The organism is Paenibacillus sp. FSL H8-0283, from assembly GCF_045040675.1.
GTDB classification, from domain to species: domain Bacteria; phylum Bacillota; class Bacilli; order Paenibacillales; family Paenibacillaceae; genus Paenibacillus; species Paenibacillus amylolyticus.
This window is the reverse complement of the sequence record NZ_CP150295.1, coordinates 519,044-576,714: the sequence shown is the minus strand read 5'-3', so window position 1 is coordinate 576,714 and position 57,671 is coordinate 519,044. Positions and strand designations below refer to the sequence as shown.

The following is a 57,671-nucleotide window of genomic DNA, read 5'->3' as shown; positions in this document are numbered from 1 at the left end:
CTGCCTCAAGCCGAGGTCTTCATCTCCAGACGGGATGCCCGGCTATTGGCGGGTGATACTTCCCTTCTTCCCGGTGAGCCTCAAACCCCGGTACGCGGCGGCGTGCCTAAGCCCAAAGCGGTGCGCACCCAGCCAAACCACTTGCTGGATGACGGTGACCAGATTGGTTCACTGGTCGCCGTTGCCTCACCAGGACATACGCCGGGGCATATGTCCTTCATGGATACGCGCAGCCGCGTTCTCATCGCTGGCGACGCGTACCAGCTGCAAGGCGGCCTTGCCGTATCCGGCCGCGTGCGCCCACTCTTCCCGTTCCCCGCGCTGGCGACGTGGAACCGCGAAGCGGCTCTGGCCAGCGCGAAGCGCCTGGCGGAGCTGGAACCGTCCGTGCTGGCTGTAGGCCACGGACGGATGCTACGCCAGCCCGCGGCCGCCATGCGCGCGGCAACCGCTGATGCACAGCAGCGGTTTGATCTTGCCGGGGGGCAACTATGAGCCCCCGGCAAGGGCTGGATCGCGGCGCTCTGCTCAGCGCCGCCACCCAGCTTGCTGACAGCGACGGCTTTCAGGCGCTGACACTCGCCGCGTTGGCACAGCGGCTGGATGTGCGCTCGCCGTCGCTCTACAACCACATCAGCGGACTTCCCGGGCTTCGCCAGGAAATGGCGCTGATGTCCGTACAACAGCTCAGCCGCGCATTAACCGCGGCTATCGCTGACCACACTGGCGATGATGCCATTCAGGCCATCGCTGCGGCATACATTGGCTTCGTCCGCGAGCACCCCGGGCTCTACGAAGCCTCATTTCATGCCCCGGACCGCGAGGAGCCACAGCTCGCCGCGGCCAGCACAGCCACGCTGGAGTTGCTGCTGCACAGCTTGCAGCCCTACCCGCTAACCGAAGCGGAAGCATTGCACGCCGTTCGTGGTTTGCGCAGCCTCTGCCATGGATTTGCCTCCATTGAGGCACAGGGCGGCTTCGGCATGGACTTTGATCCGGACGAAAGTTTGCGTCTGACCGTATCCGCCTTCCTGCACGGACTCCGGCATCTTCACCAGGACTAGTTAAGCCACGCATTGCATCATGAAAAAGGACTGCAGAGGATCTGCAGTCCTTTTTACATTGCCGTATACTGGTACATCCCACAGATTTGACAGTAATAATGCTATAGTTGCGCCAATGAATTTTTAACACATTAACATCCACTTTGAATTCATCTTTCATCCGCTTGTGTTCTTTATAATTTCTTTCTTTACAATTTCATTTAATACAGAGAAAAGTGGCGCCTCGGTTGCACGATGCCATGATCGGTGCCCTCTGACCAAAATCTAACGAACCGAGGACACGCTATAACGGCAATTAGAGCGAATAACAACAACTAACAAACTCCACACGTCCTATTTCGCAGAAAACTGGCTGCGGGACAGGAATAATGAGTATATTCCGTCATTTAACCTGTCTGTGATTCGTTACATTTACCAACGTACCAAATTAGGACAAATAAGATGTGCTCAGTTCGTTAGAATGTGCTACGTACGGTGCTTCAGATCACGATGTCATAGACACTCGTCCACTCATCATATTGGCGCATAAGTCCAGACACACATTGTGTTATGGAGCTAAATACGGAGCGTTCATGCTCCAAATTGCGTTGATCAAGCGGATGCGGGTACATGACTAGATAAGGATGTTACCTTTCTCGTAATGCACATGGTAGTACATGTTTTATTACTATTCATGTATAGATCACGCTATAGTTCAGTGCACACATTGGGGCGATACTCGATACGGAGCTTACCCTGGTCGTAATACACATGGTAGTACATGCTTTATTACTATTCATGTATAGATCACGCTACAGTTCAGTACACACATTGGGGCGATTCTAGATATGGAGCTTACCCTGTTCGTGATGCACACTTTAATACGTGTCCTAATACGAATCATTTTATAGCTCACACTACATGTACGCCGCAGCGGGATAATTCTTGTTTCGGATCTAGCTACAACTCCCATTGTTCAGGGTGGAAAGGGTCTGAAACGTATTCAATCTACCCAGTCCCAGTCCCATTTCACCTGGCAATCTGATCCTTACTTGATACGCCCTGTCTCTCAAACACACTTTTGCCTTTCAAATCTACGCGCTTCTCTAATATGTACATCTCCCGTTCCTCTCGAAAGGTGGAATGGACTTTGGCTTCCCTTTTTCCATTGAAACGGTTCTCGATAGCCTATCTATGGCCATTGCTGCCGTCCATCCTGCACTTCATTCAAAATATGCTTCATCACGGGCACGTAAACCTTCCAGTAGAACATGTCCGGAATATCTTTCTGATCTGGCGTAAGTTTGGACCGGACGACCTCCCATCCCCGGATTCGGCGCCAGAAGGAATAATGCTTCATCTCTCCAAATGACCCTGCCATGTAATACGACCGATTATAGTCGTCGTACCGGACCAGTGCAGCAAATTCCGCAGGAATTCCTGCATCCACCAGCTTCTGCTCACCTGTCTCCGTCAGATCCGTCTTATACCAGGCCAGTATGGAGTTCTTCTCTTGCGGCACAATGATATCGAACCAGCCACTATAATGTATATCCTGGGTTATGCCGCTCCAATCACTGCCTTCCGGTGTAAATGCAATCTGTATATTGCCTGTCTTCACATCCGGACCTTTCGCCAGTACCATGACCTGTCCATCCATATGGATCAGCAGCATACCCGCTCCGTGATAAGACCATTTCTTCTTCTCTTGTTGCTCATAGTTCGTCCGAATCCAACGGGGTACTTCTTCTATACTTTGCAGATTAGATACCGATTTCCCTTGCCATCCACTGCTGTCCACACCCAAGATGGGGTATAGTTGCTCTCTTGTCATCTTGGAAGCCGTATTTGCCAATGCACTGTATTCGGCAACAATCGTTACCCCTTTATACGCAGCCTCGCGGATTTTCTGCACATCATATATCGTTAATCCTTCATAGATTCCGCCTTGTTTCCCTTCACTCTTGTGTGCAGACAGACTACTCCGATTCGCCGTCAGATAGATCAGATCCGTATCTGTCACCTCATCAGGCAGCAGTTGCTTCATCCGTGGAAGCCCGTTCTGAAGATCATAACCGTAATAATCCTCTTCATACGAGTAGTATTCCCCTGTGTGCTGTACAATCTTCTGTTGATTCAGAAGCCAAACCAACCCCTTGTGCCCCTGATAGGACAAGTCCGGTCTGCTCTTGTCAATAATCATGATGTTCAGTGAAACCGGGGCCTGGGATTGCCACATAATCCATGGGACAACCAGCACCACCGATACTACTGTAAAACAAGCCAACGTCCACATCGTGGCTGGCCTGTAACTTTTTTTCATGAAGCGTATTCCTCCTTGCTCTGTTCCAAGGTATTGTCAGGATCGATCGTTAGATTACCCTAATCCATGTCTGCTGTCCTTTTCCTCTGCCTTCCGCAATCCCATAGCCTGCAACATGCCATATATACGGGATATGTTATTCAGCGGTCTGAACCAGAACGTCTCCGTACATGCATACAACAGCAGACGTGTCACCTCTCAGGACGTATATACCTTGCGTGAACACCATATTTCGAACATCACCACACTTGCGGACAACAAGGAACCATAGAGGGTCAGTAGCAGAACGAGAATGATGCATAGGTTAATATCCACCCACTGTAGCCCTATGCCTGCAATGAACAGCACGATCGCTCCCAGTTCCAACACAGGCCCCAACAATTCGATCAAAATAAAATACGGGATGGATACCATCCCCATCCAGCCATAGGCCGGATTGAAGATCATGCTCCGCTGAGTCCATAGACTGCTTGCAAGCTGCATGTGCCAACCGATACGCTGTCTGCACAGCTGATGCCATGTACCGGGTACTTCTACCCTGCAGATCGGATCGGGAATATATATAATACGGCCACGTTCCCGAATCTGCTTCATATGTTTCTGTAACCGCATCACCAGTTCCATGTGAGCGACCTGGTCATCGCGCTTGTAACCTCCAACTTCCAACACCCGGTTCTTTTTGAATATACCGAATACTTCAGACGTAAATAAAAGCACATTAATATTATAACGAACAAGGCCCACACCGCTAATCAGAAAAGCACGCACGTATTCAATGGTCTGCATTACAAACAACGTACTGCCCGTCCTTCTTGCGCCGTTGTCGGTTAAATCCGTTTGATTCGTATTTCTGGAGGCCATGAGATCTACTCGTCCACTACAAGCAACGACCTCTTCTCCTGGGAGAGCATCCATAACGGGCTTCATAATCTTCACCAATGCATCCCGTTCCAGAACTGTCCTGGGTCCAACAGAGGCGATATAAGGATATTGCGAGATATTCAGACCGGCATTCAGGGAGTCCATTCGTCCCCCATACGCCTTGTCGATCACAACCAGACGATGATGTAATCTGGATTGGTAGACACATTTAATCTGGCCGTCTCCTGACCGAGTCCCGAATAATGAACTTTACTCCGAATGGGCATCAGATCATAGGTTTCTTTTAGACGCCGCATGGTCTCATCCTCTGATCCATCATTAATGATAATAACCTCATAACGTGCATACTGCATATCCAACAGACAGCTGATTCGCTGTACGATCGTATCCTCGCTATTCCGCACCGGAACAAGCAGGGATACCGCAGGAGCCAGTTCTTCATCCAACATCTCATGATATTGCAGCGGGTCCAGATCCCTCTGGCGGATCAATGTGCGAGCGGCAGCAACGACCAGAACACTACACATCACAATTGCTAACACCAGATAGATAAATATCCCCTCGTAACATGCCAAAACAAAACTCCGCAGCATCTCAATCCATCTTCTGTCCATACTGCATCCTTTCCAGCGTTTCTTCCGCTATCTGCCTTGCATATTTATCCGGATGGTTTACAGCCGTATCCCGGAGCTCTTCAAGTCCCTGCTCGTATCGGGCAAGAGAGTTCGCCGCTTCCTGTCGGATTTGAAAAGAAGGATCACCCATCATTACCTTCAATCTAGGAATAAAAGCATCCGCATGAACAGTACCCATAAGCTGGGTCACGGTTAGCCTTTCAGAGCGTTGCCTCTCCTCACCAGATTCGTTCCATACCAGCAATAGCCCCTTCAGCAATTCTTCGCGACCTCTGCTCACTTGAGCCAATGCCTGATAAGCGTGGGTACGCAGCAACGCATCCTCTCCAAGAATGAGCTTCTCCAGTAGAACAACGGCACCCTCCGTCTGGTCATCTCGAATACGAATGGCATGGACGATATTAGATTGGATCTGGTAAGGTACATCCTTAAAATGATCCTTCAGACGAGTCCAGGATGAATCGGTAAGCAACAGCAGAATCTGCAGATACTGCGAATCGGACCATACATATTGCTCACGCAACAATTCCTTCACGATTCTGAAATAACCGGTTCTGGCATATATGCGCAATATGATGAAGCGTTCAAGCGGCGTACAGGAAGTAACCCGCAACATATCCTCTAATCTGGGCAGAAGCTCTATCATATGAAACTGTTCAATATATAACAACGTGTTGACCCGTTCACTCCACTTTCCCGTCTTCAGAACCGACCGGTATGAACTTCCAAAGACTTGCCAGGATAACAGACGAATTCGCAGAGTCTCGTGCTCTTCCGGACCTTGAGCAAGCCGTTGCAATAACTGCTGCTGCAAAACACTCTGTTGATCTCCACTCATATTCAGTAAGTCAGCTTTCGCTTCTCCTTGGCCCAGATACTGCTGTAACACTGAATCTTCGGAAAGTAATTCCTGCATCAGTACCGTCTTAACCTTTTCCCTGCGTCTACTGCTATATTTCATCCATAAGATGTAACCGTAGATAACCAGCAAAAAAGCTAGTACACTTGCACATATGAGGCTGACCACATGTACTAACCAATCTGTATTACCTGCAAGCCACCCTCTATGATGTGAGCCGATAAGCTTGATATACATCCATTGTTGTCCAATCATTGCATGATTTCCCCTTAATCGAATAAACAGCCTTACAACGGGCACAATAATACAAAATTTTCAAATACACCCTGTGAATACATATCGGGTATATGATACACTAAGCTTTCTATCGGCTTTCTGCGTTTGTGATATAATAGGAACTGAAAATTCCGGCAATTCGTATTGGGTTCCGGATCTCCGGATAACATATTATTCCAGAAAGAGGGAGTTCTACGTGGCTCAAATCAGTCCGTACTACCTGCAAATCGGAGCAACCGTGGGCATGCTTGTCATGGCACTGCTTGCCATCTTCATCCGCATGAAAGCCAGTCACAGACCGGTGACCATTCGTAAAATCCTTATTCCTCCGCTCGGCATGAGCACAGGATTTCTCATGTTTGTTGTACCAGCAACACATGTTCCTCTACTCTGGGCATTCTTTGCGTTTCTGGTGGGCTGGTTCCTCTTCTCCTATCCCCTCATTCGCAGTACACGGTTTGAACGAGTAGGTGAAGAAATTTTTGCCACACGTTCTCGCAGCTTTGCTTTTATCTTGCTTGGATTGCTGGCCGTACGCCTGATCCTGCATGAAGTCATTCAGCGATATGTAAGTATTCCGCAAACAGGCGGATTGTTCTTCCTGCTGGCTTTTGGCATGATTGTACGCTGGCGTGTATATATGTACAAACACTACAAAGAAGTGCTGGTCGCCGAACACTAGTCACCCTACATAGACCACGCACAGATTTACAGATAAAAAAGACACGTTCTGCTGCACCCTCGGTGTGCAGAACGTGTCTTTTCGTTTTCAACCTAATTGTACATGTAAACCATTCAATATCTATTCAGGATCTGCAACCTTAACCAGTTGCTTGCCCAGATTATCTCCCGAGAAGAGACCCATGAATGCTTCCGGCGTCTGTTCGAACCCGTCCACAATGTTTTCTTCATACTGGATATGACCTTCCTTGATCCATTTCGCCAACTTGGCGCGGCCTTCCTTGAAGGATTTCGTATAGTCACCCAGCAGGAAACCTTTCATTAATGCTGTATTTGTTAACAGCAACGTCTGTGGTCGCATCCCGATATCCGGCTTCTCCAGATTATAGGACGAGATCTGACCGCATAACGGAATACGTGCATTCCGATTGATGTGGCGCAAGACTGCATCCGAGATGTCACCGCCAACATTGTCAAAGTAGACATCTACGCCGTCCGGGCAAGCCCGTTCAATGGCCGCTGACATATCCTGCTCCTTCTTGTAGTTCAACACCACGTCGAAGCCCAGCTTTTCTTTCAAATAAGCGCATTTCTCATCAGAGCCTGCAATACCAACCACGCGTGCTCCCACAATTTTACCAATCTGACCTGCAATCATGCCTACCGCTCCGGCTGCTCCCGATACAACAACCGTTTCGCCGTCCTTCGGTTTGCCGATGTCCTCCATACCAAAATAAGCCGTCAGACCCGTCAGGCCCAGCGCACCCAGGTAAGCCGTGATTGGTGCTTCTTCGGTATCAATTAGCGAAAGATCAGCCGTATTCACTGCGGCATATTGTTGCCAGCCCCACATACCGGATACGAGGTCACCTTTGCGCAGATTCGGTTCCGAAGATTCCACAACCTGTCCAATGGCTCCACCCTTAATCACTTCATTTAACGCGTACGGTGCAGCATAGGATTTTGTATCTTTCATGCGGCCCCGCATGTATGGATCAACCGACAAATATAATGTACGTACCAGGACTTGCCCAGCTTCCGGTTCAGGAAGAGGTGCATCAATGAATTTGAAATTCTCTCTGGATGGGGCACCTTCGGGACGAGAAGCAAGTACGATCTGTTTATTTAAAGACACCAAAATTACCTCCTTGTTGCCAAGTGGACGCAAGGTTAACCCTTGTCAGCTGAGATCACTTACCACTGGCTCTGTGTTATCACTTCTTAATAGTTTAAACCGAAACAGGCGGTTCACAAACGTGGGCCGCCTTGAAATATGCAAATATCGTCACATTGTAGCTGCTTTTGGCTATTATTGTGCTGTCAAAATCACTGGACCATCCGCCGTAATCGCAATCGTATGTTCATACTGGGCAGACAGACTTCCATCCAAAGTACGAGCAGTCCATCCATCTGAATCCAGCTTACTTCGGAACGTACCAATATTCAGCATCGGTTCGATCGTAATAACCATGCCTTCCTTGAGACGCGGACCCCGATGAGGCGGACCGTAGTGAGGGACTTGTGGTTCCTCATGCATCTTCTCACCAATGCCGTGTCCGATAAACTCACGCACAACCGATAGGCCTTCACCTTCTGCATACACTTGAATCGCATTGGAGATATCTCCGATCCGGTTGCCCACCACGGCAAGTTCAATGCCTTTGTACAGAGAGTTTTTCGTTACATCCAGCAGATGTTGTGCTTCCGGAGTCACTTCACCTACGGCATATGACCAAGCCGAATCCGCCAGCCAGCCATTCAGATTAACGACCATGTCGATTGTAACGATATCGCCGTCTTTCAATGCATATTTTCCCGGAAACCCGTGACAGATCACATCATTAACCGACGCACATGTCGCATATTGGTATCCGTTATATCCCTTTTGTTCCGGCGTAGCGCCATTTTTCTTCATAAAAGCTTCTGCAAACTGGTCGATCTCCTGTGTCGTAATGCCTGGACGAATCATCTTTGCAATTTCTCTATGGCATGCGGCGAGAATTTCTCCGGCTTTTTTCATATATTCAATCTGTTCTTTGGTCTTTATTGTAATCATAACAACTACTCCTGTCCGTTAAAATCTTATCCTGTCCTCTATTGTAACGCTAAACACTCAAAATAAAAAATTCCGTGCGATCAGCAACATCCTATTATACGCCAAGCTCCTGTCCAATGAATACAATTATCCATGAAAAAATCGAAACCCCTTCTGATTTAGCTGCGTATATGCTTAAAACAGTTGAAGTCGAAAGGGTGAAAGCTCATGTTCAAAAAGATTATCGGCAAACTTATCGATTCCAAATCTTCATCTCACCGCAAACGTCATAGCTCCTCCGACAGGCGCTCATATAAACGTCACAGCAGTTCCTCAGGCAAGCGCTCATACAAGCGCTATTCTTCTTCGGATGTGAAATACCGGGATAGCCGTAGTGGCTCCGGGTATTACAAAAGCAGAAAATACAGCTCCAGCTAAGCTGCTAACACGACTGCTTTTAAGAGCAATGATCACACAACAGCTTATTAGACGCTACAATAAATGAATATGTAATAAAGGGGTGTTCGCTAGCCATACACACGGCTAACAGAACACCCCTTTATTGTTTCTATATAAGTATGTATCAATTTTCCTGAGTAAAACGAACACTTCTGATTTGAGCGAGAGCCTGTCTTGCTGAAGGTGTCCACTGGATCAACATCTATAAATTCCCTTTTTCAATTGCGTCAATTATATCATCTGTAGAGTAGACCCTACCCGAAGAAATATCTTTTTTGGCTTGCATAATTAAAGCTTTGAGCTCCAGATCACTTTCTATTTCTTCCTGAACCACGTTTTCCAGCGGCTTGATTAAATAATGCTTACCTTCAATATCCACAATGGTGTCTTTTTTGCTATGAAACCATGTTTTGAATAATTCGGCATGATCGCCTTCCAGTTTTTTAAGCATAAGATGAATCGCCTCCTTCAACGTGTAATTGTTATCCATTATATCATTTAACCCACTGTTTTGATACGTTTTGCATTTTCAGCAAAAAGGAAAAAGACCCCTGAAGATATAATACGAAGAGGTCACGGATAACAAATATAGGTCCGCCTATAGAGCTTATTTCATTGTAATTTCAGCAACATATTCTCAATCTCTGCCTGTAACTCTGTCGCCCCACCCTCATAACTTGGCCGGAGTCCAAGGAGTCGCTCCAGCATCTGGTGCAATTCCGGCGTAAGCTTCAGTTCCTCCTGCCAGCTGGCGGGTTCACGGCCCTTCTCTGGCTCATAAGCCGAATACAGCATAAAGAGAAGAAAGTGGCCGATATCCTGCAAATCATGATCCGGTATAGCCGGTTCATCTTCAGGCTCAGGGACTTCACGCATACGTCGCTTCAGCTCCGGCAACAACGGCTCCCCCAAGCGTCTCGCCAGGCCAAAGTCAATCAAATGCACCGTACCTTCACGTAAAATAACATTGGGAATCCGCACATCTCCATGAATATATCCCTGCTCATGCAAATGAGCCACTGGAGCCAGCAGTTGACCTGCCAATTCCACACATTCCCGCTCCGTATATCGAAGACCTTGCTCAAATATGCAATCTTCCAGCGTCTGTCCACGAATATACTCGGTAACGATATAACTTCGTCTCCCAGATGTGAACACATCCAATAGATCAGGGATCGCCGGATGATGCAGACGTCTCATCACGTCCGCCTCCCGCTCCAACAGGTGCGCAGAGAGTCTGCCCTTGCTAGGTTTGGACTCCTTCAATGCCACTTCCCTGCCGTTCTGGTCATCTGTACACAGGTATGTCAGCCCATAGCTCCCCATACCCAGCAATTCCTGTATTGTATAACGCTCAGCAATGGTCGTGCCTTTCCGCCGAGGACGATCCGTCCATAGTCCGAGCAATCTTTGCCAACTTCGTCGCAGCTCCACAGATCCTCCCACGCCAGCTTCCTAATCCACTCAGTCTTTATCTATACTGAGCAGTTCGTTGCCAGTCTTCATGTTGTATGGAGCTTATTATATCAGGCCCATAATGCAAAATCACGATGGGTAAATGCCTGTTGCTCAAGCTTCCTTATGCTTCTTGGGCAGGAACCCGAACAACATACGTAGGGATACTCCTTTGGGTTTGCGTTTTCTTCCCTGAAAACTGCGCAGATTGGTTACGAGTTCACGATCCCGCTCCTCTTCCAGCTTCTCGTTCATCCATAGACGCTGTTTTTCCATCTGTTCCTGAAGAGCCATATGTGTATCAGCCAGATGCTGAAGGGTCAGCTCCAGTTCATCGACCCGCTGTTGCAGCAACTGTACCCGATCATCCTGCTGTTGTTCTACAGCACCATAAGTCACCTCACTTACCAGTTGCCCCAGACCTTCATAGGATCTCAGATTACCCATTATTTCAGGTTCTTGAGGGAGTACAGATGACATGACTGTCGCTGCACATTCCGTCTCTGACAGACCTTCAATTCCCACCACCGGGACATCTACTTCTACTACAGCTACAGGTACTTCTGGAGCCAATACAGTCACCACAGCATCAGCCAGGGGTAGATTATGCTCTCTGAGTTCAGTCATCAGGCGTTCAATGCACTCGATGTCGTCGGACTTGAATAGTCTGGATTTGTTGGCTGACCGTTCGAACCGGTATCCCTGTTCTTCCAGTGCCGCCGCATATTTACGAAGAGTACTGGCACCTATGCCCAGGCTCTTGGCCGTTTCCGTCGTTGCTCCTGCTTCTTCAATCATCATTAATTCCCTCCCGGAATGAAGTCTTTTGGGAATCAATTTCATAATACCTTTAGTGAGTTATGAAATTGATTCTTGGATAAAAACATTATGGCTTCAGCGTTCCTTTATGAAACCGTCATCGGATCGGGGCAACCTGTCTCATGGATAAAGTATGTTTATGTTTTGCTTGTCCGTATGTATTCGTCAGCTTCTCGGCAGATCCCTTTGGCGGTTTTGTTCTGTTTCTGCGGATTCCTAAGAAGTTTTGTCAGGTATATGATCCGCACAAATAACCCCCCATCCGACAACAAACATGAATGCTGTCATGTCGAATGACACAGGTGCAAACGCCGTCAAATCTTATGATTATGGATTATTCATGTCAATTTTGTTAACTCCGTTACTCCAATACGCTCCCGCGATAGCGGATATCATTGCTGCACAACTTTTCCATGTGTTATCTTATGTAACGTAGAAGTGGATTACAGCATAAAATAAAGGACTATACTTAACATAGGACGCATGAGTAACGGATAAATATCAATCTAAATGGGGGCTGAACGGCAGTGTTAGGCAAATCAGGCAAAGTAGCGGTGATCGGGGCGGGTCTTGTCGGTTCGAGTTGTGCGTATTCCATGATTAATCAATCGATATGCAGGGAAATTATGATGGTGGACCGGACGTATGACCGTGCTGTAGCACAGGCACTGGATTTTTCCCATTGTATGGATTTCACACATAACCGCACCAAGGTATATGCAGGCACGTACGCCGATTGTGGCAATATGGATGTTATTATCTTAACTGCCGGGGCAAATCCCAAGCCAGGACAGACACGGCTGGATATTCTGGAGGAAGCGGAGTCGATTGCCAAAGACATCGTGGTCCCGATCATGAACAGTGGATTTAACGGGATTTTTGTCGTCGCTGCCAATCCGGTTGACATAGTAACTTATATGGTATGGAAATTATCCGGCCTCCCGCGCGAACACGTCATCGGTACAGGCACGTCCATTGACTCTTCACGACTCAAAACACTGCTGTCTGAAGTCTTCTCCATCGATCCACGCAGTGTGCATGGTTATGCTCTCGGAGAGCATGGAGAATCCCAGTTCGTGGCCTGGTCGCATGTGACCATCGGTGGCAAACCGATTATGCATATCATGGATCAGCACAAGGAGCGCTTCAAACATCTGGATCTGGAGGATATTGCACGCAAAACAAAGGATGCCGGCTGGGAGATCTTTACCCGTAAAGGTTCTACCCAATTCGGAATCGGCAATGCCCTCGCGCATATCACTCGTTCCATCCTCAATGACGAACACAAGATCATCGCCGTATCAGCTATCCTGGATGGAGAGTACGAGCAACATAACGTCTGCGTCGGTGTTCCTGCAATCATCGGTGGCAATGGTATTCAAGAGATTATCGAATTGAATCTGGATGCAACGGAACGTGAGAAATTCAACAATTCCTGTGAAATCCTATCAGGTAACATCCATCGTCTGACATTGGTATAAGCCATTCGTGTACAACTCCACACTGTATGCTTCAGCTCAACTTCAAAAGCCGGCCAACGCAAACATGCCAATAACACTCCATCAGTGGAGGATTATTGGCATGTTTGCGCTTATTATTTTTCACAGCCAGATGAATCAATTTCATAATTGATTTGAGTAGTTGTTCAATTCGGTGCAAGCTGAGGTTCGTCCCTTGGTCCCCATTGCTGTAACACTCGCTTCAACTCACTCAGCATAACCGGTTTGCTAATGAAGTCACGCATACCCATCTCCAGGCAAGCTTCCTTGTCTTCACGTTTGGCATTGCCTGTAACTGCGATGATTGGAGGTATGCGATCCTGTGGAATTAGGCGGCGTAACAGGTCTGTCGCCTTCAGTCCATCCATCACAGGCATATGAATATCCATCAGGACAATATCATAAGCATTCTGAGAGATGGCATCAATTGCCTCCACACCATTAGTACATACATCTGCGTGGTATCCGAGCTTCTCCAGATATTCTCGCAAAATCTTCCGGTTTACCGGATGATCCTCCGCCACCAGAATACGCATGGCGACCTTGTCACTTTGACGTGTGCGATCATGATGGAACTGACTTGCTGTCTGTTCTGCTGAAGCATCTACACTCGCCGCAGGAACAGCAAACCGGAAGGTTGAGCCTTCCCCTTCTATACTCTCGACACTGATACTGCCTCCCATGATCTCCACGAGTCGCTTGGAGATGACCAGTCCCAGTCCGGTACCACCATACTTCCGGTTAATCACCGGGTGTAGTTGAGAGAAGGACTGAAACAACTGATCCAGCTTGTCAGCGGGGATGCCAATTCCCGTATCTTGCACCGCAAAATCAAGAACACTGTCTTCAGGCTTTCTGCCCTTGATAATATCCACGGCAACCTCAATGCTTCCCTGATCTGTGAACTTGAGCGCATTGCCAACCAAGTTCACCAGAATCTGCCGGATACGTATGGCGTCACCGACCATGAACTCAGGGATGCTCGGATTGAGACGATATCTGATCTCCAGATGTTTCTCATCTGCACGCGGTTTAAACAGTTCGGCAACCTGTTCCAGCATCTTACGTAATGCAAATGGTTCATAAGCCAGTGCCATTTTCCCGGATTCCAGCTTACTGAAGTCCAAAATATCATTAAGGATGTTCAGCAGAGCATCGCCGCTGTCTCGAATAATTTCCGCATATTCACGCTGTTCTTCCGATAAATCGGTACCGATCAACAATTCTGTCATCCCCACGATCCCGTTCATCGGTGTCCGGATCTCATGGCTAACCATCGACAGAAATTCCGACTTGGCCTGAGCTGCCAGCTCAGCTGTCTCTTTGGCACGTACAATTTCACGTTCGCCAGTCACATCATTAAATACAACCACCGCACCCTGAATCTGTCCCTGTTCAATAATCGGCGTCACCTGATACTGCACCAGAAAGCTGCTGCCATCTTTACGCCAGAACACATCTTCCTTGATTGAACGTATCTGCCCATCCAACACGGTCATGTGGATCGGGCATTCTTCTTGTGGCAAATGACTTCCGTCTGCACGGGTGTGATGGATGATGGGATGTGAGTTTTTGCCAATGAATTCTTTCGCCTCATAACCGAACATCGAAGCTGCTGCTGGATTCATAAACATGGTGATTCCATCCGCATCCAAACCAAATATTCCTTCCGTAACCGTGTTGAGAATCAGCTCATGTTGCTTGCTGAGCTCCTGAATCCGTTCCGTGTATTCCTTGCGCTCGGTAATATCGGACACGATCCCATAAACGCCGACCATTTCCTTATCCACAATAATGGGCACATTCGTAACAGATACTTCAATCTTCCGACCACTTGAATTGACAACTCGGGTCTCATAATATTGGGGTTCGCCTTGCTTCACCATGTCAAAATAATGTTTGCCATGTTGCACTTCACATTTATCCAGATTGGATAAAAAAGATTGGCCAATAAGCTTATTGCGCGGAATATCCAACATTTGCACCAGTTTGCTGTTTACTGCACTGTATTTACCTTCCAGATTCAATGAATACACAGCTGCCGGGTTATGTTCGAACAACGATCTGTATCGCTGACGACTTTCTCGAAGACGTCGGTCCGCATCCTTATGTTGGGTAATATCCCTGCTGATGCTTACAATCTGGACACTCTTTCCAGACTCTCCAGCCACAGGTTTCGCCAATGTCTCCATCCAGATATAATGTCCCTTCTTGTGCAACACACGCATCTTGCAGCCATTGCCGATCTTGGAAAGATCCATAGGGTCTGGATAATCTCCCGAATAACAATAATCCTTGAAGGACTTTCCTATGACTTCCTCCGGCTTATAACCCAGTAAGGTGTACACAGAAGGGGAAACGTATAACAACTCGCCATCCGTAGCACAAGTTGTAATCAGATCTTGTGCATGGTCAGCCAGCACCTGATATTTCTCCTGTGCCTCCTTAAGCTCACGTTGCACTTCCAGGATATCGGTAACATCTTTGGCAATGCCATAGATTCCTACAACTTCTTTTTCCTCCGTTATAGGCACATACGTTACCTCTGCCTGTTTCAGGGATCCATCTTTATGATAAAAAGTAATGGGATTACTGACTGAACGTCCAGCCAGTACCTCTTTAATGTATTGTTTACGTGAATTTTCACTGTCCGGAGGACAGATCTCCCTCTGATTCATACGAATCAAGTCATCCAGTGTATACCCAGATATCCGCTCTACCGAGGGATTAGCATCAATATAGTTTCCATGGATGTCCATTACATAAATGGCATCCGGATGGTTAAAAAACAGTGATTGGTAAGAACTTCCCTCAGAAATAATGCGCTTCAGGGTTTCCGTTTTATTAATATCCAAGGCTTACCCCTCTTTTCTCAGCCAATATCTTCATCTAACAGCAGGGATTAATTATCCCTTACAAAAATGGGCCTACCCTCGAATAACCATGTAAGCCTGCCTAGAAACAGCTTTTTTTATTTTACCAGATTCTCGTCTCATTTTGCTTGTAATCTATGATTCAATTCACGTGATGTGTGAGGTAATACTTGGAATTTTGATTTACTTAGGAGGTGCCTGCAAAGGCAGACATTTTATACAAAGATCAAATTAAGCCTCTAACAAGCTTGAAGTTCAATTCCACGTCAGCTGATTCTGGCGGATGGCTAAACGATTTTCTAAAGAACTCAGGACATCTTATTTAGCGTCCATGTGCTCTTTTTATATTTTAAGAAACATCAGACACGTTAATCCCCATAATCTCCTGTCATATACGCTGCAAACGGTTGTTTCATTGGATATAACATGTCTCAGGTTCCTTAGATTGCTGAGATCACTTCAAATCCATGATTAAGACTCCTCAGATTCGTTAGGGAGTTGAGAGGATGAACCCGACCCCCGCCTGAAGCAAATTTTCTCAAAGAAAGAGAGATCATCTGCTCTTATGATGCCTCGATGTAAAATTAACGATACATTTTGTATCAAAAAGGCTATAATCTTTAAAAAAGTTTTTTTGATTACGGAGAGGACGGATGAATCATGCTGCCCAACAGAGTTAAAATTGTTTACGGTAAACTAAGAGGTTTGGCCATCTTTGGTAAAATCCAGCCCTCTATTGGCCTGCTGCCACGAATCAGGGGTAAGGTTTATCTGAATAAATTGGGTGACTTGCAGGTGGGAAAACGTCTTAACATTATAGGCAAACCTTGGGGAACCCAGTTAACCGTGGTCAAAGGTGCACGATTAACCATTGGCGATGACGTCATGATTAATGCAGGTGTGGGGATTGCCGCTAACGTTGAAGTGACCATCGGCAATAACGTCATGATTGGTCCTCGAACAAGCATATTCGACAGTGCCTACCACCGAATTGACTCGCTGGATGACGGGAGCCAGACTGCCAAGCGGATTGTGATTCAGGATAATGCCTGGATTGGTACAGGCGCGCTTATTTTGCCCGGAGTGACTATTGGCAGAAATGCAGTCGTGGCAGCAGGAAGCACGGTAACCAAAGATGTACCCGACAATACACTTGTAGCCGGGGCACCAGCCAAAATCATTCGGGAGCTGACCATTCATGATGGGTGGGTCAGACATTAGAAAAAATCCTCCTGAAGCCTACATACAATGGAGTTTGCATGTTTTGCTTAAAGAGGATTTTGATCTACGATAACCAAGGGTGTAACGAATTATTCAGATTTCTTTTTTCGCAAAATACATCATGCCGATTCCAATGAAAATAACAGCACTGCCTCCAACAACCGCCAGCATTGTGATCAGTGGAACATTGTAGGCTCCGAAACCTGTGCCGTCCACGGGTGTCATCAGAATCATCGGTTGTGCCCATGGATAATACGGCCCATATGTCGCCGAGTTTACAATGAGAATATTCGGTATGGTCAGTGCAAAATTCAGTGCGAGCGGTGCGGCAAAGCTGCTCCACACCAATGAAACGAACATCTGTAGGGCAGCCAAGGGTACACAGGCCAGCAACCCAAGCAGCAGTTTGCCTACCAAGAATCCCCAAGGTACTGGCATCGTAATGCCATGAATCATGCCTGCCAGCAGAATGGACATCAGCAACAATGCTTGCGTACCCGCCAGAAGCATGAGTACAATCGTCAGTTTACCTGCATATACACCTGAACGTGTGAGCGGCAAAACCAGCATCTGCTTCCACCCTCCACCTGCATGTTCAAAACGGCAGACAAAGGACGTAAACACGCCAGTCAGCATCGGTAACAATAACAATCCGTGCAGGAAAACCATCGTGGTCATCAATACCTGCCAATTTCCCGATGGCGTGGACAACAGTCCGATGAGCAGCGCAATGAGTGGACTCAGCAGAATCAGGAGCCATATGGGCGATTTACCCATTTTCAATCGTTCAGCGGACAAAATTCGGAAGTACGTTGTCGCAAAGCTCATATCAGGCCACATCCTTCCGGCTAAAATGCATCATACCCAGCAACAGGATCAATAACCCTAGACCTGCCCCCATGCCTGCATACAGGTATGGATTAGGCCCATTCCAGGCCATCTGTGCCCATGCGAGCGGAAAGCTCGGTGAGATACTGAGTGAGAACATACCCGTTATCGCGAGAACGATGCCCAGGGTGACGGGAAGCGCCTGATTTTTGTTAACCATCGTGAGCCACAACTCCAGTGACAACACCGGAAGTGCACCAGCCAAAGGCAATAGCCCCAGCTTGATTGCATGTGTCCAAGGTATTTCGCTGGCATGGAATCCGAGGATCAGACCCAGACCTACAATGCCTGCGGTTAAGAGCAGGCAGGAGATCACCAGTAGCACACAAGCAAGCAGGAACTTGGCTAAATACACGGCTGATCTGGGAATGGGCATCGCGAGCAACTGTTTCCAAGATCCCTGTTCATGCTCAACATTAGCGATCATGGAGCTGAGAATGGTTGCTCCCAGCATCAGAGACAAGGGCACAAAGACAACCACATTGCCCAATAATCCGCCCCACAGGTTATCTGCATACTGCTCTTTCAGATAGTCCAACCGTAAGCCAAAATTAAGCGCCTGCATCGCTGTCAATCCAAGAGGGGCCAGAAAGACAAGAAACCAGATCCCTTTCCCCCGAATCTTGAGCCAGTCTGACGATAATGCTCGCCCGGTCATATGGAAGCCCCCTCGCCAATGACCCGCATGAACAGATCTTCCAGCGACTGACGCTGTTCCTCTACACGATACACATCATGATCCTGCTCAATTAATCGGCGTACAAGCAGTGCCACTGAACTGTTATCCATATAAGGGAACGTTAATGCAGCACCTTGTTGCTGACCAAATTGGCCCTGTTCTCTCGCCAGCTTCATAGCCTCTTCCGGCTCGGAAACCGTTAACCGGATAGAGCTACCCGTCTGACTATGCAGACTTGCGATAGTATCCTGAAGCACCATCTTGCCTTCACGGATAATACCAACACGACTTGCCATCTGTTCGACTTCACTCAGCAAGTGGCTGGAAACCAGAACGGTAATGCCATGTTCCAGCGGCATGCGTTTGATCAGTTCCCGAATCTCCTGAATACCGGCAGGATCAAGCCCATTCGTTGGTTCGTCCAGAATCAGCAGCTCCGGTTCACCCAGCAAAGCGCTGGCAATACCCAGACGTTGCTTCATCCCAAGGGAATACCCCTTCACTGAACGTTTGGCATCCTTGGTCAGATCTACAATGGACAGCACTTCAGCAATTCTTGATTTTGGTACATTGATGATGCGGCGCAAAGTTTCCAGATTCTCTACTGCGTTCAGATGTCCGTAATAGGACGGGTATTCGACCAAGGAACCCACACGGCGCAAAATATCCATGCGATCCTTGCGGATGTCCTTGTCGAAGACACGGATCACGCCTTTGGTTGGTTTAATCAAGCCGAGAAGCATGCGAATCGTTGTTGTTTTGCCGGCGCCATTGGGACCGAGGAAGCCGTAGATATCTCCCTTTTTAATATGCAGATCAAGTTCACGGACCGCTGCACGGTCCCGGTATGTTTTCCATAGATTAGCCGTTTGAATAATATTTTCACTCACTGTATGATCACCTCAGAACTATCGTAACCTTCCAAGGTTAAAGCCAAAGTAGTCTCCAGTTTAAGTTTAGTTTAAAAAAGCTATTTCAGCGGTTGGTTGTTTCCCTGTTTCCCTTACCACTGTAGATATATGTCTGGACACCCGTATCGGAACTGTCTACCCGCTTGCGCAGACCCATCTCACGAATCAACAGGTCTACAATGGATAAGCCCAGACCTGTGCCTTTTGTGTCGGACTCCTGTTGCATTCCCGGACCCCGATCCTGAATAACGATGGCCGTCTCACCCTGAATCTCCTGAGTTGATATACCAATATATTTCCCGCTGTCGGCATGACGGATCACGTTTTGGAACAAATTATCAAGAATACGACGCATGCCCTGTTCATCCATATGCCAGATCAGCGGTTCCTCCGGGAGGTCAATATCAATCTCAAATTGCTCCTTCTCCCAGACTGGGTACCAGGCGGCCGCCGTTTCCCTGACGATCCGCAGTATATCTTTCTCTTCCAGCTTCAGTGTATATTTCCCACTCGTGAGCAAATTGTAGGATAACATGTTGTCAATGAGCCCGCCGAGGTCCTCCATCTTTGCTTCCATGCGATGTAATGAACGGTCACCTTGCTCGCTCAGCTCTTCCTTGTGCAAAGCATGCATATGTCCACGAATCACCGTTAGCGGGGTACGCAGATCGTGGGAAAGCCCCGCAATGAGACGTTTGCGCAATTGTTCTTCCTCGCGTTCACGGTGGCGGCTGTCGGACAGTTGATGCACCATCTGATTGAAGGCTTCCTCTAGTTGACCAATCTCGTCTGACCGGCGGATATCTACCGGAAGCGGGAGGCCTTCCTTGCCTGTGGTTATCATGGCCGTCTGCAACCGAATAAGTCGTTTGCGAATGCGTGCGAAGAAGAGAATCGACATAACGATGAAGATCAGAAAGATAAGGGTCATTACGATACCAAGATACAAGAGTTCCATCGGCCAGTTACTCTGATTCATTTGCAGAAGTGACCGCGGCACTTCAATGATCATGAATCCCTGTCCTTTGTCCTGCTCAGCTCCGCCAATATATGCAACTACAGTCAGTGGATCGCGAAAGGAAGCTACTTTCATGAATTGCACCGTATTGTTTACATTCCATAAGGCTGGAATATAAGTCTCTGTCGTTTGCCCGGAATCCAGTGACCATCTCAATGTCGTATCTGTCCTGCCATCCGGCGACGTGGATTTCAGAAGCGTTACATCTTCACCACCAAGAATAAAGAGGGTCTCACCACTCACATTCACACGATACATGGAAGATTTGGGATACGAGTCATGTAATTGCTCCAACCGGGCCTTAATCTCTTCATCCGAAGCACCATCCAAGTTCTTCGCTTCATGTGACCAGAGGTTACTGATCTTAGTAACATCACCGTAAGGAGCGGCACGGTTCATATTCGTGTCCGTGTTATTCACTACAACAATATATATAACGGATATGATCGGAAGCACAACGGGCACAAATAATACAGCCGCCAAGATCAGAATGATGTATCTGGACATCAAGGACCGCCCAAAGCGAAGCTTGCGCCGCCCGGATTGCTTTTGCTCCATGCTTCGTTCTCCCTTCCGTTCTCCCTTCATGATCTTCCGTTCTCTGAACCACCGAATCATGGCTTCTTCACACGATATCCCACACCACGGACTGTCTGAATAACTACTGGATTGGCCGGATCAAGCTCCAGCTTTTCGCGTAGATGTCGAATATGTACCATTAAAGTTTTGTCCCCATCCAGATAGGGCTCGTTCCAGACGGCTTCATAGATCTGCTCTTTGGTTCGAATCATGCCCATATGTCGTAGCAGGTAGGCGAAGATGTGGAACTGTTTTCCCGATAAAATAATCTCATCTCCCGTCTCCTCATTGACGATCCGGTTGTCCTTCTCATAGATGGAGAGATGATCCAGCTTCAGGGCTGTATCCGATGAGACCGCTGTTCCTGCCTTACGCAGTTGTACTTCAATCCGGGCAGCCAGTTCATCGGGGTGAAATGGTTTGGTCACATAGTCATCGGCAAAATCAAGACCGTGCAACTTATCGTCAATGGACGTTCTGGCCGAGAGCATGACAATGGGCACGGCGGGATGTTCTTTTTTCAGTCGCTGGCCCACCGTAAATCCATCCAGCCCAGGCAGCATGACATCAAGAATAATGAGTGAACAACCGACAGCAGCCTCCGCTGCACCTTCACCACTGCCGAGCCATACCACCTCATAACCGCGCTCCTCCAGATCGGCTCTGACCCAAGTCGCAATTTCCGTATCATCTTCAATATATAACAGTTTGGTTTTCATCCGAATATTCGTTTCCTTTCTGCCCCCAATGGGTTAATGATATATCTGAGCATCATCATGATAAAAGCTGTCTATATCATATGGATTCATGTCTTGTTGAGCAAATGTTGAAGTCCTTTACGTTACCATACATGCTAATTATAGCTTATCCATTAACGTGGGGAATGTCATATTAATCAAGTCTACCAAGTACATACTAGTTCTACACCTGACGGGAGGAAATTCATTATGCTGCTGGAAGCCATCTATCATCAACCGAAACGAAACTGGGCCTATGCCTATGACCAAGATACAATCCATCTGCGCCTGCGTGCCAAAAAGAATGATCTGACCGAGGTACATGCCCTGACCGGGGATAAATATGCGTGGGATGCAACCAAAGCGCTGGTTCCCTTAACAAAGTTCACCTCTGACTCCATGTTCGATTACTTCGAGGGTGAGGTGAAACCTCCCTACCACCGACTGAAATACTCTTTTCTGCTCAAAAACGGAGACGAACAGATCTGGATGACCGAGACGGACTTCCAGGAAGAAGAACCAGACGATCCGGGTCGTATGTTCCAGTTCCCTTATATTCATGCCGGAGCTGTATTCACACCCCCTGCATGGGTTAAGGACGCGGTGTTTTATCAGATTTTCCCTGAACGATTCGCCAACGGCAACCCGGATATTAGTCCGGAAAAGGTAGAGCCGTGGGGTGGTGAGCCGACACCTTTCAATTTCTTCGGCGGTGACCTTCAGGGCGTGATTGACCATCTGGATTACATCAGCGATCTTGGCATTAATGCGATCTACTTCACACCGATCTTTGAAGCCACCACCAATCACAAATACGATACCGAAGACTACCTGCAGGTAGACCGGCACTTTGGTGACGCAGATACCGTGAAACGACTGGTCGAGCTGTGCCACGCACGTGGAATTCGCGTACTGCTGGATGCCGTGTTCAACCATTCCGGGAAGACATTTGCTCCGTTTGTTGATGTGCAGAAGAACGGAGAACAATCCAAATATAAGGACTGGTTCCATGTACATGAATACCCGCTGGACGTGAAGGACGGCATTCCAACATATGAGACATTCGGATTCGAAGCGCATATGCCAAAGCTGAATACGGAGAATGCCGAGGTTAAGGCCTATCTGTTGGAGGTTGCCGAGTACTGGATCAAGGAAGTGGGTGCGGACGGATGGCGGCTGGATGTAGCAGACGAAGTGGACGATGCATTCTGGCGTGATTTCCGCCGTGTAGTCAAAGCCGCTAATCCGGAGGCCTATATTCTGGGGGAAGTATGGAACGAGTCTTCCTCCTGGTTGCAAGGCGACCAGTTCGATGCGTCCATGAACTATCCGTTTACCGATGCCGTGAATGCTTTCTTTGTGAAAAATACAATGCACGCCGAACAATTCGCGAACTCCATCGGGCGACAGTTATCCCGTTATCCACTTCAGGCCAGCGAAGTGGCGTTTAACTTGCTGGACAGCCACGATACCCCGCGGCTGCTCACGCTGTGTGAAGGCGACCAGCGCAAGATGAAGCTGGCTGCGTTATTCCAGTTCAGTTATATGGGTGCTCCGTGCATCTATTACGGAGACGAGATTGGCATGGACGGCGAACATGATCCGGGCTGCCGTAAATGCATGGAATGGGATGAAGCAAAGCAGGACCGAGAGCTGTTTAACTTTTATCAGAAACTGATCTCCCTACGTCATGCTCATCCTGCCCTGCGTGCAGAAGGCACCGTTCGTTTCCTGCAGGCTCGTCCCGATGGCAGCCAACTGGTATTTGAGCGACAAAATGAGGAGGAACGCATTCTGGTTCTGTTCAATCGATCAGAAGAGACGGCTATTGTCGAGCTGGAGGCTGGTGACGAGGAATGGACCGAGTTATTCGGCGGAAACCATCGTACTGCCAAGGAAGATGGCATACTCGCCATTGAACTGCCCGCGTATGGATATGCCGTACTGAGTACGGCTGTGAGCCAGAACTAGAGTCATAATACACATTCATCTGAAGTCAAATATAAGTATCCTAACTTCGCTTCATCTGGCAGCATAAAACAAGCGTCCTGCATAACCCGGATTCGGGTTCGCGGACGCTTGTTTTGTAATTTTGTATTCGCCGTTATACATCATAATGTCACTGATTTATATATCGGTGGTCCCGGTTCAGCTTAAACCTGAGTACCCTTGTCCACTTGAGCATTGTCCGCCCCACTTGTAGTTGTGTCAGAATCCGCTGGTTTCGACTCCGTCTCAGGCTCGGCACGCTTTGCCTTTGGTTTAGCCAGCTTTTGCATCATTTTGCGGCCTGTTGGCGTCTGGGCCAACCCGCCTTGGGCTGTCTCCCGATGGCGGCTCGGCATCGCACTGCCTACTTCCAGCATGACATCGATGACTTCATCTGACGGAATGGCACTACGCACTCCGGCCAGGGCCATGTCAGCCGCAGCCAGCGCCGTAACTGCACCCAGTCCATTACGGACGATGCACGGGATTTCAACAAGGCCTGCGACCGGATCGCAGATAAGGCCCAGTGTATTTTTTAACGCCAAACCAACGGCATGAACAACCTGTTCCGGTGTACCTCCACGCAGTTCAACCATGGCACCCGCAGCCATGCCGATAGCGGAACCCACTTCCGCCTGACAGCCACCTTCGGCACCGGAGATAAATGAATTGTTGGCAATAACATAACCAATCGCCCCCGCACAGAACAACCCGTTCACCAAATGTTCGTCCGTCCAGCCAAATCGCTCCTGTGAACTGATAAAAACACCCGGGATAATGCCGCAGGAACCGGCTGTTGGTGTTGCCACGATCCGGCCCATGGAGGCATTCACTTCAGATACACACAGGGCATACGCCATGGCAAGTGCGGAAGCATCTCCTGAACAAGTCTCACCCTTGCGAATGTACTCGGCCATTTTTTTGCCGTCTCCACCTGTTAATCCACTGCGTGATGTCGTATCTTCCGTTAACCCTTTGCGTACCGCTTCCTTCATCACCTGATAATATTCAGACATCTGCTTCACAACATCCGCTTCCGGTGTATTGGTCTCCTGAACCTGCTCCTCGATCATCAGCTGAGCAATGGTTTTGGATTCTGCTGTACAGATCGTATTCAGTTCGTGCAAATGTTTAAACCGCATCCGAATCAACTCCTCTCTTCAAATCAATGACACGAATGTCCAATACATGGTCCAGCTCCCTTAGACGCTTGAGCATATCAGGATTAGGCACACCATCCATTTCCATCGCGGTAAGCGCTTCGCCATCACGGGCTTTCCGGTCCACCTGCATATACCCGATGTTAACCCCGGATGAACTGATCGTGGACGTTACCGATGCAAGCACCCCTGCTTTGTCCGCATGTCGCAGAACAAGTGTTGGAAACTCACCACTAATCTGAACACGAAAATCATTCATCGAATGCACGGATACGCTTCCACCACCAATGGATGCACCGATTAAGGAGCAGGCACGTTCTCCATGCCACAACTCAATTTTGACCGTATTTGGATGAGGAGCAGGTAGGCCACTTGTATAAAACTCAACCTCCATGCCCGCTTCCTCTGCGTATTGCTCTGCATCCGGGATACGCGGATCGTCTGTGACATAATCCAGCAGACCACCGATCAGTGCCAAATCTGTTCCGTGCCCCTGATACGTATCTGCAAATGAACCGTACAGCGTCAGCCGGGCACGATCTGGCGTACATCCCAGCCACTGACGAGCAATTCTTCCTAACCTTGCCGCACCAGCTGTATGTGAACTTGAAGGCCCCGTCATCGATGGACCAATAATTGAGAAAACATCTTTAAATCGCACTTGTAACCCTCCATTATTAATCATGATTCATATTTGTAAAATGTATTCGTCATTTCGATCCAGGAGTTTCACCACAATGTCCCTTATTTAGATATGATGACATCAAAAAAGGACAGAAGAAGGCCTTAGGCCCTCTCTCTGTCCTCGATACCTGAGAGTTTCACGATCAGCAGTGTCTCACGACAAGGGTGCACTGCCTGCGATTACAGACAAGTTCACCGGGCTGACTGATCATATACCCCTTGGGTGGCGCAATTCGCGCACTCTCCAGAGTTGCGTCCAACGATGGTACATTTACCTGAGAGATTAACGACTGCGCCGGGTGCGCAGCAGCTTGCTCCTTCGGTGCCTGAACACTAGCCATATTGCTCGGCTAACCCAGGTCTCTCCCGCTCGTTATCATCCGCTGTATTATTTTAATTCGATTCGAATGGGTACATTTCTAAGTTTTTGATCAAGTATACCCATAGAGTAATGTACAATATCATATATGTCAACAAAAGTAACGTGTAATTACCATAAGTCCGATGTCTATTTTAACTGAAGCGAATAGCATTAATATTTCTCACTTCCGCTGAGGCACTCGTGACGTTGCTAGTTGTTGTAAATTCAATACTTACTGTATATGCGTTAGTAGTTGTTGCAGGAGCAGTATCCACGTAGGTGTTGGAAGAAAGAAACCTCAACGTTCCCGAAGCATTACCGGTTCGTGAGAGCTGCAATTGATTAATTAGAACTCCGTTACGTCTCAGGTTAACGTTATATGCGACACTCCAGTTAGACCCTACAACTACCGCTACTTGTGTACTATTATCGATTTTCACGCGTTGACCTGCCACCACGGGTACATTAAGTGTCTGAATGGTCGTTTCACCGGTCAATGGAAGAGCCAATGCCGCTGTCTGACTGTTAGCAAACAAGGAAGAATCCGCAGGGGCAGAAGCTGCTGTCGATCCAGTAGCTCCTGTTGCGCCAGTGGCTCCGGTCGTTCCCGTTGCTCCCGTTACACCAGCCGTCCCGGTTGTTCCGGTTACGCCTGTTGCACCTGTAACCCCTGTGACTCCGGTCGCTCCCGTTACTCCGGCCGTCCCGGTTGTTCCCGTCACGCCTGTTGCACCTGTAGCCCCAGTGACTCCGGTCGTTCCCGTTGCTCCCGTTACACCAGCCGTCCCGGTTGTTCCCGTCGCACCTGTCGCACCTGTCGCACCTGTAGCCCCAGTGACTCCGGTCGCTCCCGTTGCTCCCGTTACTCCGGACGTCCCGGTTGTTCCGGTTACGCCTGTTGCACCTGTAACCCCTGTGACTCCGGTCGCTCCCGTTGCTCCCGTTACTCCGGACGTCCCGGTTGTTCCGGTTACGCCTGTTGCACCTGTAACCCCTGTGGCTCCGGTCGTTCCCGTTGCTCCCGTTACTCCGGACGTCCCGGTTGTTCCCGTCGCACCTGTCGCACCTGTAGCCCCAGTGACTCCGGTCGTTCCCGTTGCTCCCGTTACTCCGGCTGTCCCGGTTGTTCCGGTTACGCCTGTCGCACCTGTAGCCCCAGTGACTCCGGTCACTCCCGTTGCTCCCGTTACACCAGCCGTCCCGGTTGTTCCGGTTACGCCTGTTGCACCTGTAACCCCTGTGACTCCGGTCGCTCCCGTTGCTCCCGTTACTCCGGCCGTCCCGGTTGTTCCGGTTACGCCTGTCGCACCTGTAGCCCCAGTAACTCCGGTCGTCCCCGTTACGCCTGTCGCACCTGTAACACCAGTGACTCCGGTCGTCCCTGTTACTCCCGTTGCGCCTGTATCTCCAGTGACTCCTGTTGCTCCCGTCAATCCGGTTGCACCTGTAACACCAGTATCTCCAGTCGCCCCTGTTACGCCTGTTGCGCCTGTAACACCAGTATCTCCAGTCGCCCCTGTTACGCCTGTTGCACCTGCAGCCCCAGTAACTCCGGTCGTCCCTGTTACTCCCGTTGCGCCTATCGCACCCGTATCGCCAGTGACTCCAGTTGCTCCCGTTGCGCCTGTCGCACCTGTATCGCCAGTGACTCCAGTTGCTCCTGTGACACCTGTCGCACCTGTATCGCCAGTTACTCCGGTTGCTCCAGTCACGCCTGTTGCTCCTGTATCGCCAGTGACTCCGGTTGCTCCCGTTACACCTGTTGCTCCTGTAACTCCAGTAATTCCAGTCGTTCCCGTTACACCTGTCGCACCTGTACCTCCAGTAATTCCAGTCGTTCCCGTTACACCTGTTGCTCCTGTGTCGCCTGTAACTCCGGTGGCTCCAGTCACGCCTGTTGCACCTGTATCTCCAGTGACTCCGGTCGTGCCCATTACTCCTGTCGCACCCGTTTCGCCAGTGATTCCGGTGGCTCCCGTTACACCTGTCGCGCCTGTATCTCCAGTAATTCCAGTCGTTCCCGTTATTCCCATTGCACCTGTATCTCCAGTGGCTCCGGTTGCTCCTGTCACGCCTGTATCCCCAGTAACTCCAGTGGATCCCGTGACACCTGTCGCACCTGTATCACCAGTAATTCCGGTTGCTCCTGTCACGCCCGTTTCTCCAGTAACTCCGGTCGCGCCTGTGACGCCTGTTGCACCCGTATCGCCAGTGATTCCGGTGGCTCCCGTTACACCTGTCGCTCCTGTATCTCCAGTAATTCCGGTGGATCCCGTGACTCCTGTCGTTCCCGTTGCACCTGTAGCCCCAGTTACTCCTGTTGTTCCTGTCAATCCAGTCGCGCCTGTAGCCCCAGTACCTCCAGTGACTCCGGTCACGCCAGTGGCTCCAGTTACACCTGAAATAGCACTGTATCCACCCAGTAATTCCTCAGATACGAGACGGTGGGCGGTGACCAGTTCTCCATTCTGGTTTTTACCCCAGACCGAAATCTGCACATCCTCCACAGTAGCATCACCCGTTGTAAAAACAAATTCAAACCCGTCCAAATCCGCATAAAAATCTTTGGTTATTACCTGATTAGGCAAAACATTGAACAACTCTTCAATATATAATGTGCGTACACCTACCAAATAGTATCCTTGAACAAGAACTGTATAATAACTAATCATATTCCTATTATCCAACTTCACTGTAATTCTCTGTGTAGGACGCTCACCGCTTCCCAGCACTATATTATTTTCAATTGGCCCTGTTGATAAAACAGCCATCCTGCGATGCCCCCTTCTCCTGCCTCCATCACCAAATCAAGATTGTCTTCTATAAATATGCATATTGAACTGTAAACGTGAAGTTGCCCTCTTGCCTTTTTGGAATGGACTGAAAGGAGATCGAATAGATATCCACCACACTAAAAGGAGAACATACAAAAAAAGCTGCCGCTTCGTTTCTGCGGCAACCTTATTATTCTTTAGCTCATCTAGACGGATTGGGAAGGGTCAGTTCTTCCGCCCAAGCTTGCAGCTTTGCCTTTGTCCATCCTTCGTTTTCACCCATGATGGAGTACCGCAAGCCATTCTCACTCCATGATATGTTCCGAATGCTCTTCATATATGAACCCTCGGTGTTACGAACCTTAATCTCGGCTTCATCCGGTATTAGTGTATCGTCCACATTTTCTTCCGGCATCTTGAATACCGTCAGGCTGACTTCTACCTTGTCGTTACTCACATAATACAAGGTTACTTCATCTCTGCTCAGCTCACCGCGCGATGTAGACATTTCGATCCGTGATAGTTCGAATTCTCCACTCATGTCCTGTAGGAACGGCTGTTCCAACGCTTTTTCCGCTTCCTCTAGGGTCACTTCGGAATTCTGCATCATATCGTTCAAGTCCTTCACATCGACCTCCTTAGGGATGTCAATTACGAAAGTATCCTTTGTGAATTCAGGGTCATACTGAATCGGATCATAGACCATTTCTGATTTTCCATCCCCATACGCGCTGTTTACTTTGACAATCATCCACGTTTTGGGATCTACCCAATACTCAGAAGATATGGAGAATGCGCCTTCTTCTTTTGGTGTCAATTCAATATGAATGACGTCCTGTCCATGAAGTTTCTCCTGTCCCATCATATTCACATCATGCGTAGTACGTAACCGCTCTAGTTGATCGAGCAATATTTGCTTCTGGGTTTGATTAGGTTGTTGTGACACGGAAGATGCATCCATGGAATATGCTGCCCCTGTTTCTTTTTCATATATGATGATCTTCTTTCCATCATTAACTGCGTAACTGACATTGCCATTCTCTGATGTTTCCGTGCGCTTTCGTCCGGTTTCACCATCTACCCATTCCTTAATTTGCATCGTGTTAGTCAGCTTGTCATCCGCCCATATCTTCATCACACCTTCCGCATAATACGAGGCGGGTTCTGTTTCTGCTGAGACAACCTTCTCAATCATCTCATCTCCTGACATAGCCAGCATATCCTTCTCCGCGCAACCTCCAAGCAGGGCGCCTGCCAACACAGCAGTACCCAGCATCATCCATCCTTTTTTCATCATCTTATCCACCCTCTCTGCGTTTACATTCTCCATGTTCAGGCAATCGGCATGCTGCCAGCGTTCCATATCCTTCGTATGACCACATGCGCATATCCCCTCCGTGCTTTATTGCAACCCGTTTGGCTATACTCAATCCCAATCCCGAACCACCTGCATATGTCTTCTCCTCCTGATTCTGGTGTTGAACATAGGGTTCGAAGATACGAATGAGCTGTTCCTCAGGAATAGCAGGACCTTCGTTTTGTACTATGATCAATGTTGCTCCCGCCCTGTAGTTATCCAATTCAGCTCTAAGCGAAGGAATAATCCATTCAGGAAGCTCCCAATCTGAAGCAATAACCCCTAGTCCCATTACACCGTTCGTCCTTGTGTGGCGTAGTGCATTATTTATCAGATTATCTGTCAGGCGCATCAGTTGTTCGGGATGAACTCGGTACAGTTGATCTGTGCGGACATCCATCTTCACGTCAATCTGACCACGCTCGGCAAGTCCCTCATAGCTCCCAAGCAGCATATCAAAAAACTCTTCACCTTCCACCTTAACCATGGCCATCTCCGATTCACTGGAACCCAACGCCGTATACATCTCAAGTTCACTAATCATCTGTTTCATCCGCTCCACATTTCCGAGCAGCACATCCTGATATTCCTTCCTTTCAAGGCGTTTCAGTTGACGATCACCGTTAAGTACTTCCGTATAAGCACTAATGGACATCAACGGTGTTTTCAGATCATGGGATAACGAGGCGATCATGAGCTCTTTTTCTTTTTGCTCCCTCTCCACATCGGCCTGAGTATGTCTGATCTTGTCTTGCATTGCATCAAACTGTTGGAGCAAGATGCCCATTTCATCATGACGAACAGGTACCACATCCGTAGCAGCCTCTCCCCGTGCAAAAGCATCCATTCGTTCTATGAGATATTTCATCGGCCGAAAGAGCTTTCGGGATAGCAACCACAGCACTGTTCCGTATAACAGAATAAAGAAAGTAGCAGCGAGACCCATGACCCAGGTAGTCCGCAAGGATATGCCTTCCAGCCAATCTCCACGCAGCATGACGATTTCGTAAATGCCGACCAACTCACCCTTTTCCCATACGGGTTTCTTCAACGAGAATGTACGATGACGAATCTGTAAGTTGTACAAATTACGATACAGCTCCGCCCCCCCAACGGTGTAAGCTCCAGCAGACCATGTACTCCCCTCTGATGTGTACACCCGAATCCCTGTTGGTAAATACAGAGCAAAGTTCACCCGACCATTCTCCAATTCAGAGAGTGCAGCGAAAGCATCAGGCGAGTGCAGCTGGTACAGTCCCGGGTCAGATAAAGCCAGTTCAATAGGAGCCAATTGTCCGGACAACTCCACATATTCCGTTACGGCACGCTGATCATTGTAATAGTTATACAGGGAGTACAGCGCCCATCCAGCAGCGACAGGCAGCAGCATTACAATGAGGAAGGCAAGCATTAACCAGTACTTCAACTTCATTCCTCAGGCTCCCCCACGAACCGGTAACCACTGCCCCACACCGTCTGAATCCAGCGTGGATGATGGGGCTCGTCACCAAGCTTGGCCCGAAGGCTCTTCACATGAACTGTGACTGTACTCGAGTTCCCCGCCTCTGGCTGACTCCAGACATGTTCATACAGTTCCGCCTTGGTAAACACCCGGCCAGGATGAGAAGCAAGCAGTATGAGCAAAGCCCATTCCTTGTTGGTTAGTGCCACATGTTCTCCATGAACCTGTGCGCGCTGATTCAAATAATCAATCGATAACCCATCGTTATACTGTCTATCTGTCGAATCCGGCTCTACGCCCTGATATCTGCGGTACCTATTCAGATGAGATTTAATGCGAGCTGTAAGTTCCGTTAGACTGAAGGGCTTCGTAATATAATCGTCAGCTCCCAGCCCAAGCCCCCTAACTTTGCTCTCTTCCTCGATTCGAGCACTCATCATGAGCAGCGGAACATCGCTGATCAGTCTAATGTTTTTGCATACCGTGAACCCATCCATTTCCGGTAGCATCAGATCCAACAAGACTAATTGATAGGTTCCCTCCCTAAAGTCTTCCCAGCTCTCCAAACCGCTTGATGCCCAAGTTACACCATAACCCTCATGACGTAGATGGTCTCTCAAAATACGGGCAATCTCCGGATCATCCTCCACCAGCAATATATTCTCGCTGTCTCTCATCGCTGCTTCATCCTCCCATGACTATATTGTAGCTAAGAAAAGTTGACTCTCCTCAGAGTTTATACTTTCTTCATAAATGTCCATTACGATCGCTATCTAATGCATGCAAAAAGAGCACCCCGATTGTTCAGGACGCCCAGGTAATATTCACAATCTTAATCCTAAGTTATAGCTCCTAGAAAAGGAAACACCTCATAACTCATAGAAAATACGCTCATTTTGCACATAAGGTCGGCAATACTTGCTGCATAGCTTCGGCATGCGATCTTTCATCCATTCGTGCCTCGACTCATTCGCCATCTGAAAGGCATAATAACCCAGTGTAAAGATCAACATAAACCCTTCCATTAACCGGATATCACGATCCGTCAGTTGTGCGATCTGTTGGGTATAACCGGATAAAAATATGTCACGTTCCTCCCGATTGAACATAAGTGCTGCCCCTCCGGCATCAAAAAGATAATAACCATAACCGTGTAGACAAAAATCAATCATGGAAATCCCCTGCTCCGTTATCAGCAGATTGTTGCGAGTAATATCCCCATGAATGATCCCCCATGTCCCTGCGTGCGGCGGGTATGTTTCTAACTGCTCATTAATGTTCTCAAACGTCTCACGAAGCAGATCGAAGTCTTCCGTTGTAAAAATCCCCAGTCGGACGCCTTCTTCTAGCTGCCCGAGCATGACCAAGTTCTCATGGCTATTGCCATATGCCGGACGCACCTTTGTTCGATCTGTCTGATTCTGCTCACGCCCATATTGATGAAGCATCTGCAGTTGTGCCCCAAGATCATAGATCTGCTCTGTTGTCAGGCGTTCTCCCTGCTGGATGTCCCTTCCCTCAATCCACTCCAGTACCGTACAACAAATCTCTTTCCCTGCCTCACTTGTCCATAGCGTGACCCAATCACCCGATGCATTGCGTACCGGATGTTGCACGCGCAATGCTGTCGTTGCATTTAACTCATGAAGCAGATTCATCTCTGCCTCCAGCGCAGAAAGCGTATGCTGAATGCCTGTCATACTTGCATATGCGGCTTGGTGTATCCGTAGCAGATACTTCTGCCCGCTTGCTTCATCAACGACATGATATGTCAGATTCTCATTATGACGAATATATGAAACGACAGGTTTCTCAATAGTGTAGTTCTGTATAATCTGAGCTGCCATATGGTCGTAAGACATCTGATCCGTAGTGATTATCAACATCTCCTTCGAAGTCATGTAAACGTTCTCTTCACACTAAATATCGTAGCATAATGTTTATCCCGCATACAGAAAATCCCACTAAAATATAAATTAAAAAAGCACAACCCCCGAACAACCGTCCAGGCATTGTGCTTTCTTTTGTCTCTATTTATGATCCAATTAACCGAAACGACCCATAATGTATTCTTGCGTCAGACGATTGTCCGGGTTCGTGAAAATATGCTCTGTATCCCCGTGCTCAATCATGCTTCCCAGATAGAAATAAGCTGTGTAATCCGAGATGCGTGCCGCCTGCTGCATGTTATGGGTAACAATAACAATCCGTAGCTCCTTCTTGAGCTCGGTAATCAACTCTTCAACTTTACCCGTAGATACCGGGTCAAGTGCAGATGCCGGCTCATCGAGCAGCAGGATCTGTGGTTCAACAGACAAAGCGCGAGCGATACATAGGCGCTGCTGTTGTCCGCCAGAGAGAGACAGAGCTGATTCATGCAGTCTGTCTTTTACTTCGTCCCAGAGCGCAGCACGACGCAAGCTTTTTTCCACAATTTCATCCAGTGCCTTCTTACTCTTCGTACCACGGTAGCGGGGGCCAAACGCGATATTGTTGTAGATGGACTTATGAAAAGGATTTGGCTTCTGCCACACCATGCCAATCTTCTGGCGAAGCTTGATTACATCGGTTCCAGGCTCATTCAGATCGTTACCGTCCATCCAGATATGTCCCTCTGTACGGGAACCGGCAATCTCGTCGTTCATCCGGTTCAGCGAACGGAGGAATGTGGATTTACCGCAACCAGACGGCCCAATAAGAGCCGTTACGCTTGCTTCAGGAAACGTCAGGCTAATCTGCTTGACCGCCTGGAAATGTCCATAATATATGCTTAACTGTTCCGTACCAAAAGGTATGGCCATGTTGGTTCCTCCTTATTTCGAAGCTGTCATGCGGCGGAATACAACCCGACCGATCCAGCGTGCACTTAGATTGAACGCCAGCACGAGAATGACAAGCACGGCGGATGCCCCTGCTGCCACTTCTTTGGAATCTGGCCCAATACCTTCACTATTCACTTTCCAGATATGGACAGCAAGTGTCTCTGCCGGACGGAAAGGATTAAGCGGTGATCTTGGACTCGTCGGATTCCAATCTGTAAAGTCCAATGGTGGACTACTCATACCTGCGGTGAACATCAGCGCTGCTGCTTCACCGAAGATCCGGCCCGATGCCAGGATCGTACCCGTAATCAAGCTCGGCAATGCCACAGGCAGTAGAATGGAAGTGATAATCTTCCACTTGGACAGTCCAAGCGCCAGACCTGCTTCCTTCTGTTCCTTCGGAACAGCCCGGAAGGCCTGCTCCGTTGTCCGTACCATCAGTGGCAAGTTAAAGATCGCCAGAGCCAAGGCACCCGAGATCAGGGAGAAACCAAGACCAAATTGATTTACTAGCAGCAAGAGACCAAACAAACCGATAACGATGGATGGGAATGATGACAATACTTCAACGACCAGACGAATGAAGCTGGTAATCTTGCCTGGTTTGGCGTATTCCGCCATGTAAATCCCGCCGCCCCATCCGAGTGGAATGGTAACAAGCAAGGTCAGAACAAGCAAGAATACGGAGTTGAAGAGCTGTGGACCAATCCCGCCGCCACCCTTAAGCAACTGTGGTGCACTTGTAAGGAAGTTCCAGCTAATATGTCCAATGCCTCTATACATGATGAAGCCAAGCAGACCGAGCAATAGAATAACAATGAACAGGGCCAGTACAACGATAACGGATGTTGCAATTTTATCTACCGTCTTTGCCTTCAGTTTCATACCCGGTTTCTCCTTTCAAGCAGGCGAACCAGAATGACGAAGACAAAGGTCATCACCAACAGGACAAGCGCCATACTCCACAGTGCATTGTTATGAACAGAACCCATCGTGGTGTTACCCATGCTGAGTGTAATTACACTTGTTAATGTTGAAGCTGATTCAAGCAAGGATGTTGGAACATGCGGTGCATTACCGATAACCATCTGCACAGCAAGTGCCTCACCAAAAGCACGGGCCATACCCAAAACGACACCTGTCAACAAAGCTGGCAAAGTTGTTGGGATAATGACACGGTAGATGGTTTGCCAGCGAGTGGCACCCAGTGCGTAGGAGGATTCACGCAATCCTTTTGGCAATGCGGACAATGCATCTGCCATAATACTTGTCACCGTAGGAAGAATCATTACCGCGAGAACAAGACATCCGGCTGCAATCCCGACGCCTGTTCCGCCAAAGATACCGCGCAACAAAGGTACGATGACACTCAGACCAATAAATCCGTATACAACGGATGGAATTCCGGACAAGAGCTCAATCGCAGGCTGCAAGATCTTTTTGCCTTTACCCGGAACAATCTCTGTCATGAAGAGCGCTGCACACAGGCCAAGCGGACTTGCGATCAATGCTGCAAGCAAGGTTGTAATGAAAGAACCTGTGATGAACGGTAATGCCCCGTAGAACGCAGGTTCTCCGGTCGGATTCCACGTCTTTCCACCAAGGAATTCGCTGATGCTTATTCCATTTTGGAAAAATGTGGACAGTCCCTTGGACGCTACAAAATAAACAATGGAAAACATGACAACGATCAGGAAAACGACACAAATCGACGTATAGATCCGTCCCGTCCACTCTTCCCAATAATGTTTCTCTTTTAAGGGCCGGCGCGGTTTCAACTTGTTATTCATTACCGTTCCCCCTTCGGTCTGTTCCATAACAACCATCCTTCTATAGTAGAATTAATGCAAAATATGGGATTATTTTAGAGCAAACCGCGTAAAGAGGCGGGACCTAAGTCCGCCTCTTTCGCTGTATGCGCAAGTTCAAAGATTACTCAACCACATTACCTGCTGCATCGCGTTTTACTTTCATACCTGACATTGGAATGTATCCAAGTTCTGTCACGTCGTTTTGTTGAATTTCGTCACTCAAGATGTAATCCAAGAATGCTTTTGTTGCTGCATCAGGCTCACCTTTTGTGTACATGTGCTCGTAAGCCCACACTGGATAAGTTCCTGCTTCTACGTTCTCAACTGTTGCTTCTACACCTTCGTATTTCAACACTTGCAAGCTGTCATCCAAGTAAGACAAGGCGAGGTAACCAATAGCACCTGGCGTTTCAGATACCAATTTTTTTACGTTACCAGAAGAATCTTCTTGAATCGAACCTTGGATATCACCCATTTTTGCACCCAATGCATACTTCTCAAAAGTTGCACGAGTACCGGAACTGCTCGGACGGTTTACAATAACAATTGCTTTATCCGCGCCGCCAACGTCTTTCCAGTTTGTTACTTTACCGGAGAAGATGTCGATCAGTTGTTGCTTCGTCAAATCTTCTACACCTGCATCTTTGTTGCTAACTGGCGCCATAGCTACTACTGCTACTTGATGGTCAACCAATTCTTTTACTTTGGCTTCGTCCTCCAGTTTCTCTTCTGCAAATACATCAGAGTTACCGATTGTAGCTTGTCCGTCAGATACTTGTGTCAAACCAGTACCACTACCGCCACCTTGAACTTGAACCGTTACGTTCTTATATTCATCAACTGCCATAAATTTCTGTCCAGCTTGTTCTACCAGAGGTAGCAATGCTGTCGATCCGACTGCCAGAATGTTACCGCTAAGCTCAGTAGCAGCTTCTCCTGATCCATTGCTTGCGGCACCCTCTGTACCAGCGTCATTTTTCGATCCGCATGCTGCGAGAACCAGTACGAACGTTAAGGTCATCAAAATAAACGGCAACTTTTTAAACATGTTTTGTTTTCCTCCCCCAATGTAGTGATGGCGTTTTGTGAATTTGTTTGTTCACCATCAACTCTTTACTCATTGTAGTTTCGGTATGTCATCTTAAAATCAGTGTTTTGTAAACGCAATGTTAAAAATATCGGCTGTATATTGAAAATCATCTGAGACAAGTTGCGCTGAAGTGGCCGCTTCGGGAAGGACGTTGTTTCAATCGCTGTTATCCCCGGATTTATATGATTTACTTTTTTCAAGGAATACATCCGGGGATAAAGGCGAACGCTTCGCTTTTCCACAATCGTTCCGTTCCCTGCGTTGTGTCAGCGCTCGTTGGATCTCAGGCATTTCAATCTCCTGCCTGGGAAGTAGGCAAAAAAGGCCAGCCCTATAAAAGGCTGGCCTTGTGTAAATACTTAATGTAGATATTGAATCAATCCGTTATATAGAACAATCAACTGCCTCACATCCAGTGCATGGCACCAGGTGGTTAGAGAATTTATGCAGATTTCATAGTTGTTAAGGCTTTTTTATCTGACGGGTCGCTTGAATTACTTTTTGGTTGATATACAGGTTTCTTTAACAATCCAATCATACAAGCTGTAATGATGGAACCAACTAAAATACAGACAATATACAATAATGGATTACTTGCCGCAATGGGAATAACAAAGATTCCACCGTGAGGAGCTTGTAACGAAATGCCTAGAGCCATGCACATTCCTCCACCAATCGCTGCACCTACAATATTGGATGGAATAACTCGCAAGGGATCATTTGCGGCAAACGGAATCGCGGCTTCTGTAATAAACGATGCACCCATAATATAAGCGGCTTTGCCTGCATTACGTTCTTCGATTGAAAATTTATTCTTAAATAATGTTGTAGCTAATGCAATACCCAGTGGCGGAACCATACCTCCAACCATCAGAGCAGCAGAAGGTTCAAAGATTTGATTGGCGAACATCGCCAGTCCAAATGCAGATGCTGTTTTGTTAATCGGCCCTCCCATATCAGATGCCATCATTCCTGCCAGAAGTGCTCCTAATAAAATAGCATTAGAACCTGTTAAACCATTTAGCCAACCTTGTAACGACTCATTGATCCAAGCCATCGGACTGTTGATGACAAAATACATAATCAAAGCGGTTATAAATGAACCTACTAATGGCAAGATCAGCACAGGTGACAGGCTTTGCAGTGAGTCAGGAATGCCTTTGACTAATTTTTTCAGAGCTATGATCGTATAACCGGCGATAAATCCAGCCAGCATACCTCCCAAAAAGCCGGAACCTCCAATAGTTGCCAGCATCCCACCAATCATACCAGGTGCCAATCCTGGACGGTCAGCAATACTATACGCAATATACCCTGCTAATACAGGAACCATCAATGCAAAAGCAGCACTACCCCCTGCTGTACTTAAAAAAGCGGCGAAAGCATTATAGTCCGGGCTATTTGGGTCAGCCGCATGAATACCAAACATAAACGAAAGCGCAATCAATATACCGCCTGCCACTACAAAAGGAATCATAAAGGATACACCATTCATAATATGGCTGTATATTTTAGGCTGCTTTAAACGTGTTTTTTCTTTTGCTTCTTTAAGAGTACTGTTGCCTTGATTCAAAACGACACCTTTTCCAGCAATCGCATCTTCAATTAACTCTTGTGCATGATGGACTCCATTTTTGACAGAGGTTTTGATCACTGGACGATCGCCAAAAACATCCATATCGACTTTGACATCTGCCGCCACAATAATACCATCAGCTTCAGCAATATCTTCAGGAGTCAATTGATTTCCAACACCTGTTGATCCATTGGTTTGCACTTTAATGTGTACACCGAGTTCTTTGGCCGCATTTTTCAATGCTTCCGCGGCCATAAACGTATGGGCAATTCCTGTAGGACAGCCTGTAACTCCAACCACTTTTTTGCCAGCATACTTTTTAGGACGTTGAAGTGCCTGCGCATCTTGCTCTTCTGCCTGTTCAAATAAACGGACAATCTCTTCTTGATCTCGAGCAAGGATAAGTTTTGCTCTAAATAGTTCATCCATCAAAAAGGTCGAAATTTTGGATAATGTTTGCAAATGTTCTGATGAAGAGCTTTGATCGACTGCAATCATAAAAAATAAATTACATGATTCGGTACTATATTCAATACCGCTTAATGATCTGCCCATAATAATGGCAGGGGACTGTACTCCAGTAGACTTGGCATGTGGAATGGCTATTCCGAATCCGACTTCTGTAGGAACCTGTTCTTCACGTGCCCAGATATCTTTTTTAAATTGCTCAATATCACTTAAATAGCCGTTATCGTTTAACTTTTGCGACAATTCATCTATTAATTCGGCTTTGGTCGTAGCGGTGACATCTAATATGATATTTTCCGGTTTTAAGACATTAGAAATCTTCATGATGGATCTCTCCTCTTAAATTTCTCCCAGTTTATAAAGGGATGCTTTACCTGTAGAACCGAACAGATCCATTTTTTTCTTCACCAGTTCTGTTGCCGCTTTGGTCGCCTCAGGCATCAGTTGATCCGGTTCATATGCTTTCGGATTTGCATCGAGTGTCGCTCTTAATTGGTTGTAGAATGCTCGCTTCATATCGGTTGATAAATTGATCTTCGCTATCCCATGCTTCACTGCTTCTCTAATCTCTTCATCAGGATTATCTGATCCACCATGCAGAACTAACGGAATTTTTACTTTTTCATGAATTTGTTTCAAACGATCGATTTTGATCGAATGATCTTTGGATTGAGGATAAATACCATGTGAAGTACCTACAGCGACAGCAAGTGTATCGATACCTGTTTGTTCTACAAAAATCGCCGCTTCTTCTGGATTCGTATACAAAATCTCGTCAGCCCCACCTTCCGAGCTGCCTTCATTACTCCCAATCGTACCTAGTTCACCTTCTACAGATACATCGACCAGATGAGCCAGTTCAACCGCTTCCTTGGTTGCCGCAATATTTTCCTCAAAAGGTAAATGAGATGCATCCATCATGACTGATGTATACCCATTGCGAATCGAACGTGTAATATCTTTGATCGTCGCTCCATGATCCAGATGAATAACAAACGGCACTTTAGACTTGGATGCGGCTTCTCGCACATAAGCTATAAACTCATCAGTGACTAGATCAATTTCATTCGGGTGAATCTGCATAATTGCAGGCGAATTCTGCTCCTCTGCGGCTGTAATGACCACTTTGACGAACTCGCTATTGGCTACATTAAATGATCCGACTGCAAATTTATTTTCATACGCTACTTTAAGTAAATCTTTCATATTAATTAACATTTGAATTCCTCCTAGATTTATTTGGAAGACCAGACTTCCAAAAATTCATCGTAATTGGTGATATGAAGTAGTTTGTCTGTCATATTGGTCTGTTTAAACACATCGTAAATTTCTTCGAAAAATTTGGTGTTATTCACCTTCTGATTTTTCGGCGGAATAAACAGAAAAATGATCTGCGCCATCTGATCACCCCATAGCATTTTCTGCTTATTAATCGCTACCAGTACACGTAGTTTTTTGTTATCTCCACAATCAAATGGATGGGGCATCGCGACCAAATTCCCAATATTGGTACTCGACATTTTTTCTCTTTCCACAATACTGGTATATAAATGCTGAATATCGCCTAGTTCTGTAAGCTTTTTTAACAAATCAATTGGATTGTCTTCATTTAGGAAAAAAACATCATCTGGTGATAAATAATATTTGAGTAGTCCACGATTTAACTGAATCGAAATATTCTTCATATCATCACTTGTGATCATTTCACTTACCAGAATGATATTTTGTACATTTAACTGCTGTTGTTCCGCAATCTCGCTCGTTGTGATAATCGTTTCAATTCCTTCGGGAAGAAGATGTATTTCATGATTAGCTAATAGACTATCGATTCTAATATTCGGAAAATAGAGATTAATCTTACGCTCCAATAGCTTGCCGACTAATAGATTTTTGCCATAAATAATTGCAATCCGTTTTCTATTATCTTGAGAGTTCTCAATAATGCCCATAATGTGTAACGTCAAGTAACCGATTTCATTTTCGGGTATTTTGATATTTAAGCAAAATTGCAATTCTTTTGCCAACACAACTGCGACATTATAAGCATGGGTATATTCTGATTTTATTTGAGCAATAAAAGGATTTTCGACAGGGAAATAATACTTTAATGGGTATAATGATTTGGTAATATGAGCTAATAATCGATCAAGTAACTCTTGGTTTTTGTAGCTGATGAATCCATATTGCTCTCCAACTTTTTGGATCACTGATTTGATTTTTTGTTCCATTTCATTCACGTGTTCATGCCCGATTTCTTCATTTTTTTTAGGTAAGATCTGCAATGCGATCAGCAGGTAACCTAAATACTGATACTCATATTCATCAAAAGGGATATCCCTTTCTTGAGCCAGACGGATCAGAATAGATTGGGCTATTTTTAATTCTTCAAAGCTTGTATGATCCAACCTCATATCCTGTTCAGTTATTTTTTGTGCAAGACTTACTCGTTTAAGACTGATCAAAACATTCACACAGATCGAGAATAATTCTTGAAAACTTAGCAATAAATTATACTTGGCAACCTCTTCTTCAATACAAGCGTAGATAAAATGAATAGAAGATTCGTTGAACCAATCGCCAAAATAGTATTGCAGTGCTTCGTCTATCGGCATGTGTTTGAGACAATCAGTAGTGACTAGTTTTTTGAGCAAAATCCGTTTCTCAACTTCGCTTCCTTTAAGCCGGATACCTTGGAAAATAATCGCTTCAATTTCGATGTTCTGCTTTTCTGCTTGAATCGTTTGCACTAATTTTTGCACGTCTTTACGGATCGTTTGAGTCGAAAAATAAAGCGTTCTAGCCAGATCCTCATACGTAATAAAATCAGTCTGCGATAACAGTGCTTTGATAATATGAAATGCTCTTTCTTCGTCATCATCTTCATTTTTATACAGGCTGGATAAATCCCCAACTAATTTGTATCCTTTGCGAGTATTGCCAATAATCATTGCTTTATCTAAATAATTTTCATTTATTTCTTTGATGTCATTGCGAATCGTTCTAGTCGTTACATCAAATAGATTAGCTAATTCGCTTCCACTCACAAAATCATGCTCAGATTGTTTTAAATGCTCTAATAGCTTAATGTAACGTTTTCTCATTTGGCTTTCCTCCTTACACACATACTAATGCAAGCGCTTTATATCCACCAAGCCTATACTCTTTCCTAATAGTTAGGAAGTGATCGTGTATTCGTTTATGATACCCACTTTTTTTAAATTCTAAGTTAGTATTCTATTTAAGAATCGTTTGGGAAGGAAAACAGAACACAAAAAAACCAACCTTCTAAAAAGGTTGGTTTGTGTGTATAACGGTCTGTGCTAGTTGAAAATGTAAAATACGATTGTACTAACCTATAATCCATAGCCATAGCGCCAATCCGGCTAACGTGATCAATAGTGTCGGAATCGTCAGAATGATACCTGCTTTGAAATAATACCCCCATGTAATCTTTACACCTTTGCGGGACAACACATGCAACCACAGCAATGTGGCAAGTGATCCAATCGGGGTCATTTTGGGACCCAGGTCGGAACCAATGACATTGGCGTAGATCAATGTTTCTTGAATGATACCTTCGGTATGCGCGTCCTGGATGGCTAGCAGGTTAATCAACACGGTCGGCAGGTTGTTCATCACCGATGATAATACAGCAGCGATAATGCCCATCCCGAGTGAAGCAGCCAGCAGACCATGCTCTGCTATGGCATCCAGCCAGCGGCTCAGATGATCCGTTAACCCTGCATTCCGCAGTCCATATACGACGATATACATGCCCACCGAGAACACCACAATCGACCATGGTGCTTCCTTAATTACCCGTTTCAGATCAACAGCCTCGCTCTTGCGTGCCAACAAAGCGAACAGCAACGCAACAGAGCCAACGATAACCGACACGGGAATCGGCAGAAACTCACTGGATGCATAGGCAACCAATAACAGCCCAAGCATGAACCAGGCGATTCGGAACATCCGTGGATCACGTATCGCTTCCTTGGGGTCACGTGCCGCGGAGATGTCGTAGCGAAGGGGTATGCTTTTGCGATAGAACAAAAACAACATCCCCGTACTCGCTACGATTGAGAACAGATTGGGCACAACCATGCGTACCGCATACTCCACAAATGTAATGCCAAAGAAATCGGCCGAAACAATGTTAACCAGATTGCTGACGACCAGCGGTAACGACGTGGTATCGGCGATAAACCCACTCGCCATCACAAAAGCCAACACCATGCGCTCATCAAACTTCAATGCACGCACCATTGCCAGCACAATTGGCGTCAGAATGAGCGCGGCACCGTCATTCGCGAACAAGGCAGACACCGCGGCTCCCAGCAGAATGGAGTAGAAGAACAGTCTGCGACCGTCTCCTCCAGCCAGCCTTGCCATATGAAGGGCAGCCCATTCGAAGAAACCCGTCTCGTCGAGAATGAGAGAAATCATAATAATGCCAACAAAGGCTAGCGTTGCATTCCATACAATGGATGCTACATCCGAGGCATCGTTTAAGCTAACAACTCCACATAACAGAGCAAGCAATGCTCCACCCGAGGCAGTCCAACCGATACCCAATCCACGAGGTTGCCAGATCACCAAGGTGATCGTTACTACAAAAATCAGTATTGCTACGTATACCATAGAGCCTCCTGCTGTACCCTGTATCAATATATTATTTCGTTAATTCGATCTTGTTTTGTAAGATTACACCGCTATACGCGCAGAATAACCAGACGATATATTTATACAGGGCTACAGGAACATTGTCTATCTTTATTTTCTTCTATTATAAAAAGTGTGGTAAATTATGGCGTTCCAATGTTAGATTTTATTCTTTGCCCTTATCCTTCGGCGTATCCTCTACCATATTGAACATGCCAAGCAACCCTTGTAATTGTTCCGCCATGCTATTCAGATGTGCCGAGGATGATGCAATCTCTTCTACCGATGCCAGTTGTTCTTGCGAAGATGCCGACACGGATTCTGTATTCGCAGCCGATTCCTGGGTCACATTCGAAATATCACTCATCGCCTTGGCAACGTGGGATGCACCGCTCTCCAGTTGCTTCGTTGTTGCGGACAAGTCATCCAATGTATGAACAGCATCTTCCACCGCCTCCCGAATCTGAGCAAAGGATTGTCCTGACGTATTCACGGCCTGAATTCCTTCTCCTACCCGAGTCTGAGCCGCATTCATAGCGATTAGAGCGGCATCCATGTCCTGACGGATATTATGAACCACCTCACCAATCTGCGCTGCCGAACTTCCGGATTCTTCTGCCAGTTTACGAACCTCACCAGCTACAACTGCAAACCCACGACCCGCATCCCCCGCTCTTGCCGCTTCAATGGAAGCATTCAATGCGAGCAAGTTCGTTTGTTTGGAGATGGAAGCAATGACATCAACCATGCTGCCGATCTCTACCGAACGGGCATTCAGAGACTGAACCACCGTTCCCAGCTGCTCCACCGTTTCCTGGATACTGTTCATCTGCACCACAGCCTGTCCTGCTGCCTCATTACCAGAAGTAGCTGCTCCGGACGTATTCCGCATATTCGCCGTAATCGATTGCACACGCTCCGACATCATTCGAACATCTTCTGCCATTCGGCTCATCTGTCCCGATCCGTCTTTCACGCTGTTTACCTGCTGCTCTGCACCTTCAGCCAGTTCCTGAATGGCCTGTGTTGAATGTTCAATCGCTTTGGTGGTTTGTTCTGCACTGGCAGACAACTCTTGAGAAGAAGCTGATACCTGTTCTGTCGTTTCCTGTACACCAAGAATCATCATTCGAAGGTTATCGACCATACGTTCAAAATACTTCGCAAGTTCTCCCACTTCATCTTTACGTCCTGTTTCCATTTTCACGGTCAAGTCACCTTTACTCACGGCTCTGGCAGATTCCTGCAGTCGTTTAATTGGACGCAGCATGGAGCGTGTAAACCAGATAATAAAGAGGAGCGTAAGGAACGTAGCCGCCAGAATAACAATAAATGTGGCCATGCGAATATCCTTACTCGCATTGGTTATTTCACTCTTGAACATCGTGCCGGCAATTTTCCAGCCCGTTGCTTCATTTGTTGAGAAAATCATCATCTTCGGCTGATCGTTGTACACGTAATCGAATTGACCTTCTTGACTCTGATACATCTCATCAAGGGTGCCGCTCGTTTCCGGCGTACCTGCATCTGCTACAGGGGATACGACATAGTTTTTGTTTGCATCCATAATAATGACGTAGCCTTCTTTGCCCACCTTAATGGATGCCTGCTCTTGCAGGTCTGTCAGGTCCAGAGATAAACCGATGACACCGGATTGATCCTTTAATGTTTTGGAGATAAACACAACTGCAACACCATCGGTATTAACAGACACCGCTGATACAACAGCTGTACCTGGCTTTTCCATCGCTAGTTTGTACCACTCCCGCTCCCTAGGATCATAAGCATCTCCCCGTGTGCTGCTCGCTGTTGGTTTACCTCGAACCATGACTCCGTCTGTTGTTCCTACAAAAATATTCATGGCATCGGGATGCAAGCCCAGATATTGCTCCAGTTTCAACTGAAGCTCGGGACTATCGTTCTCCCCTTTGATCAGGCTCGGATCAAGAGCATCCGCGAAATAGTTAATGTCATGAATCTTGTAATTCACTTGGCTTTCTACAATGGTATTGGCAGTGCTCACACTTTGCATGGCACTATCCACTAATTGTCCTTGTACGCCATCTTCAGCCATCGTTAGTGTGATTAAGCCGACTGCCAAGCTTGGCAGGAGTAGAACGGCCAGGAAGGAGACCAATAGTTTGTTCCTTATATTCCAGACAAAACCTTTCTTTTTCTTCTTTTTATTTTGACTATGTTTTGGTTTGGCAGGTTTCGCTGCTTTCATTGGTTTATTATCCTGAGTTTCACTCATGTCTTTCTCCCCCTCAAAATGTAAAAATGCCCTCTTTCTTTGTATGTATGGATCAATCTAAAGGCTTATCTTATATATCGGCTAAATGAGGGTATTTATTTGAGAGAAAAATGTGCAGGCACGCCAAACAAGCCACCTCTGATCAGAAGCGACTTGTACAAGGTACAGGTTACTAATTATTCCATGAAATAGATGAAGTATTAGAGTACGGACCGCCTGGGGGTTGTGCCGAGGGTTTACCAAAATAGTAGCCCTGTGCAAGCTCAATACCTATGGAACGACAGAATTCAAACTCTTCCATCCGTTCGATCCCCTCGGCAAGGACTTGCCCTCCAAATCGACTCGACATCTCAACAATGTGAAGAATTTTCTCTTGTTTGGTCGAATCCTGATCACAACGGTCAATAAGACTTCGATCTATTTTGACAAAATCCGGTTCTAACCGATTCATCAGCTCTATTGTCGAATATCCGGCACCCACATCATCCAGTGCAACCGACATTCCACGGGAACGATATACCTCAAATATTTGCTGCAAGATGGGCATATGATGAATCTGCTCTGTTTCCACGACTTCAAACACAAAATCTTTAGGGTCCAGCGAAAGGCGTTCAATCGCTTCAAACGTATGTGTCAGACAATATTCGGGATTGTATATGGAGGAAGGCAGGAAATTGACGAAGCGTTTGACACCATGCGGCAGAAAAAGGGCACTGGTCTCAATAGCAGTAATACGCGCCAATCGATCCAGAAAAGAATGTAGTCCGGTCTCACGCGCAACTTCAAATAATTCATAGGAACTGAAGGATTTTCCATTCTCAGCAGGACGAAGCAAAAACTCATATCCGATAATCTGCTCCGATGCATCAACGATGGGTTGCATATGACTGCTGAATTGATGCTCCAGAATAATGGAAACAAGCTCCGCATGTTTGAAACGGGACTCCTGCATGGTTAGACTAATCCAGCTTTCTTCATTAACCTGTTCGTAAATAGGCATAATCTGAACAGTTAGGGAATCACGTAATGTCGGATCAATTTCGCCGATCTCTTTTATTAAATTCTGAACCGTCTCAAGATTCGAAAAATCCATCCACATCATGTCATCCGACGTCTCGATAAGTCTTCCCGGCGTTTGTAGCGCTTCCAGCAAAGCGGGGGAAATGGGACGCAAGTACAAGGTACCTTGGCCCTCTATAGCATAGATTGGACTGCAGCCACTGCAATTCATGTAGGACCCCCCTTGCCAATTTAGATTCCATGTCCATTAATGTTCACTTGTATATACCCAAAGTTTGTAAATATTATATCATGGGTCTTAAAATTAATCTCTACTGTTTTGATGACTTCCTGTATGACGGTTCTTGGAACAAATATATTCAAATTTGCAGAAAAAAAGACCGACAGTCTGATGACTGTCGGTCTCCTCTTCACCGCTTATTAAACTTTAAGAAGCGGGAATCACGATTTTCTGTCCAACTTTCAAGTTATGCACATTTGAGATTTGGTTAGCTGTCGCAAGCTTGCGCCAGTCTACACCATATTTCAAACCTATGCGGTACAAGTTATCGCCTTTTTTCACCACATATACCACTTTGCCGCCCGCTGGTTTCTCAGGCTGTGGCTTGGTCGTTGGTTTGGTTGGAGTAGTCGGCTCCGTAGGTTTAGTTGGCTTTGTAGGTGTTGGAGCAGGCTCCGTACCTGGTTTCGGAGTTGTTGTTGCTTCTCCAGTCAATTTCATGCCGTATTCAGCAAAACCATCATCATTTGTACCAATGAAAGACATCGCCGGGTTTGCTTCAACCAGATCTTTTGCATCCGGGGAAGAAGCAAACACAACTTCAAGATCGTTCAGCGCTGCTGCGGTTAACCCAGCAGATGGCTTAATTGGTGCCAGGGACCAGTTACCGTCCGCTGCCGGATTAATCGTTTTATTCTCACGGATGTAGTCGATGATCACTTGACGGTTCTCATCCGGTGCAGCCAGAACGATACGTTTACCGTCCGGGTTAGCCAGCTTGGACGAAGAAGCACGGTAGTTATTTGTCGCTACGATGAATTTTTGCGCTGGGTCAATCGGTTTACCGTTAAAACTCAGATCCTTGATCCGGCTTGCCGATGCATTTACAACGGTTGCTTTGCCGTCATACTTGGCTGGTTGTGTCACATCAATCTGATACGTTACACCATCGATAACATCGAAGTTGTACGTTGGGAAGTCATTGTTGATCAGTTGTTGTTGTCCACCTTTAGCCGGGTCGATCTGGTTGAACTGGCCTGCAGACCATTCCAGCCATTCTTTCAGTTCTGCGCCGTTAACCATTACAGCATGTACCGTATTTGGATATACGTACAGGTCAGCAACGTTTTTGATCGCAATGGTGCCTTTAGGGATATTCGTGTAATACGAAGCGCCTGAACGTCCACCGGCTTTGAATGGTGCACCTGCGGACAATACAGGGATTTTCTCATATTCCGTACCTTGCATATGTTTTTCGACATACCATTTCTGTGCATTCGTTACGATCTGAATGGATGGATCATCCTGAACCAGAGCGAAGAAGCTGTTGATAGGTGCAGTCGTTTCGCCCACCGGACCACGAACATACTCCAATGTACCTTCATGCTCTTCATGAACCGCATCAATGATGTCCTGATCCGCATCTACCAGTGGCTTTTTGTTGGCTGTGTCATAGATTGGGCGTGCTTCCGTTTTGGAATCGACCACTTTCCATTTGCCATCAACCAGCTCCAAATCCAGGTCGATGATGCCAAGATGATCACCCCAGAAACCTGGTTCTACAGCAGGAACGCCGTTAATGGTACCTCTCTCAAGGTCTACCCCTTTTTTGCCGGCAAAATCAGCACTTGGGAATACTTTGTGAGCATGTCCAAACAGAATGGCATTAATGCCTTCTACCTGGCTCAGATACAGTACGGAGTTCTCCATCAGATCTGTTTGAGGAATTTCCTCAAATCCGGAGTGAGGGATAGCTACAATAATGTCGGCACCTTTGGCTTTCATTTCAGGAATGAATTTTTTCGCGGTAGCAATAATATCCTTGGCGATTACTTTGCCTTCAAGGTTAGCGCTATCCCATTGCATGATTTGTGGCGGTACAAATCCGATCACACCTACTTTGATCGTATGTTCTTTGCCAGTCTCATCCGTTACTTTTTTATCCAAAATCTCATATGGTGTGAAATAGTTCTTGTCATTTGTCTCATCATCATCACCATCGTCTACATAGACATTGGCATTAATGTAAGGGAAGTTTGCTCCCTCCAGCGTCATGTCCAAGAAGTCCAGACCATAGTTGAATTCATGGTTACCGATGTTACCTGCATCATAATCGAGCAGATTCATCGCTTTATATACAGGGTGAGTCTCACCCTTTTTCAGTGGATCAATTTTCGCAGAGTAGTCTCCCAGCGGATTCCCCTGAATCAGATCCCCATTATCAAACAGCAGGCTGTTCTTCGCCTCGTCACGGGCTTTCTTAATCAGTGTAGCTGTTTTGGCGAGTCCATACTGGTCTGTCTCTTTGTCGGAATAGTAGTCATAGTTAACCAGGTTGGTATGAATGTCTGTGGTTTCCATGATCCGCAGTTTAACTTTGGCAGCATCTGCAGCCGATACAGGTACCGGAAACACCGCAAGCACGTTTAATGCAACCAAAGCGGCAGTCAGGCTTGATAATACTTTTTTACTCGTTTTCAAAATAACCCCTCCCGGTTATGTACATTGAATCATGCATTAATGGGCAAACGAAGAGCGCAGAAAAAAGATAGATTTCATGGGTTGTGCGTACTGACGCTCTGATGACATGCATCGGAATTTCAGGTAAGTTTATCTCACATGAACATCTATTTATGTCTGTGCTTGTCGTTTACATTCCAAATCATAACGCAATGTTCAGTCATTGAAAAGCATTATTTTTTACATTACCCGCACATACCTAGGTAAGTTTACATTATCATGCGTGATTTCGACAATTTTTTCAACATTTTAGTAGGTATTTAGTGCTTATTATCTTTAAAATACGTATATTACATGTGTCTTACATGTATATCCAATTCAGCGTTATTCATCCATACCAAAAACCGTGAAACCTTAATGGCTTTCACGGTTGGATTAAACTCTGCGCGTATTTTCGCATAAGGACGCTACTTTGCAGAGGTTATGTTCATATTCGGATTATTGTTCCCACACATGATGTTCATGATCTTTCCCCGTGTATTCAATACGAGTCGGGGTAATGTCCAGAATGACGTAGTTAGGATCATTAGGTCCATCGAACCACGCCTTCAGTTCGTCGTTCCACACTTGCTCACGCAAGCCTTCGTTCTTCGTTACTTCACAGGTTCCTTCGATCTCAACTACTTCCTTGGAACCACCAGCTTCATAACCAAGTAGCAGGCTAACATTCGGATTATTCTCCAGTTCCTCTACTTTGTGTGTACGGCGGTTCGTTGCCAGATGAATGTTCAGTCCATCGTTGAAAAGCGCCATATAGCGGGATTTTGGTTTACCATTCTCCACAGTGGAGAAGCTGCAAAAAGGGTTGTTTTCCAATGCTTTTACAATGTTTTGTTCCAATTCAGTCTGGTTCATGGGAAGTGCTCCTTTCGGATTGGGGGAATGTTGGAAGGACTATGTAGAAGGGCGTTGCGGGTACGGATCGTTCTTTGGATCGCTGTTATCTTGCAATGATCCTGATCTCTTCATCGTATACATTGGATTAAAGACGATTTACACTGACACTACGATGACAGAATAACCTTCCAATCGCTGTTATCCCCAGATTTTTTGATTCCCTTTTCTCAAGGGAAAAATCCGGTGATAAAGGCGACCGCTTCGCTTTTTCAGGTTTCTTCTGTCCTCTCCGTTATCGTGTAAATGTTTAATTCAATGGATATACAAGTGAAAATTCAGGATACCAGCAGACACTTCGCTTCCTCAGAATCGATTCCGTCCCCTCCACTACGTCTACTGTTCTTCCAATTAAGGGTGAATAATAAAAAGTACAAGAGAAGTGTAGTTGTTACTACCTCTTTGTGTTTAATGACAGTTCATTAATCCCTTATTACTAGAGACAGCTTAATGCAAATGCTTTTGTAATAAGCCTGTACTTATAGTGTACCCACCTCACCTATGGTGAATCCATGAACCGATACGCTAACGTGACAAAATTGGAAAAGTTCTTTATAAAAATGTTTACATAAAGGGGTTAGCACGATATTTCTTCTTGGCTGATTTAATTCAGATCTCCAAGATAGATTGAAGAAGAGCCTGATTTAAGAAGCAATTCGCCAATTGTTTTTGGATATAAACGAATCTGGGACAGCTCTTCAAGTGCAATCCATTCCACGGCGACTTGGTGGTCGTCTGGATTGGAGCCTTCAAAAACGGTTGCCTCCGGATCGATCAGGCTACACGCAAAATAAAATTCAACCTGATGGATATCTGCATCCCACTCGGCGAATTCATGATTTTTACCGATATACTCCCGGATATGTAACAGCTCTCCCACATTCACGGCCTGACCAATCTCCTCCAGACATTCACGTGCGACCGCATCCTTGAGTTCTTCACCTTTCTCCTGTCCTCCACCTGGGAACACATAAGCGGTACCATATTGGTCTTCCAGCCGGATGACCAGCAATCGTCCATCCTGTACAATGACAGCTTTCGCCGAGTTGCGTATGGGTTTCATTCTGTTGATCCACTCCTTGTCATTCTAAAATTTCAAAGTTCAATCCGAACAACCTGATACTACTATTGTTCTGCTGAACATTCGTATCATCCCGTGGTATGCGCGGATAACTTAATGCCTTCCGATTCCAGCACACGACGAATCTCTTGAGCAAATGCGAGAGCGTTTGCTCCGTCACCGTGGATACAGACCGTCTCTGCCTTAATGGGAACCAACGTACCATCCGTGGATACAACGACTTCGTCTTTCACCATCCGAAGCACTTGAGCAATCGCTTGTCCCGACTCTTCAATGACAGCTCCCGCTTGGCTTCTAGGGGTGAGCTTACCATCCGTCCCATAGGTTCGATCCGCAAACACCTCGCTCACACTGCGCAGACCGATGCGATCCGCGGCATGAATCAGCTCACTGCCCGCCAGACCATACAGATACAGTTCAGGCAGTACTTGATAGATCGCCTCGGTTATGGCTTCAGCAAGCTTCGAATCTTCTGCGGCCATATTGTATAAGGCACCATGTGGTTTTACGTGATGCATTCGCCCTCCGCTTGCCCGGACAAAGGCATCCAGCGCACCAATCTGATACACCACCATGTCATATGCTTCCCGTGGCGTAATGTCCATACGTCTTCTGCCAAACCCTTGCAAATCTGGCAACCCGGGGTGGGCTCCAATTGCCACCTGATGCTCCAATGCCCTCTCTACCGTCAGGCGCATTGTAGCCGGGTCCCCTGCATGAAATCCGCAGGCAATATTGGCTGATGTAATCAAGGGTAGAACGGCCTCGTCCGACAGCGTCCGATATATACCATAACTTTCGCCCAGATCACAATTGATATCCAAGGTTTTCGAGGTATTCATTAAGCGTCCCCCATTCCTGCCATTCTTCTGCGTATCAACTTATCCATGAGCTGCATATTGATTTCCTGTTCAATATACAACTGTCCAGCTTGATCATGCGTAATCTTTTTAAAAGAAATTTGGGTTCCTGGCTTAGTCTGAGCCAGGATTGGCATATCCACCCGAGCTACCTGTGCAATGACAGGATAACCTCCAATCGTCTGATGGTCCGCCATCAAGATGATGGGCTGACCATCCGGTGGCACCTGCACCGTGCCATAGGTAACGGCTTCAGACAGCCGATCCAGGGGCTGATCCAGCTCCAGTATGGAGCCTTGCAAGCGGTAGCCCATCCGATCGGATTGCGAAGAAATCACGTATTTTTCGGCATAGAATTGTCCCAGACTTGCCTTACTGAACAGCAAACTATCCTTGCTCTCCATCACACGAATAACAGGTTGCCCATAATAGTCAGGTCTTTCACGTTCAGATAAAAGCCACGCAGGCGCCAATATTCGGTGGTCCCGCTCACTCTCCTTTACCTGCTGCTCCATACGATGCATCCAGCCTTGCGCTTCGACAGAAAGTTCACCATTGGATAACAGATCCCCCACGCGCAAGGCTCGGCCCTCCACACCGCCAAGACCTGTCTTGAGGTCTGTACTTCGACTGCCCATCACTTCAGGCACAGCTATTCCACCCGCAATCGCCAGATATCCACGCAAACCATGACGACATGGACCAAACTTCAGTACACTTCCAGCCCGCACCAGCACCGGACGCCACAAAGGTACAGGCAGATGATCCACCGTTGCCGTCAGATCGGCTCCACATAACGAGACTAGCTGGCTCTCCTGAAATCGAAGCTCTGGCCCCGTCATCGTCATCTCCAGTACTGCCGCATGTCGGGAGTTGCCCACAAGCATATTGGCTGCTCTGGCTGCAAAGGTGTCCATGACCCCGCCAGAATGAATACCATACCGGCGATAACCGGTTCTGCCTTCATCCTGAACGGTAGATAACAGACCAGGGCGAATCAATTCAATACTCATCGTTCGCCCTCCTTCCGCTTCAACGCCAGATAGTCCTGCATCGTAATCTGTTTGAATCGAACCCGATCACCTGCTACCAGCAAACTCGGTACGTTCTCTTCCGGCCGAAACAACCGGAGTGGCGTTTGTCCAATACATTGCCATCCCCCGGGTGTATCCACTGGATAGATTCCTGTCTGTTTGCCACCGATACCTACTGTGCCCGCCTCAACCCGAAGCCTTGGCGTTGCCCGTCTGGGCGTAGCAATCTGTTCAGACAAACCGCCGAGATACGGAAAACCCGGTGCAAATCCAATCATATGTACGAGATACTCCCCTGATGTATGAATCGCGATAACGTCCTCTGCGGTCAGTCCATTTTCACTGGCAACGTAGTCCAGATCAGGGCCCCACTCGCCACCATAACATACGGGAATCGTGACCGTTCTGGGTTTGTATTGTACGGATTCCTTCATTTGATTCAACTGCTGAAGCAGAATCCGGCATAACTCGGGGTAAGAGGAGATGAACGGATTATAAAATACTGTAACGGACGTATATGTAGGCACCCATTCGATCATGGCTGGCAAAGTGCTTTTTTCCAGCAAAGCACATACAGACATCACTCTGCGCTGCACAGCGTCAGACAATTGATCCCCGCACTGGATGATAACCGCTGTCTCACCCAGCGGAGATAAAATCTCCTCCGTCCATGAATACGTCAATTCGGTCATGCGCCATCTCCCCTTTTGTCCACAAAATTTGCTAGCGTTTTAACGTCAGAGCATCCATCTATTAAGACTCCCTGGACGAATCCAAATGTACGCTGCAATTGTACAGTTCGCATTGCCACACATTCTCATTCTTGGCGATCCGGGTAATGGATGTGTTGGACAGCTTCACACTGATATCCAGTTCAGGCACCAGACCTCGCAGTGTATTCCGCAGAACGGCTCCGTGACTGACAACGATCACTCTTCCATCGGGGTGCTGCTGTACAATATCTTCAAGCACCGCACTGCCTCGAACAGTCCCTGCATCTGCAAGCTCCCGTCCAAGATCCAGGGTACTCCAGTCCGCTCCCCACTTGGCTAACCGTTCCTCTTCCGTTGTTCCTTCGACCTGTCCTCCGCCCATCTCGCGAAGTCTAGGGTCCAGATGAATCTCCTGAATACCCAAGCGATCACCAATGATGCGAGCTGTCTCACTTGCACGTTCCAAGTCACTTGCATAGATGGCATCCCAGGATTCGTCGGCCAGTCTCGCGGCAAGTAATACCGCCTGTTCCCTGCCTTCCTGATCCAGCGGATTATCCGTCTGTCCCTGCGAACGTTTTTCCTTATTCCACGCTGTACTTCCATGGCGAATCAATGCAATTTGAGTCATTGTTGTTCCTCACCTTTTTCTATATGAAGTTCATCTTCTGTAAAATGTTTGCGTGCCTTCGGTTTGGCAAATTTGCCGCCGTTATATTGATCTGACCCATTTCTCGGAATCGAGAGACTGTCCCAAGCTGTTTCTTTAAGCATTTTCGCGGCAAATACAATCTGCCCAACATGATACGGATAATGTGCTAATTGCCGAATAATGGCCTCCATCACGGTATGACCTTCATTCCGAATATATATGATATGAGACAATTGTTCCGGGGTAAACGAACGAATGGATTCGAGTAGACAATTCCAGCCTTCCTCCCATTTGGAGAGCAACTCTTCCCGGGAAGAAATATCATTCACGAACTCGGCGTCCCGTTCACGCCACGGTTTCTCACCATCTGTTGTCAGTACATCCGTCCAGCGGGACAGCATATTGCCCCATAGATGTTTTACGATTACCGCAATGCTGTTCGCGTCTTCATTCCAGGATTGAAACAATTGCTCGGAATCCAGTTGTGCCATGGCTTTTTCCCCGAGCTGCTTGTAATACAAGAATTGCTTCTCGGCTGTCTCCAGAAAAACCTGATTCATATCCATCCGTTAACCACCCTTCGAAAAAGTATAATGCCCCCAGATCACGTCCAAATAGAAGTGTCACATGTTATTTATTCAGGAAATGAGAATGTACCGTCTGCATTCGGTTCAAATGGAATGACTTTGCGAACCGCATCCAGATTGAGCTCTCCATAGATATGTGGATATAGTTCATTTAATTCGTAGAGATCCTCATACACCAGTTCTGGCTCTAACGCCTTCTCATCAATACTAAGTAATAATAGATCCGTGCGGCCTGCATAATATTGCCCGGCTACCCATGGAATCTGTTCCTTGGTGGAACAATGAATGAATCCGTCCGTCTCCAGGCTATCTGGTGCATACACACTCCCCTTTGACACTTGCTCCCACAACGAACGGGAAATAATACTATAGATCATGGTTCTGCCTCCTTCAATTTCTGCGATGTACCCTATGAGTCATTGGAAGTATTATAGATCATCCCGGATACGGGAGTACAATTTTTGATCCGTAAATACACCTTTGATCTTCAACTGTTTGCGTAGCAAACCTTCGTACGACATACCCAGCTTCTCCATTACGCGTGCAGAGCCTATGTTGCCTGCATTACATTTCCCCTCCAACCGATTGCAGTCCAGTTCCCGAAAGCAATAATCCACGATGGGTTGCATCGCTTCTGCTGCGAGCCCCTTACCCCAGTGACTGCTGGCTATCGCGTACCCTAGTTCAGCACTCTGCATGGGTTCGTTGAGATGAAAAATGCCACCCCTCCCGATCAAGGTCCCTGTTTCCTTCAAAACAAAAGCCCAGATATGTACCGTTTTCCGTTCATAATTATCCAGCACCCGCTGAATATATTGAATTGAATCCTCCACCGTCTCATGGTAGTTCCACAAGCTTTGCTGACTCACTCGCGGATCAGAGGCAAACGCATAATATTCATCAAGATCATCCATCGTAAGCCGCCTCAGCTTTAACCGCTGTGTTTCGAATTCGGGCAAGTCGGCAAAAAGTTTTTCTACATTCATGCAGCACACCTCCATGATTCACTTGAGTTCATGATCCAGCCATCTTATTTCTCAGGAAATAACGATCTATCATAACCATGCACAGAATACCGACCGTATATCGAATCAGATCAATTACCAGAAACCCATGTCCCAGTATAAGCGCACCTAATACGGTAGAGCGTATCTCAATCAGCCAAGGCGTCTGGATCAACTGCGAGAACTCAATCATCCAGCTGAATACACAGCTCAAACACATCGCCCATACCAAGCTGCGATGAGGCCACACCATGCGTACTCCGAAATAAATCATGCCCGCCCAACATGCATCCCCGAAATGTTCATGCACCCAACCCGGCAATCGTTCACCGAAGTGTCTGGATGCGAGTCCTGCCGCCATGGTCATCATGACTGCGAAGAAATAGATCAGCCTGTCTCTGATAAGTACGCTTTTCAATCAATCACACGCCTTCATCAAGCACTTGTAAAATAAATTGCGTTTTGGCAGCGGTATACGATTCCCTATCTTCCTTGTTCTCATCAGCAAGCTTTGTCTTCAGGAAGGCGTAAGCTTCCACCAGATCTGGGCGTTTTCTCAGCACATCCCGAAACCGAATTTGACGATCCCAGCGTTCTTCTCCCGGGCGCATCAGATGCAGGTGTACAGCTCTCTTGCCATCCTTAACCCTGACCCAGAATCGTCTGTACTCCCGTCCATCCAGTTCAGGCGGAACGTAGTTCCAGCCCAACGGATTCAGCTGATCCGCAATCAGATCCATGTCA

51 protein-coding genes and 1 riboswitch (2 of these 52 running past the window's edge) are annotated in these 57,671 nt (G+C 47.0%); of the genes, 6 read left to right on the top strand and 45 right to left on the bottom strand.

The features are described from left to right. Together MHI52_RS02755 and MHI52_RS02750 are read left to right on the top strand one after the other, a co-directional pair. Window positions 1-495, top strand: partial view of an MBL fold metallo-hydrolase gene (locus tag MHI52_RS02755; RefSeq protein WP_340019057.1) — the 3' portion only. 237 nt of this gene lie to the left of the window's left edge; 495 of the gene's 732 nt are visible here — the last part of the coding sequence; its start codon lies beyond the left edge, outside the window; its stop codon occupies window positions 493-495. Then, window positions 492-1,064: a TetR-like C-terminal domain-containing protein gene (locus MHI52_RS02750; RefSeq protein WP_340388728.1), complete on the top strand. Its 573-nt coding sequence runs from the start codon at window positions 492-494 to the stop codon at window positions 1,062-1,064. Before MHI52_RS02755 ends, MHI52_RS02750 begins: the two co-directional genes overlap by 4 nt. A 1,171-nt stretch (window positions 1,065-2,235) precedes the next feature. Here the strand turns inward: MHI52_RS02750 and MHI52_RS02745 are convergent. Genes MHI52_RS02745 through MHI52_RS02725 form a run of 5 tightly spaced genes read right to left on the bottom strand, consistent with a single transcriptional unit; the run spans window position 2,236 to window position 5,997 of the window. Next, window positions 2,236-3,366, bottom strand: a complete 1,131-nt coding sequence (locus MHI52_RS02745) for a hypothetical protein (RefSeq protein ID WP_036607479.1) — start codon at window positions 3,364-3,366, stop codon at window positions 2,236-2,238. A 54-nt stretch (window positions 3,367-3,420) separates the two neighbouring features. Further along, a complete protein-coding gene (locus tag MHI52_RS02740; protein WP_405158396.1) occupies window positions 3,421-3,561 on the bottom strand; it encodes a hypothetical protein in 141 nt (46 codons plus the stop codon). A gap of 3 nt (window positions 3,562-3,564) precedes the next feature. Next, window positions 3,565-4,392 carry a glycosyltransferase gene (locus MHI52_RS02735; protein ID WP_405158395.1) on the bottom strand — a complete coding sequence of 276 codons (828 nt, stop codon included), beginning with the start codon at window positions 4,390-4,392 and terminating at the stop codon, window positions 3,565-3,567. 23 nt (window positions 4,393-4,415) lie between these two features. Then, window positions 4,416-4,862, bottom strand: a complete 447-nt coding sequence (locus MHI52_RS02730; protein ID WP_405158394.1) for a glycosyltransferase — start codon at window positions 4,860-4,862, stop codon at window positions 4,416-4,418. Beyond that, a complete protein-coding gene (locus tag MHI52_RS02725; RefSeq protein WP_405158393.1) occupies window positions 4,843-5,997 on the bottom strand; it encodes a HEAT repeat domain-containing protein in 1,155 nt (384 codons plus the stop codon). Before MHI52_RS02725 ends, MHI52_RS02730 begins: the two co-directional genes overlap by 20 nt. Before the next feature lie 217 nt (window positions 5,998-6,214). Here MHI52_RS02725 and MHI52_RS02720 point away from each other — a divergent pair, with 217 nt between their 5' ends. Beyond that, on the top strand, window positions 6,215-6,700 hold the full coding sequence (locus MHI52_RS02720; protein ID WP_036607484.1) for a CcdC family protein: 486 nt from the start codon (window positions 6,215-6,217) through the stop codon (window positions 6,698-6,700). A 120-nt stretch (window positions 6,701-6,820) separates the two neighbouring features. On the opposite strand, the gene MHI52_RS02715 is transcribed toward MHI52_RS02720, so the two are convergent. From MHI52_RS02715 to MHI52_RS02695, 5 genes are all read right to left on the bottom strand, one after another. Then, window positions 6,821-7,834 (bottom strand): NADP-dependent oxidoreductase, encoded by a 1,014-nt coding sequence (locus MHI52_RS02715; protein ID WP_036607487.1) that lies wholly within the window; start codon window positions 7,832-7,834, stop codon window positions 6,821-6,823. 174 nt (window positions 7,835-8,008) lie between these two features. Further along, a complete protein-coding gene (map, locus tag MHI52_RS02710; protein WP_036607489.1) occupies window positions 8,009-8,755 on the bottom strand; it encodes a type I methionyl aminopeptidase in 747 nt (248 codons plus the stop codon). 640 nt (window positions 8,756-9,395) lie between these two features. Continuing rightward, the gene (locus MHI52_RS02705; protein WP_036672183.1) at window positions 9,396-9,644 is read right to left on the bottom strand and encodes a hypothetical protein; all 249 of its coding nucleotides are present in this window, start codon (window positions 9,642-9,644) and stop codon (window positions 9,396-9,398) included. Between the two features lie 161 nt (window positions 9,645-9,805). Continuing rightward, window positions 9,806-10,627 carry a serine/threonine protein kinase gene (locus MHI52_RS02700; protein WP_405158392.1) on the bottom strand — a complete coding sequence of 274 codons (822 nt, stop codon included), beginning with the start codon at window positions 10,625-10,627 and terminating at the stop codon, window positions 9,806-9,808. Between the two features lie 135 nt (window positions 10,628-10,762). Continuing rightward, window positions 10,763-11,449, bottom strand: coding sequence for a hypothetical protein (locus MHI52_RS02695; protein ID WP_051447040.1), 687 nt, complete (start codon window positions 11,447-11,449; stop codon window positions 10,763-10,765). 545 nt (window positions 11,450-11,994) lie between these two features. On the opposite strand from MHI52_RS02695, the gene MHI52_RS02690 reads away from it, so the two are divergent. Further along, the gene (locus MHI52_RS02690; protein ID WP_405158391.1) at window positions 11,995-12,948 is read left to right on the top strand and encodes an L-lactate dehydrogenase; all 954 of its coding nucleotides are present in this window, start codon (window positions 11,995-11,997) and stop codon (window positions 12,946-12,948) included. A gap of 164 nt (window positions 12,949-13,112) precedes the next feature. Here the strand turns inward: MHI52_RS02690 and MHI52_RS02685 are convergent, their stop codons facing one another. Beyond that, window positions 13,113-15,821 carry a PAS domain S-box protein gene (locus tag MHI52_RS02685; RefSeq protein ID WP_405158390.1) on the bottom strand — a complete coding sequence of 903 codons (2,709 nt, stop codon included), beginning with the start codon at window positions 15,819-15,821 and terminating at the stop codon, window positions 13,113-13,115. 678 nt (window positions 15,822-16,499) lie between these two features. Between MHI52_RS02685 and MHI52_RS02680 the strand changes: the two genes are divergently transcribed. After that, window positions 16,500-17,060: an acyltransferase gene (locus MHI52_RS02680; RefSeq protein WP_405158389.1), complete on the top strand. Its 561-nt coding sequence runs from the start codon at window positions 16,500-16,502 to the stop codon at window positions 17,058-17,060. A 93-nt stretch (window positions 17,061-17,153) separates the two neighbouring features. Here the strand turns inward: MHI52_RS02680 and MHI52_RS02675 are convergent, their stop codons facing one another. From MHI52_RS02675 to MHI52_RS02655, 5 genes are all read right to left on the bottom strand, one after another. Continuing rightward, window positions 17,154-17,888, bottom strand: coding sequence for an ABC transporter permease (locus MHI52_RS02675; protein ID WP_405158388.1), 735 nt, complete (start codon window positions 17,886-17,888; stop codon window positions 17,154-17,156). Window position 17,889: 1 nt separating this feature from the next. Then, window positions 17,890-18,606: an ABC transporter permease gene (locus MHI52_RS02670; RefSeq protein WP_339285259.1), complete on the bottom strand. Its 717-nt coding sequence runs from the start codon at window positions 18,604-18,606 to the stop codon at window positions 17,890-17,892. Continuing rightward, a complete protein-coding gene (locus MHI52_RS02665) occupies window positions 18,603-19,517 on the bottom strand; it encodes an ABC transporter ATP-binding protein (RefSeq protein WP_047840345.1) in 915 nt (304 codons plus the stop codon). Before MHI52_RS02665 ends, MHI52_RS02670 begins: the two co-directional genes overlap by 4 nt. Before the next feature lie 85 nt (window positions 19,518-19,602). Further along, window positions 19,603-21,114, bottom strand: a complete 1,512-nt coding sequence (locus MHI52_RS02660) for a histidine kinase dimerization/phospho-acceptor domain-containing protein (protein WP_405158387.1) — start codon at window positions 21,112-21,114, stop codon at window positions 19,603-19,605. Between the two features lie 56 nt (window positions 21,115-21,170). Continuing rightward, on the bottom strand, window positions 21,171-21,854 hold the full coding sequence (locus tag MHI52_RS02655) for a response regulator transcription factor (protein ID WP_017690959.1): 684 nt from the start codon (window positions 21,852-21,854) through the stop codon (window positions 21,171-21,173). A 228-nt stretch (window positions 21,855-22,082) separates the two neighbouring features. On the opposite strand from MHI52_RS02655, the gene MHI52_RS02650 reads away from it, so the two are divergent. Further along, window positions 22,083-23,843 carry an alpha-glycosidase gene (locus MHI52_RS02650; protein ID WP_405158386.1) on the top strand — a complete coding sequence of 587 codons (1,761 nt, stop codon included), beginning with the start codon at window positions 22,083-22,085 and terminating at the stop codon, window positions 23,841-23,843. 182 nt (window positions 23,844-24,025) lie between these two features. Here MHI52_RS02650 and sdaAA read toward each other — a convergent pair whose 3' ends face one another. The 29 genes from sdaAA to MHI52_RS02505 form a co-directional block, all read right to left on the bottom strand. Continuing rightward, window positions 24,026-25,003 (bottom strand): L-serine ammonia-lyase, iron-sulfur-dependent, subunit alpha, encoded by a 978-nt coding sequence (gene sdaAA / locus MHI52_RS02645; RefSeq protein ID WP_405158385.1) that lies wholly within the window; start codon window positions 25,001-25,003, stop codon window positions 24,026-24,028. Then, a complete protein-coding gene (gene sdaAB / locus MHI52_RS02640; RefSeq protein WP_074093257.1) occupies window positions 24,993-25,682 on the bottom strand; it encodes an L-serine ammonia-lyase, iron-sulfur-dependent subunit beta in 690 nt (229 codons plus the stop codon). Before sdaAB ends, sdaAA begins: the two co-directional genes overlap by 11 nt. A 277-nt stretch (window positions 25,683-25,959) precedes the next feature. Continuing rightward, a riboswitch (glycine riboswitch) is annotated at window positions 25,960-26,084 on the bottom strand. A 134-nt stretch (window positions 26,085-26,218) separates the two neighbouring features. Then, window positions 26,219-28,837 carry a beta strand repeat-containing protein gene (locus MHI52_RS02635; RefSeq protein WP_405158384.1) on the bottom strand — a complete coding sequence of 873 codons (2,619 nt, stop codon included), beginning with the start codon at window positions 28,835-28,837 and terminating at the stop codon, window positions 26,219-26,221. A gap of 205 nt (window positions 28,838-29,042) precedes the next feature. Then, complete coding sequence (locus tag MHI52_RS02630; protein ID WP_353883225.1) at window positions 29,043-30,203, bottom strand: hypothetical protein; 1,161 nt, start codon at window positions 30,201-30,203, stop codon at window positions 29,043-29,045. Then, a complete protein-coding gene (locus tag MHI52_RS02625; RefSeq protein ID WP_353883095.1) occupies window positions 30,139-31,629 on the bottom strand; it encodes an ATP-binding protein in 1,491 nt (496 codons plus the stop codon). The genes MHI52_RS02630 and MHI52_RS02625 overlap by 65 nt, the downstream gene beginning before the upstream one ends. After that, the gene (locus tag MHI52_RS02620) at window positions 31,626-32,336 is read right to left on the bottom strand and encodes a response regulator transcription factor (protein ID WP_047840351.1); all 711 of its coding nucleotides are present in this window, start codon (window positions 32,334-32,336) and stop codon (window positions 31,626-31,628) included. The genes MHI52_RS02625 and MHI52_RS02620 overlap by 4 nt, the downstream gene beginning before the upstream one ends. A 192-nt stretch (window positions 32,337-32,528) precedes the next feature. Then, window positions 32,529-33,521, bottom strand: a complete 993-nt coding sequence (locus tag MHI52_RS02615; RefSeq protein WP_405158383.1) for a phosphotransferase enzyme family protein — start codon at window positions 33,519-33,521, stop codon at window positions 32,529-32,531. Window positions 33,522-33,704: 183 nt separating this feature from the next. Next, a complete protein-coding gene (gene pstB / locus MHI52_RS02610) occupies window positions 33,705-34,460 on the bottom strand; it encodes a phosphate ABC transporter ATP-binding protein PstB (RefSeq protein WP_036616781.1) in 756 nt (251 codons plus the stop codon). 12 nt (window positions 34,461-34,472) lie between these two features. Beyond that, a complete protein-coding gene (gene pstA, locus MHI52_RS02605) occupies window positions 34,473-35,360 on the bottom strand; it encodes a phosphate ABC transporter permease PstA (RefSeq protein ID WP_036616846.1) in 888 nt (295 codons plus the stop codon). A 2-nt stretch (window positions 35,361-35,362) separates the two neighbouring features. Then, window positions 35,363-36,298 carry a phosphate ABC transporter permease subunit PstC gene (gene pstC / locus MHI52_RS02600; protein WP_373888080.1) on the bottom strand — a complete coding sequence of 312 codons (936 nt, stop codon included), beginning with the start codon at window positions 36,296-36,298 and terminating at the stop codon, window positions 35,363-35,365. A gap of 115 nt (window positions 36,299-36,413) precedes the next feature. Beyond that, entirely contained in the window at window positions 36,414-37,340 is a 927-nt protein-coding gene (locus MHI52_RS02595; protein WP_074093252.1) for a phosphate ABC transporter substrate-binding protein, read from the bottom strand. Window positions 37,341-37,824: 484 nt separating this feature from the next. After that, entirely contained in the window at window positions 37,825-39,750 is a 1,926-nt protein-coding gene (locus MHI52_RS02590; protein ID WP_353883097.1) for a fructose-specific PTS transporter subunit EIIC, read from the bottom strand. Between the two features lie 15 nt (window positions 39,751-39,765). Next, window positions 39,766-40,644, bottom strand: a complete 879-nt coding sequence (locus tag MHI52_RS02585; RefSeq protein ID WP_353883098.1) for a ketose-bisphosphate aldolase — start codon at window positions 40,642-40,644, stop codon at window positions 39,766-39,768. 17 nt (window positions 40,645-40,661) lie between these two features. Continuing rightward, window positions 40,662-42,527 carry a PRD domain-containing protein gene (locus tag MHI52_RS02580; RefSeq protein ID WP_353883099.1) on the bottom strand — a complete coding sequence of 622 codons (1,866 nt, stop codon included), beginning with the start codon at window positions 42,525-42,527 and terminating at the stop codon, window positions 40,662-40,664. 247 nt (window positions 42,528-42,774) lie between these two features. Further along, window positions 42,775-44,067: an arsenic transporter gene (locus MHI52_RS02575; RefSeq protein ID WP_405158382.1), complete on the bottom strand. Its 1,293-nt coding sequence runs from the start codon at window positions 44,065-44,067 to the stop codon at window positions 42,775-42,777. 187 nt (window positions 44,068-44,254) lie between these two features. Further along, on the bottom strand, window positions 44,255-46,342 hold the full coding sequence (locus tag MHI52_RS02570; RefSeq protein ID WP_405158381.1) for a methyl-accepting chemotaxis protein: 2,088 nt from the start codon (window positions 46,340-46,342) through the stop codon (window positions 44,255-44,257). 172 nt (window positions 46,343-46,514) lie between these two features. Beyond that, entirely contained in the window at window positions 46,515-47,573 is a 1,059-nt protein-coding gene (locus MHI52_RS02565; RefSeq protein WP_100528149.1) for an EAL domain-containing protein, read from the bottom strand. 216 nt (window positions 47,574-47,789) lie between these two features. Continuing rightward, window positions 47,790-50,063: a bifunctional 2',3'-cyclic-nucleotide 2'-phosphodiesterase/3'-nucleotidase gene (locus MHI52_RS02560; protein ID WP_405158380.1), complete on the bottom strand. Its 2,274-nt coding sequence runs from the start codon at window positions 50,061-50,063 to the stop codon at window positions 47,790-47,792. A gap of 477 nt (window positions 50,064-50,540) precedes the next feature. Then, window positions 50,541-50,957 carry a pyridoxamine 5'-phosphate oxidase family protein gene (locus MHI52_RS02555; RefSeq protein WP_074093246.1) on the bottom strand — a complete coding sequence of 139 codons (417 nt, stop codon included), beginning with the start codon at window positions 50,955-50,957 and terminating at the stop codon, window positions 50,541-50,543. Window positions 50,958-51,600: 643 nt separating this feature from the next. Beyond that, window positions 51,601-52,059, bottom strand: a complete 459-nt coding sequence (locus tag MHI52_RS02550; protein ID WP_341005912.1) for an NUDIX domain-containing protein — start codon at window positions 52,057-52,059, stop codon at window positions 51,601-51,603. Between the two features lie 86 nt (window positions 52,060-52,145). Further along, on the bottom strand, window positions 52,146-52,919 hold the full coding sequence (locus MHI52_RS02545; protein WP_405158379.1) for a LamB/YcsF family protein: 774 nt from the start codon (window positions 52,917-52,919) through the stop codon (window positions 52,146-52,148). Continuing rightward, on the bottom strand, window positions 52,919-53,950 hold the full coding sequence (locus MHI52_RS02540) for a biotin-dependent carboxyltransferase family protein (protein WP_405158378.1): 1,032 nt from the start codon (window positions 53,948-53,950) through the stop codon (window positions 52,919-52,921). The genes MHI52_RS02545 and MHI52_RS02540 overlap by 1 nt, the downstream gene beginning before the upstream one ends. Beyond that, entirely contained in the window at window positions 53,947-54,663 is a 717-nt protein-coding gene (gene pxpB, locus MHI52_RS02535) for a 5-oxoprolinase subunit PxpB (RefSeq protein ID WP_405158377.1), read from the bottom strand. Before pxpB ends, MHI52_RS02540 begins: the two co-directional genes overlap by 4 nt. Before the next feature lie 61 nt (window positions 54,664-54,724). After that, a complete protein-coding gene (locus MHI52_RS02530; RefSeq protein ID WP_036616758.1) occupies window positions 54,725-55,315 on the bottom strand; it encodes a histidine phosphatase family protein in 591 nt (196 codons plus the stop codon). Further along, window positions 55,312-55,902 (bottom strand): DUF1572 family protein, encoded by a 591-nt coding sequence (locus MHI52_RS02525; protein WP_036616755.1) that lies wholly within the window; start codon window positions 55,900-55,902, stop codon window positions 55,312-55,314. Before MHI52_RS02525 ends, MHI52_RS02530 begins: the two co-directional genes overlap by 4 nt. Window positions 55,903-55,970: 68 nt before the next feature. Next, on the bottom strand, window positions 55,971-56,300 hold the full coding sequence (locus MHI52_RS02520; RefSeq protein ID WP_036616752.1) for a DUF952 domain-containing protein: 330 nt from the start codon (window positions 56,298-56,300) through the stop codon (window positions 55,971-55,973). 51 nt (window positions 56,301-56,351) lie between these two features. Beyond that, window positions 56,352-56,909, bottom strand: coding sequence for a GNAT family N-acetyltransferase (locus MHI52_RS02515; protein WP_076329745.1), 558 nt, complete (start codon window positions 56,907-56,909; stop codon window positions 56,352-56,354). Between the two features lie 28 nt (window positions 56,910-56,937). Further along, window positions 56,938-57,345: a DUF2809 domain-containing protein gene (locus MHI52_RS02510; RefSeq protein WP_211085635.1), complete on the bottom strand. Its 408-nt coding sequence runs from the start codon at window positions 57,343-57,345 to the stop codon at window positions 56,938-56,940. Between the two features lie 4 nt (window positions 57,346-57,349). Next, a protein-coding gene (locus MHI52_RS02505) for a GrpB family protein (RefSeq protein ID WP_405158376.1) crosses the window boundary here: on the bottom strand, window positions 57,350-57,671 show its 3' portion. 230 nt of this gene lie beyond the right edge of the window; 322 of the gene's 552 nt are visible here — the last part of the coding sequence; its start codon lies beyond the right edge, outside the window — the gene reads right to left on this strand; its stop codon occupies window positions 57,350-57,352.

Bases quoted from the DNA above. Each gene is read 5' to 3' on its own strand.
- MHI52_RS02750 (WP_340388728.1), top strand. From the start codon at position 492: ATGAGCCCCCGGCAAGGGCTGGATCGCGGCGCTCTGCTCAGCGCCGCC.
- MHI52_RS02745 (WP_036607479.1), bottom strand. From the start codon at position 3,366: ATGAAAAAAAGTTACAGGCCAGCCACGATGTGGACGTTGGCTTGTTTT.
- MHI52_RS02735 (WP_405158395.1), bottom strand. From the start codon at position 4,392: ATGGACTCCCTGAATGCCGGTCTGAATATCTCGCAATATCCTTATATC.
- MHI52_RS02730 (WP_405158394.1), bottom strand. From the start codon at position 4,862: ATGGACAGAAGATGGATTGAGATGCTGCGGAGTTTTGTTTTGGCATGT.
- MHI52_RS02725 (WP_405158393.1), bottom strand. From the start codon at position 5,997: ATGATTGGACAACAATGGATGTATATCAAGCTTATCGGCTCACATCAT.
- map (WP_036607489.1), bottom strand. From the start codon at position 8,755: ATGATTACAATAAAGACCAAAGAACAGATTGAATATATGAAAAAAGCC.
- MHI52_RS02705 (WP_036672183.1), bottom strand. From the start codon at position 9,644: ATGCTTAAAAAACTGGAAGGCGATCATGCCGAATTATTCAAAACATGG.
- MHI52_RS02695 (WP_051447040.1), bottom strand. From the start codon at position 11,449: ATGATGATTGAAGAAGCAGGAGCAACGACGGAAACGGCCAAGAGCCTG.
- MHI52_RS02680 (WP_405158389.1), top strand. From the start codon at position 16,500: ATGCTGCCCAACAGAGTTAAAATTGTTTACGGTAAACTAAGAGGTTTG.
- MHI52_RS02675 (WP_405158388.1), bottom strand. From the start codon at position 17,888: ATGAGCTTTGCGACAACGTACTTCCGAATTTTGTCCGCTGAACGATTG.
- MHI52_RS02670 (WP_339285259.1), bottom strand. From the start codon at position 18,606: ATGACCGGGCGAGCATTATCGTCAGACTGGCTCAAGATTCGGGGGAAA.
- MHI52_RS02660 (WP_405158387.1), bottom strand. From the start codon at position 21,114: ATGGAGCAAAAGCAATCCGGGCGGCGCAAGCTTCGCTTTGGGCGGTCC.
- MHI52_RS02655 (WP_017690959.1), bottom strand. From the start codon at position 21,854: ATGAAAACCAAACTGTTATATATTGAAGATGATACGGAAATTGCGACT.
- MHI52_RS02650 (WP_405158386.1), top strand. From the start codon at position 22,083: ATGCTGCTGGAAGCCATCTATCATCAACCGAAACGAAACTGGGCCTAT.
- sdaAA (WP_405158385.1), bottom strand. From the start codon at position 25,003: ATGCGGTTTAAACATTTGCACGAACTGAATACGATCTGTACAGCAGAA.
- MHI52_RS02635 (WP_405158384.1), bottom strand. From the start codon at position 28,837: ATGGCTGTTTTATCAACAGGGCCAATTGAAAATAATATAGTGCTGGGA.
- MHI52_RS02630 (WP_353883225.1), bottom strand. From the start codon at position 30,203: ATGGAACGCTGGCAGCATGCCGATTGCCTGAACATGGAGAATGTAAAC.
- MHI52_RS02625 (WP_353883095.1), bottom strand. From the start codon at position 31,629: ATGAAGTTGAAGTACTGGTTAATGCTTGCCTTCCTCATTGTAATGCTG.
- MHI52_RS02620 (WP_047840351.1), bottom strand. From the start codon at position 32,336: ATGAGAGACAGCGAGAATATATTGCTGGTGGAGGATGATCCGGAGATT.
- MHI52_RS02615 (WP_405158383.1), bottom strand. From the start codon at position 33,521: ATGTCTTACGACCATATGGCAGCTCAGATTATACAGAACTACACTATT.
- pstB (WP_036616781.1), bottom strand. From the start codon at position 34,460: ATGGCCATACCTTTTGGTACGGAACAGTTAAGCATATATTATGGACAT.
- pstC (WP_373888080.1), bottom strand. From the start codon at position 36,298: ATGGAACAGACCGAAGGGGGAACGGTAATGAATAACAAGTTGAAACCG.
- MHI52_RS02595 (WP_074093252.1), bottom strand. From the start codon at position 37,340: ATGTTTAAAAAGTTGCCGTTTATTTTGATGACCTTAACGTTCGTACTG.
- MHI52_RS02590 (WP_353883097.1), bottom strand. From the start codon at position 39,750: ATGAAGATTTCTAATGTCTTAAAACCGGAAAATATCATATTAGATGTC.
- MHI52_RS02585 (WP_353883098.1), bottom strand. From the start codon at position 40,644: ATGTTAATTAATATGAAAGATTTACTTAAAGTAGCGTATGAAAATAAA.
- MHI52_RS02580 (WP_353883099.1), bottom strand. From the start codon at position 42,527: ATGAGAAAACGTTACATTAAGCTATTAGAGCATTTAAAACAATCTGAG.
- MHI52_RS02575 (WP_405158382.1), bottom strand. From the start codon at position 44,067: ATGGTATACGTAGCAATACTGATTTTTGTAGTAACGATCACCTTGGTG.
- MHI52_RS02570 (WP_405158381.1), bottom strand. From the start codon at position 46,342: ATGAGTGAAACTCAGGATAATAAACCAATGAAAGCAGCGAAACCTGCC.
- MHI52_RS02565 (WP_100528149.1), bottom strand. From the start codon at position 47,573: ATGAATTGCAGTGGCTGCAGTCCAATCTATGCTATAGAGGGCCAAGGT.
- MHI52_RS02555 (WP_074093246.1), bottom strand. From the start codon at position 50,957: ATGAACCAGACTGAATTGGAACAAAACATTGTAAAAGCATTGGAAAAC.
- MHI52_RS02550 (WP_341005912.1), bottom strand. From the start codon at position 52,059: ATGAAACCCATACGCAACTCGGCGAAAGCTGTCATTGTACAGGATGGA.
- MHI52_RS02545 (WP_405158379.1), bottom strand. From the start codon at position 52,919: ATGAATACCTCGAAAACCTTGGATATCAATTGTGATCTGGGCGAAAGT.
- MHI52_RS02540 (WP_405158378.1), bottom strand. From the start codon at position 53,950: ATGAGTATTGAATTGATTCGCCCTGGTCTGTTATCTACCGTTCAGGAT.
- pxpB (WP_405158377.1), bottom strand. From the start codon at position 54,663: ATGACCGAATTGACGTATTCATGGACGGAGGAGATTTTATCTCCGCTG.
- MHI52_RS02530 (WP_036616758.1), bottom strand. From the start codon at position 55,315: ATGACTCAAATTGCATTGATTCGCCATGGAAGTACAGCGTGGAATAAG.
- MHI52_RS02525 (WP_036616755.1), bottom strand. From the start codon at position 55,902: ATGGATATGAATCAGGTTTTTCTGGAGACAGCCGAGAAGCAATTCTTG.
- MHI52_RS02520 (WP_036616752.1), bottom strand. From the start codon at position 56,300: ATGATCTATAGTATTATTTCCCGTTCGTTGTGGGAGCAAGTGTCAAAG.
- MHI52_RS02515 (WP_076329745.1), bottom strand. From the start codon at position 56,909: ATGAATGTAGAAAAACTTTTTGCCGACTTGCCCGAATTCGAAACACAG.